This is a genomic window from Mycobacterium sp. 4D054 (assembly GCF_052245755.1).
In the GTDB taxonomy this organism is placed as follows: domain Bacteria; phylum Actinomycetota; class Actinomycetes; order Mycobacteriales; family Mycobacteriaceae; genus Mycobacterium.
Genome location: NZ_JBQQCF010000009.1, coordinates 111732 through 159429, shown reverse-complemented (window position 1 = coordinate 159429; position 47698 = coordinate 111732). Strand labels below are relative to the sequence as shown.

The window sequence follows — 47698 nt, the reverse complement described above, 5'->3', positions numbered from 1 at the left end:
ATTCCTTTGCTCGAGTGACTTTGGTCGGTCTCTCGAAGAATCACGCGATGACCCTCAATCAGTCGGCTACGACACGCCGGTACCGCTGATCAGGTCCGACTCGTACACCACTCTGCTGGACGCAACCTGTTGGTGTTTGAATCGGGTCCAAGTGTTTGCCAAGGCGAGATTGTCGGCCGTCGCTAACTGACGTCGGCTCTGCTATCAGGAGGGTGATGTGGGCACCCCGAAGGACTCGCGGTGAGTCGCTCCCCGAGGGGACGCGCCCTGCGGGTTGATCGCGACGCTGACTGGTCAGTGGTGAGCGAGACTGCTGACGACCACGGCGTGGTTTACCGAGTTCTATGGTCAGCTGATTCCTGGATGTACCTCGGGTTGTGCGATTCGTATCCGCATCTGTCGTGGCAGGCAACAACAGAAGACGGCGCGTTGAACGGAATCCGCCGGCAAATTCGACAACGCGCCGACGTTTCGTCGCCAACGGAAAGTGGATCGCGAGGGTGTTCGCCGGAAGGCTCGACCGTTTGAGTCATTCCAGCGGCGTCGATCCCCTGCTGCCTGCACTACGGCAGCGCTTCCAAACCGCCCTCAACACTGCCCTCGTCGTGGGTCGGCCACCCGAGTGCGCCATCGACCTTGGACCGCGAACCTTAGCTGCAGTAGCGCTTATTGCCGCCGAGCACCCCGACGCCAGCGCCCAGATCATCGCCGCAGCCTATGACACCTTCCTGGACGAACATGGTTAGCACAACCTGATTGGTAGTACCGGAGATCACGGCCGTCTCAACGAGGAGGGGATTGCGGGTGGCCGGCAAAGCCAACGCGGAGAGAAGCTAACTACGTCGTGCGCGTTCGGCCGCCATCACGCTGGTTGGTTGTCGCGACCATTCAAGAGACAGAAGGGATGATCCGTTGCGGTGGGTGCTGGCCATCGGCAGCGCGCTGGCAATCACAGTCGGCGCGGCGATCGCGCTCAGTACGCCGATCCAGTTAGCCAGTGCGGATCACCTCGGGCGGCCGATTGCATGCGGCGATGCGCTGCGGGCAGACAGTGCCGCCGCGGAAGCTGCCGACGACTATAATCGGCGCCTGAACGACAGCAGCCCTGATCGCTTCATTGCCACGGACTACGAAAACCAGTGCGCAGCGATGATCGTTGAGAAGCGCCGACACGCCGTGATCGTCAGCGCCGCGGCAGCAGTGGCCGTGCTGACAACAGGCGGTCTAGGCTTTTTGATCCACCGCGTTCGATCACGCGGATCAGGCTCGAAGTGAAGTCACGTTCGCTGATGGACCTGAGTTAACTGACTCTGGAACTGGGTGGACTCAGTAACGGACCTACGCGCGACAGGGGAAGACGTCAGTCACGCTGAGGCCCAGTCACCGCGTTTGAACCGGTCTTTCGCACGGCCCGCACATCGCAGAGGCGGATCCCCTGATTCCAGCCGCTGTCCCGTTCTGTCTCGCATATCAGGCGATCGTGGTAGATCCGTCGACAACTGTCGAGTGGGTGAGTGAACGCCGGGACCCTGGCGGCGCAACGCCACGCCCGACCGGACCGCCGGCACCCTGGTGTGCGGGTTCCAGCAGAGCAAGCCGACCGTGGCGTGGACCACCGACGCCGATTTGATGGTCAGCGAGGTGCAGTCCGGGCCGCAGGGACCGAACATGGTCCAGCTCTACACCTGGTGGACGTCGCACTCGTGAGATGAACCGTGCCGCCTGCGATCGCAGGCGGCACGGCATCGTGAACTCGCCGGAGGTCAGGCCGGCGGTGCCGGGACCACGGTCGTCGCGGGTGCACCCGGGACGGTCGCGGGCTGTGCGCCCTCGGGCAGCGGCGTGCCGGAACTGCCATGCGGCGTCGGCGCGACCGCAGCCGGCACCGCGGCCGGTTCGGGCTCTGCCGGGACCGAGCCGGCCGGCAGCGGGGTGCCCGAGCTGCCTTCAGGGAGCGGCGTGCCGGAGCTGCCTTCAGGCAGGGGGGTGCCGGAGCTTCCCGCGGGCGCGACCGCGGGCGCGGGCTCTGCCGGGGTTGCGGTGTCCGCGGCCGGCTCAGCGGCAGGCGACGGCGTCGCGGTCTCGGCAGAGCCGGTCGACGACGGCGACGTTCCGCTGCCGTAGGACGACGCGCCGGCCGAGCCCGTGGCCGGCGCGGGCGGCGCCTCCAGCCACAGCACGACGTTCGGACCGCCGTCGCTGTAGAACACGCTGTCCGGCTCCGCGCCGGTGACGTCGAAGTAGATCTTGCCGGTGGTCTTGTCGCCCTGGGCCAGGGTCGACGGGTTGACCCCCTGTTCAGTGGGCACACCGAACAGGACACGGTAGGTGTCGCCGTTTTCGGCGCGGGCGTTGAAGTTCGACACGATCGGGGTGGCCGAGCCCGAGATCGCCTCGTCGGTCGCCGTGGCCTCCCACAGGGTTCCGACCGGCTGGTACGGAATGACGTCCGAGCTGGGCTTCAGGTCGGTGACCGTCCAGTGCTGGACAATGCTCCCGTTGACCAGTTCGCCGGGCTGGCCGAGATACTTGGCCTCGTTCTCGGCGTCGGCCGATGCGACCGCAGCGCCGGCGACAGCTGCGGTGGCGGCAGCGGCGGCGGCGACGGCGGCCAGAGCGGGCTTGAATTTCACGCGATTCCTCCTGTGTTCGTTGATCGAGCAGCGAGGTGGTTCCCCGTGGGCAAAGTAGCAGGTCATGACATTGTGCAGACGCGTGCCACCGGGATCGGCGCAGGTCGGGACGTCAGTCGGAGCCTGCTCCAGAGGAGATTACGACGGACCTGAACGGCCCCGCCGCCTTTGCCGGCTCCAGCTCCGCGAAATCGTGGAGGGTGGCTGATCCTGGACAGCACGACTATCGGAGCACGGCTGGTGAACACCGTGAGGTTTGCGGCACCGACGTGACGGCGGGGCGAGGATCCGGACCCGCGGGCAGTTTCTCGCAGCATGATCCCGAAGCGCCGGACGGCTCGTGACGGGACGCCGTATGCGACCTCTGAAGCGGAACTTGGAGCGGAACTCGGCAGGGGGCGGCGCCGGCGCACAGCACTGGGCAGACCGGCTGCAGTTTTCTCCACTGGTCTTGGTACTTGAGCTTGGCAATAGCTGGCCGGAGCATTCTTCAACAGGTCAGCAAACCGCCTGTTGCGGGTTGCGAGCGTGCCGGACTGGGCGGCCTCTGGATGTGTAGCCGAATAAATAGCCGAAGTGTCGATTCGCGGTTGTAAGTGCAAGGATATGGCACCGCCGGGTGTCGCTCGGCGTTTGCGCAGATCACCTACGCCATCCGCGCGGCCGGGCTCGGCACGTCAGTTCAGATCTGCGTCGCCGACCTGCGTGTGGTCCCGACGCGCATGCGCCGGCGCCGGATCGTGACAGTGGACGGGAAGCGTCGTGCGGGCGAACCCTGCGGTCTGCTACAGCAAAACTCAGATTTACCCGGCTTGCTCTGGTAAGACTGTCTAGTCGTTGCCAAAGCGGGGCTTGGTGGCGGGATTCGACGTAACTAGACAGGGGGTTAACCCATGGCAAGGCATGCCAAGAAAAGCAACCGCTCGCTGGCGATCCGTACCTATCTCACCGCCGGCCTGACGGCCGGGGTGACCGGCGCAGCGCTGGCCGGGGTCGGCACACTGCTGCTGGCGGACAGCGAGGCCGCGGTTCGCGCCCCGATCGAGGTGCAGCTCGTCGCCGACGAGGAAGAGATCTACTGGCTCTCCCTCAACGGCGGCAGCGACCGTCGCGAGAGCGCACCGTCGGATGCGGCGCTGCTCAGCGCGAACCCGGCCTTGCGCCCGATGATCGGTGACGGCGGGTGGCTGATCGGCAACGGCCTGAACGCGGCCGACGACTGCCAGGGCGATGCCTGCAACGGCGGAAACGGCGGCATCCTGTGGGGCAACGGCGGCAACGGCGCCCACGGCGGCACGGGTGGCAACGGCGGCTTCTGGTTCGGTAACGGCGGCAACGGCGGCGACGGCGATGCCGTTCTCGATGCGAACGGCAACATCGTGCGCGCCGCAACGGCCGGCGGTGCCGGCGGCAAGGGCGGCTGGGTCCGTGGCAACGGCGGCAACGGCGGCAAGGGCGGCGACGCGGTCTACGCCGGCAACGAGAAGAAGAACGGCGCGTTGGCCGGCGGCAAGGGCGGTGACAGCGGCTACCTGCTCGGCAATGGGGGCAACGGCGGTAGCGGCGGGTCGGACTCCAACAACCTGAACATCCCGAATGACTCGTCGACCCCCAACGTCGACGAGTCGGCCAAGAACAACGCCGCAGGCGGCGCAGGGGGGGCCGGCGGTGCCGCGGGTGTGCTCAACGGACACGGCGGTCACGGCGGCGACGGCGGTGCGGCCAGTTCGGAGAACGGCAACGCCACCGGTGGCAGCGGCGGGCGCGGAGGCGTGGCCCACTCGAATGCGGGCGGCACCGGAGGCGACGGCGGCAACGGAGGCGACGCCGAAGCCGATGCGTCGGGCAAGACCGCCCGTGGCGGTAACGGTGGTTCCGGAGGCACGAGCGGCACCGGCGAGGGTGGCAATGGCGGCAACGGCGGCAATGCCACCGGCGACGCCGCGAACGCCGTGGGCGGCAACGGCGGCTCGGGCGGCGGTGTCCGGCTGGGCACCGGCGGCGACGGCGGCGACGGTGGCACCGCCGTCAGTGAGGGCGGCAACGCGACCGGCGGCCGGGGCGGCGACGGTGGTTCGGTCGACCTGACGGGCAGCGGCGGCGGTACCGGCGGCGACGGTGGCGACGCCGACGGCGATGAGAAGGCCACCGGCGGGAACGGCGGCGCGGGCGGCGGCGGCGGCTTTGGTGGCGATGGCGGTGACGGCGGTGACGGCGGGGACGCCGTGTCCGACGACGACGGCGGCGCAACAGGCGGCACCGGCGGCGAAGGCGCCTTCGGCGGCGACGACGGCGCCAACGGTTCGGCGACTGACGGCGACGACTGACCCGTCCCACACGAGACCTGCGGGCGTCGACTCTTCGGAGTCGACGCCCGCAGCCGTTACCGGGCATCGCCGCGGTGACTGTGCAGATGCCATGCTGGTTTCAGGCGCGACATCGCGGTTCTGGCCTTCATGCCGACGGGCCAGAGGCGCAGGGTGACCGATGTCCGGTCCGTGTCAGAGTCACTATTTGAATAGTGCAGCAAATTCTGCGTGGTAGCCGTCACCGATCACCGTCATGAGGTTGAAGGCCCGGTCGGTGACGACCAGGACGGTTCGGTATTCCTGGGAAGCCGGAACGCTCTGTGGCGGCTCGCCAGTTTCTTTCCGTCGTCAAACGTATTGTCCGCTAAGTATTTTGCGAAGGAAACCACTACCAAAGTCGCCTCGCTAAGCCGAGGAGCGAATATCGGCAATGCTTTCCAGGTGAGCTCTGCGAGCAGATTATGTTGGATTCAAATGGGTAATTTCGTACCGAAGAACTGGATCCGATTACCTATTGACGCTGCTTTCAGCAAAGTCGTACAGTCCGGTTGCGCCTTGCCATTCTGGGGTTGATGTGCGCCGCTCATCGGGGGACGCATGAGGTGGATCAATATCGCAAAACACTCACAAGGGGGACTTATGGCCAATCACGCAATGAAGCGTGCGCACGCTCTGCCGGTCACATCATTCATCACGGCGGGAATCGCCGGGGCGGCCCTCGCGGGCGGTGGTGCACTGATGGTGACCAGCGAGCAAGCACCGACGCCAAGCGCCATAAACGTGCAGTTGGTGTCAAACGAGGAACTCCTGCTCGATGACGGTCTGTTCCTGTCGCTCAACGGAGGCAGCGACCGTAAGAAGGACGAGCTTCAGGTGCTTGGGCAGGTGAGTGCCAATCCGGTGTGGCGGCCGATGTTCGGCTATGGCGGATGGTTGATCGGCAACGGCGTCAACGCGGTCGAAGGCTGCGAAGGGGCCGCGTGCAACGGAGGTAACGGCGGTCTGCTCTGGGGCAACGGCGGCAATGGTCTGCACGGTGGCAAGGGCGGTAATGCCGGATTCTGGGGCGGCAACGGCGGCCGCGGCGGTGACGGCTTGGAGGTCATCGATGAGGAGACCCAGGAGGTCCTGTACGCAGCCAGCGCTGGCGGGGCAGGCGGCCGCGGCGGTTTCCTTTTCGGCGACGGCGGCGCCGGCGGCAACGCCGGTGATGCCATATATGCGGCGGACGGCACCCTCGTTTCAGGTCCGTTCAACGGCGGCAACGGCGGTCGCGGTGGCCTGCTGTTCGGCAACGGTGGCAACGGTGGCAACGGCGGTGGCACGTTCAACAACAACGACCTGGACGACCCGACGCCGGAGGACGGAGTCAACGAACTGACCAGCGCCACCGGCGGGTCTGGAGGGGCGGGTGGCGCCGGTGGCTCCTGGAGTGGCAGCGGCGGGACCGGAGGCTACGGCGGATGGGCCTATTCCGAGTTCGGCACGGGGACCGGCGGTGCCGGTGGTGCCGGCGGCGCGGGAGTCCAAGCCGGTGCCGGCGGCGAGGGTGGTGACGCCACGGGTGGTGCGGCAAGCTCGTCCGCAGTCGGCGGTGCCGGTGGTGCCGGCGGATTCTCCAGCGGCGGGGTCGCAGGTACCGGCGGCCAAGGCGGCGCGGCGTTCAATACGGACGGCTCGGCCACCGGCGGTGCCGGCGGTGTTGGTGGCAACACCTCGACCGGGGACGCCGGCGACGGTGGTGCCGGCGGTGACGCCACCTCAGACAACGGCACAGCGACGGGTGGAGGAGGCGGCGACGGCGGCCGTGGCACCTTCACCGGCGACGGTGGTGACGGCGGCGACGGTGGCGACGCGACCGGTGACGAGGAGGCCATCGGCGGTAACGGCGGCAACGGTGGTGCCCGTGGAGTGCTCGGCGGTAGCGGGGGCGACGGCGGCGACGGCGGCGACGCCACAGCCTCCGACGGTGGCACCGCCACTGGTGGCACCGGCGGGTCAGGGACCTCGGGGGGAAGCGACGGGGCCAACGGAAGCCCCGATCCAGGAGGCGATGCCGGCGCCGCCGACGCCTGATCCAGCTTGAAGGCACGCTCTGCCGCCGGCGGATCAGGCGAGGAAAGCGACGCCGAAGGTCCGTTGAAAGTCATTGCCGAAGGGTGGCTTTGGTGCCGGGCTATGATCGCCCGATGCCCGAGTTCGGAAACCCGTCCAGCCGCACCAATCAGCTCGTCATCGCCGCCCTGGTGATCGCCGTCGCGGCGCTGGCCGTCGCAGTATGGGCGCTGGTGAGTTCCCCGTCGAGCGAGACGTCCTCGGCCCCCGCCGACCAGCCCACCGATCCCAAGGCGCGGGTGTGTGCCGCGTTCGACCTGGTGCGTAACGCGGTGTCGCTGCAGACCAACGCCAATCTCGGCGACGACCCCGTCGCTGTGCAGGCAGTCGCGGCCAACGCGCGGCTGGCCACGCTGGGCGGCGGGCAGTTCCTGCTGTCCCGGCTCGACGGTGACGTGCCGTCCGATCTCGCCGGCGAGGTGCGCACCTTCGCCACCAACCTGGAGTACATCGGGATGAGCCAGCTCGCGGGCGCGCCGGGTAATGATCCCACGCAGACCACGCGGATGAACGATGCACAGGCAGCGTCCACGAGGATCACCGAGCTCTGCGAGTAGACGGCACCGAGCTGTGCCAGTAGATGGCGTCAGGCCGGGACGAACTCGACGCCGGTCAGCGCCACCGCGTTGTCGCGCTCGGGTGCGGTGACCACGGCGGTGTAGGCGCCCCGAGTGTCTGCGGAGTCCTTCCAGACGCTCACCCGCAGCGTCTCGCCGGGAAACACGACGCCCGCCATCCGGGCGCCGTAGGACTTCAGTCCTGAGACGTCGCCGCCCAACAGGTTGTCTACGAGCGCCTTGCAGGTCATGCCGTAGGTGCACAGCCCGTGCAGGATCGGACGCGGAAAGCCCGCTGCCGCAGCGAAGTCCGGATCGGAGTGCAGCGGGTTGCGGTCGCCGCACATGCGGTACAGCAGCGCCTGCTGCGGTGACGTCGGGACGGTGAGCTCGAGATCGGGGGCACGGTCCGGTGCAGTGGCCGAGGTGGACGGTCCGCGGTCACCGCCGAAACCGCCCTCACCGCGGGCGAAGATGGACCGCTTCTGGGTCCACAGCAGCGTCCCGTCGGGATCGTTGACCGTGGTCTCCGACCAGATGACGGCGGCCTTGCCCTTGTCCCAGATCTCGGTGAACCGGGTGACCGCGATACCCGTGCCCGACGCCGGGATGGGTCCTGGCACCGTGACGGCCTCGCTGGCGTGCAACACCTTGCTCAGCTCGATGTCGATGCCGGGGAACTTCACCGCGGGCGGTTCGGTCAAGTGGAAGCTCTGCGCGACGTTGCCGAACGTCGGGAGCACCTGCGGGGTGTCGTCGAGGAGGTAGCGCAGCTCCGCCTTGTCCATCGGATCCGTGCCGGCGCCGAGACCGAGGTGGTAGAGCTGGATATCGCTACTGGTCCACGAGAATTCGACCGGGTCCAGTTCCGCGCCGATGGCCTCGTCGAGATTGATGGGCACGCCTTGTGTCCTTCCCTTACTTCGATGCCGCCGGGGCTGCCCCGGCGATGTCCAGTGCCGCCAGGTAACCGAACGTCATCGCCGGTCCGATGGTGCCGCCGGGGCCGGGGTAGGTGTGTCCCATCACCGGGGCGCTGACATTGCCCGCAGCATAGAGCCCTTCGATGACCGTCCCGTCGTCGCGCAGCGCGCGGCCCCGGGTGTCGGTGACGATGCCGCCCTTGGTGCCGAGGTCCCCCGGCACCATCTTCGCCGCATAGAACGGACCCTGGTTGATCTCACCGAGGTTCGGGTTGGGCTTGTTGGTCGGGTCGCCGTAATAGCGGTCGTAGGCGCTCTCACCGCGTTTGAAGTCCTCGTCCACCCCGGAGCGGGCGAACCCGTTGAAGCGCTCGACGGTGGCCTTGAACGCGTCGACCGGCAGACCCGTCTTGGCGGCCAGTTCGTCGAGGGTGTCGGCCTTGACGATGACGCCGGACTCCAGCCACTTCTTCGGAATGCGCTGTCCCGGTTGCAGTCCGGCGAAGATGTAGCGGTCGCGGTAGCGCTGGTCGAACACCAGCCAGGCCGGGATGTTCTCGCCCGGTCCGGGGCCCTGACCGTACTGGCCGCCGTACATGTGGTGGCACGCCTCGACATACGGCATCGACTCGTTCATGAAGCGTTTGCCTGCCATGTTCACGATGATCGAGCCGGGGGAGTTGCGCTCCGACAGCGCGAACCACGGCGAATCCACCAGCGGCACCGTCGGCCCCCACCAGGCGTCCTCCATCACGTCGAGCGCCGCACCCAGCTTCTCGGCGGCGACGATCCCATCGCCGGTGTTGGCCTTGGCCCCGACGGTCCACTCCGTGGTGATCGGTGCGCGCTGGTACTTCACCCGCATCTGCTCGTTGTGCTCGAATCCGCCGCTGCCCAGGATCACTCCTCGGCGCGCGCGGATCAGTTGCGGCTCAGCGCTTTCCGGAGCGGTGGTGTCGCGTACGTAGATCCCCTGAACCGCGCCGTCCTGGACGTAGAGGTCGGTCATCGCGGTGTTGAGCCGCACCGGAACCCCGGCGTCACGCAAGCCGATGCGCAGCGGGGCGATCAGCGCGCGGCCCATGCCCACCAGGTTCTTGCCCGTGGTGTTCGCCCATACCGACCGGATGCCGACCTTGAGGCTGCGCAACACGCCGCGGGGATGCCGCTTGAGTTGGTTGAGCCGGACGTAGTCCTGCTGCATCACCACCATGTTCATCGGCACCTTGCCGTACGGCGGTTCGAGCCCGGGCAGGTCCTCGCCGAGTTTCTTGGCGTCGAACGGCTTCGGTTCCACCGAGCGGCCCGTGGCCTTGCCGCCGGGCGTCTCCGGGTAGTAGTCGGAGTAGTTGGGGACCCAGCACAGCTTCAGCGGAGAGTGCTTGAGCACGAACGACAGCATCTCGGGACCGCGCTCAAGATAGGTGTCGATCTTCTCCGCCGGCACTACGTCACCGATGATCGAGTGCAGGTATTCGGAGGCAGCGGCTGGGCTGTCTTTGACCCCTGCGCTTCTGAGGACCTCGTTGTTCGGAATCCACACCCCACCACCTGACCGCGCAGTGGAACCACCGTAGTGCGGGGCCTTCTCAACGACTATCGTCGAGAGGCCCTGATGGGCCGCGGTGAGGGCGGCGACCATGCCGGCCGCTCCGCTGCCGACCACGACGACGTCATACTCCTGCTCCGTCATGTAGAACACGTTATAGAATTGCCCGGCCGACTAACAACTGTGCCGGTCGACGAAACGAAGGGACTTCACGTAAATGTTGTCCGACGAGGTGCGCGCGAAGCTCGCCGCCGACCTGGCCGAGGCCGAGCGCAGCCGCGTACCGATGGCCCCGCTGACCGACGGTCACCCCGACATCGACGTGGTGGACGCCTACAAGATCCAGCTGATCAACATCCGCCAGCGGGTGGCCGAGGGGGCCCGGGTGATCGGGCACAAAGTGGGCCTGTCGTCGGAGGCCATGCAGAAAATGATGAACGTCGACGAGCCCGACTACGGGCACCTGCTCGACGAGATGCAGGTCTTAGAAGATGTTCCAGTCCGCTCCGGTCGATATCTGTATCCGCGGGTCGAGGTCGAGGTCGGGTTCATCCTGTCCGACGACCTTCCCGGCGCCGGCTGCACCGAGGACGACGTGCTGGCCGCGACGGCGGCGTTCGCGCCCGCCATCGAGCTGATCGACACCCGGATCACCAACTGGCAGATCAAGCTGTGCGACACCATCGCCGACAACGCGAGTTCGGCCGGCTGGGTGCTGGGCGAGGCCAGGGTGTCGCCGAAGGACGTGGACATAAGGGGCATCACGGCGACTTTGACCAACAACGGGGAGGTGGTGGCCGAGGGGCGCAGTGATGCGGTGTTGGGGAATCCGGTCACCGCGGTGGCCTGGCTGGCCCGCAAGGTGGAGAGTTTCGGCGTCCGGCTCAAGGCCGGCGACATCGTGCTTCCGGGTTCGTGCACCCGTGCGATAGATGCACCTCCGGGCAGCCATTTCGTCGCCGACTTCAGCGGGTTAGGTTCAGTACGACTGGATTTCGAATAGGAGCCATCAATGGCTGACAAATTGTCCGTGGGGATCGTCGGATCGGGAAACATCAGTACCGATCTGCTGTACAAGTTGTTGCGCTCGGAATGGCTTGAGCCGCGCTGGATGATCGGTATCGATCCGGAGAGTGAGGGCCTGGCACGGGCGCGCAAGCTCGGGTTGCAGACCTCGCACGAAGGAGTGGACTGGCTGCTGGCGCAGTCGGAGAAGCCCGACATGGTGTTCGAGGCGACGAGCGCCTACGTACACCGCGACGCGGCCCCGCGCTACGCCGAGGCCGGCATCCGGGCGATCGACCTGACGCCTGCCGCGGTGGGCCCGGGGGTGATCCCGCCCGCGAATCTGCGTGAGCACCTCGACGCGCCGAACGTGAACATGGTGACCTGCGGCGGCCAGGCGACGATCCCGATCGTGTACGCGGTGTCCCGCGTAGTGGGAGTGCCGTACGCCGAGATCGTCGCGTCGGTGTCGTCGGCGTCGGCCGGTCCGGGCACCCGCGCGAACATCGACGAGTTCACCAAGACCACCAGCGCCGGGGTGCAGAACATCGGCGGCGCGCAGCGCGGTAAAGCGATCATCATCCTGAACCCGGCCGAACCGCCGATGATCATGCGCGACACCATCTTCTGCGCGATCCCCGAGGATGCGGACCATGCCGCGATCACCCAGTCGATCAAGGATGTCGTCGCCGAGGTGCAGACCTATGTGCCGGGCTACCGGCTGCTCAACGAGCCGCAGTTCGACGAGCCGTCGGTGGTCAACGGCGGCAACCACGTCGTGACCACGTTCATCGAAGTGGAGGGTGCGGGAGACTACCTGCCGCCTTACGCTGGAAACCTGGACATCATGACCGCGGCAGCGACGAAAGTCGGCGAAGAAATCGCGAAGGAATCGCTGGCGGTGCAGGCAGGAGGCCAGGCATGAGTGTCACCGAGGAGATCTACTTCAACCCCATGTGGGACGTCCGGATGACGGACACGTCGCTGCGCGACGGTTCGCATCACAAGCGCCATCAGTTCACCAAAGACGAGGTGCAGGCCATCGTCGCCGCGCTGGATGCGGCCGGGGTTCCGGTCATCGAGGTGACCCACGGTGACGGCCTCGGCGGGTCGAGCTTCAACTACGGGTTCTCCAAGACCCCGGAGCAGGAGCTGATCAAGCTGGCCGCCGAGACGGCCACCGAATCCAAGATCGCCTTCCTGATGCTGCCCGGCGTGGGCACCAAGGAGGACATCAAGGAGGCCCAGAACAACGGCGGCTCGATCTGCCGCATCGCCACCCACTGCACCGAAGCCGATGTGTCGATCCAGCACTTCGGTCTGGCGCGTGAGCTCGGGCTGGAGACCGTGGGCTTCCTGATGATGAGCCACACGATCCCACCGGAGAAGCTGGCCAAACAGGCCCGCATCATGGCCGACGCCGGCTGCCAGTGCGTCTACGTGGTTGATTCGGCCGGCGCGCTGGTACTGGAGGGTGTGCGGGACCGGGTCGCCGCGCTGGTCGCCGAACTGGGTGACGACGCGCAGGTCGGTTTTCACGGCCACGAAAACCTCGGGCTCGGGGTCGCCAACAGCATCGAGGCGGTGCGTGCCGGCGCCAAGCAGATCGACGGATCGTGCCGACGGTTCGGCGCCGGAGCCGGCAACGCGCCCGTCGAGGCGCTCATCGGGGTGTTCGACAAGATCGGCGTCAAGACCGGCATCGATTTCTTCGACATCGCCGACGCCGCCGAAGAGGTGGTGGCGCCAGCGATGCCGGCGGAGTGCCTGCTCGACCGCAACGCGCTGATCATGGGTTACTCCGGGGTGTATTCCAGCTTCCTCAAGCATGCGATCCGCCAGTCTGAACGCTACGGCGTGCCGGCTCACAAGCTGCTGCACCGTGCGGGGCAGCGCAAGCTGATCGGCGGCCAGGAGGACCAGTTGATCGACATCGCGCTGGAGATCAAACGTGAGATGGAGTCCAGCGCCACCTGACCGGGAGGCCGACCGCGGGTTTTGGCTGTCGGACGACCGGCTAGGCACAGGGGAGCGGTCAACCGATCGCCACGCGCAGCCGGCTCCGGCCCGCTGATTGCTCCCAACCCTGGGCCGACGAGGCAGCATCCACCAGCCGGTGAGCACGCTAAGGACGGAGTGCGGCATCGAGCTGACCCCGACGCCGGTGGCGCAGGCGGTGTGGAGCAGCACCGGCACCGAGGCTGACACGCCGCAGCTCATCGAGCCGTCGGACGCCCAGGGCAGCTGACCCGGTCACCTCACCTCGTCGTACCCACCCGGCAGGATGGGGTGATGGCGACGCGAACCGAGGCCCAGGCGCTACTCGAACAACTAGCCGGCCCTGACGCCAGGCTGCGCGACGATCAGTGGACGGCCATCGAGGCGCTGGTGGTGCACCGCCGTCGCGCGCTGGTGGTGCAACGCACCGGATGGGGCAAGTCCGCCGTGTATTTCATCGCCGCCAAGCTGTTGCGGGCCGAGGGACGGGGACCGACGGTGATCGTGTCACCGTTGCTCGCGCTGATGCGCAACCAGGTCGACGCGGCCGGTAGGGCAGGTGTGCGCGCGGCGACCATCAACTCCAGCAATGTCACCGAGTGGGACACCGTGCACCAGCGGGTGTCGGCCGGTGAGCTCGACGTTCTGCTCGTGAGTCCGGAACGCTTGAACAACCCCGACTTCCGCGACGCGGTGCTGCCCGCGCTGGCGGCCGATGCGGGGTTGGTGGTGGTCGACGAAGCGCACTGCGTATCGGACTGGGGTCATGACTTCCGGCCCGACTACCGGCGGATCCGGACCCTGATCTCCGAACTGGGCGCCGGCGTCCCGGTGTTGGCCACCACGGCCACCGCGAACGACCGGGTCGTCGCCGATGTCGCCACCCAATTGGGAGTCGGCGGCTCAGGTGTCGGGGACGACACGCTGGTGCTGCGCGGAGGGCTGGACCGTGAGTCGCTGCGATTGTCGGTGGTGCAGGCCGGCGGTCCCGCCCAGCGCGCGGCATGGCTTGCCGCCCACATGGATTCGTTACCGGGATCGGGCATCGTGTACACGCTGACGGTTGCCCAGGCCCACGACGTCGCGGCCCTGCTGCGCGAACAGGGCCATACGGTGGCCGCCTACACCGGCGCCACCGAAGCGGCCGAACGTGAACAGCTGGAAGCCGATCTGCTGGCCAACCGGGTCAAAGCGTTGATCGCCACGTCGGCACTGGGCATGGGCTTCGACAAACCGGACCTCGGTTTCGTCGTGCACCTCGGCGCGCCATCCTCGCCGATCGCCTACTACCAGCAGGTGGGTCGCGCCGGGCGGTCGACGGACAGCGCGGAGGTGATCCTGCTGCCCGGGCGTGAAGACGCCGATGTGTGGCGGTACTTCGCCTCGGTTGCGTTTCCTTCAGAAGCCATGGTGCGCAAGGTGATCGATGTGCTGGAACCTGACCGTGCCCAGTCCACGGCGGCGCTGGAGCCGCTGGTGGATCTGAACCGGTCCCGGCTGGAGATGGTGCTCAAAGTGCTCGACGTCGACGGGGCGGTCCGGCGGGTCAAGGGCGGCTGGATCGGCACCGGGCAGCCCTGGGTCTATGACGAAGCCCGCTACCGCCGGCTCGACGAGGCGCGCAGACGCGAGCAGCAGGCCATGCTCGACTACCAGACCACGCGCGGGTGCCGGATGGCGTTCCTGCGCAGCCAGCTCGACGATCCGGAACTGGGACCGCAACCCTGCGGTCGATGCGACAACTGCGCCGGTCCGCGGTATCGCGCCGACGTCGGGGCGGCGGAGGCCGAAGCGACCCGGGAACGTCTGATGCGGCCTGGGGTGGAGATCGCCCCGCGCAAACAGTGGCCGACAGGGCTTGGGAAACTGGGCATCGAGTTGTCGGGCCGGATTTCCGACGGTGCGTCACCTGGCCGGGTGATCGGCCGGCTCACCGACCTCGGCTGGGGGGCGCGGCTGCGAAAGTTGTTGGCCGAACCCGATGGCGAGGCCGCCGAGGATGTGGTGGGTGCGGCCATCGGGGTGCTGAAGGCGTGGGACTGGCAGCAGCGCCCCACCGCGGTGCTCGCGCTCGACTCGGCGACTCACCCGCGACTGATCTCTTCGCTCGCGGCGCGCCTGGCCGAGGTTGGCCGGTTGAAAAACCTTGGCCTCCTGCAGTACTCGCCGCTGCACCGGCCGGTGGCGGCAGCCAACTCGGCATACCGGGTCGCAGCACTTCACGGCGCGTGGGCCGACCCTCCGCAGGTGGACGGGGACACGGTGCTGCTGGTCGACGATCTGACCGATACCGGCTGGACCATGACCATGGCCGCTCGTACGGTGCGCAGCGCCGGCGCCGCGGACGTACTGCCGTTCGCGCTGGCCGCCGTCAGCTGAGCGCGGCCGACCCGTCTTGGCCGCTCGGCCCGTCGCCGCCCAGCTGTGCGGTGACAGCATCGGCGGCTGCCACCACGGCACGCGCGCGCTCTGTGATCTCGTTGTCGGTCAACGGTTTTCCGACGTGCAGCGAGACGACCATCACCTGTCGCCGGTAATGGTCGTACACCGGGGCGGAGATCACGCTGATTTCGTGCCGTCCTCGACCGGAGCTCTCGGCACGCAGGTACACCCGCTCGCCGATGTCGGAGACAAGCTCGCCGAGTAGGGCCCGCAGCTCGTCGGGCAACTCGGTCGGCATGCCGGCCATCAGCGAATACAGACGTCGTCCGCCCGGGGTCTGCCGCTCCACGAGATAGCCGTCGGCGCGGCACGCGGCGACCACCCGCCTGAGCCGCTCGGTATCGGTTCGCAGCGGAATCGTGGGTGGCCTGCTGAGCCAGTCACGCTCGGCTTCGTCATCCCACAGCACGAACATCAGGCCGACCGGGGGCGCGAACGGGTAACTCTGCCCGACCTCGACGCCGGGGCGGTGGCCCGCGGGGGCGATGAGTTCCAGCAGCGTGATCCGGTCGTCCACAATCGCCGAGAGCGCCGCCGTCGCACCGAACTGCGAGGACAGTACGCGCAACTGCTCCCTGACGGCGGGGCTCACGCGCATCGACTCCTGGGCCCGGTGTCCCAGGGTGATCAGCGACGGGCCCAGCCGGTAGGTCTTGTCGGCAGGGTCGCGGACCAGATAACCGGCTTCGGTCAGGGAGGTCACGATGCCCAGGCACGTCGGCTTGGTCAAACCGACCCGGCGGGCGAGCTCGGACACCCCGAACCGCTCCCGGGGACGGCCGGCGAGGAAGTCGAGGATGCGCACCACCCGGTCGGTGGGGGGCGACGCGCGTCCCGGAACGGCTGGCGGCATGCACGTAACGGTACTTTGTGGTTCATATTTGGAACAGTCCGGTCGATATATTGACTCAAGGTAGAACAGGTTCTAGTTTCGGGGTTGTGTTCACGCAGCCACTGGCCGATGCCATCGCCGAAGCCGAGAAGCTCGTCGCCGACGCCCCGTTCATCGAATCCGAGGCCGACCTGTTGGAGGGTCTGCAATACCTGGCGGGGTGCGTCGCCGCATGCACGCATGTCGCCTTCGACTACGACCGAGACCATCCGTTCCTGCACAGCGGGACCGGGCCGTTCACCAAGATGGGCCTGGACAACCCCGACACGCTGTACTTCGGCACGCGCGTGCAACCGGGCCACGAGTACGTCGTCACCGGCCGCCGCGGCACCACCACCGACGTCAGCTTCCAGCTGCTCGGCGGTGAGTACACCGACGAAGTCGTGCCCGACAGCGAGACGGCCTTCGATGACCGCAAGCTCGACATCGCCGCCGACGGCACCTTCGAGTGGCGGTTCACTCCAGAGGTGCCGTCGCAGCTGGTGATCCGCGAGGTCTACAACGACTGGTCCGCGCAGCGTGGCACCTTCGCGATCGCCCGGACCGACACCGCGGGTACCGCGCCGCCGCCGCTGACTCGTGAGCTCATCGAGAAGCGCTATGCGGTCGCCGGCAAGCAGCTGGTGCAGCGTGTCAAGACATGGCTGCAGTTCCCGCAGTGGTTCTACAACGACACCCCGCCGAATTCGATGGTGGCGCCGAGGCTCACACCCGGCGGCCTTGCCACGCAGTACTCGTCGGCGGGGCAGTTCGACCTCGCCCCCGATCAGGCACTGGTCCTCACGATCCCGGTCCCGGACGCGCCGTACCTCGGTTTCCAGCTCGGCAGCCTGTGGTACATCTCGCTGGATTACATCAATCACCAGACGTCACTGAACGGCACTCAGGCGCAGGCGGATCCGGACGGCAAGATCCGCATCGTGGTCTGCGAGCAGAACCCCGGCGTCACCAACTGGGTGGAGACCCTCGGTCATCGCAAGGGTTTCCTGCAGTTCCGCTGGCAGCGGGTGTCCCGTGAGCTGACCCCCGCCGACGGGCCGACCGTCGAGCTGGTCGAGGTCGACGGCGTCGCCGCGGCGTTGCCGTACTACGAATCGAACAAGATCTCAGAGAAGGACTGGCGGGCGCGGATCGCGCTGCGCCAGAGGCAGATCGGCGAGAGAATGGTGGGTTGAGATGGCCTTCGGGCTTCTGAAAGGCAAGGTTGTCGTCATCAGCGGCGTCGGACCCGCGCTGGGGACCACGCTGGCCCGGCGGTGCGCCGAGGAAGGCGCCGACCTGGTGCTGGCCGCACGCACCGTGGAACGGCTCGACGACGTCGCCGCGCAGATCACCGGTCTGGGCCGGCGGGCGCTGTCGGTGGGTACCGACATCACCGACGAGGCGCAGGTCGCCCATCTGGTCGACGAGTCACTCAAGGCGTACGGCAAGGTCGACGTGCTGATCAACAACGCATTCCGGGTGCCGTCGATGAAGCCGTTCGCCAACACCACCTTCGAACACATGCGTGATGCGATCGAGCTGACGGTGTTCGGCGCGCTGCGCATGGTGCAGGCGTTCACCCCGGCGCTGGCTGAGGCGAACGGCGCCGTGGTCAACGTCAACTCGATGGTGGTGCGGCACTCGCAGGCCAAGTACGGCGCCTACAAGATGGCCAAGTCGGCGCTGCTCGCGATGTCGCAGACGCTGGCCACCGAGCTTGGGGAGCAGGGGATCCGGGTCAACTCGGTGCTGCCCGGCTACATCTGGGGCGGGACACTGGAGTCCTACTTCGCGCACCAGGCCGGCAAATACGGCACCACCGTCGAGGAGATCTACAAGGCCACCGCGGCCGCGTCGGACCTCAAGCGGTTGCCCACCGAGGACGAGGTGGCCTCGGCGATCCTGTTCATGGCCAGCGACCTGTCGAGCGGGATCACCGGGCAGGCGCTGGACGTCAACTGCGGGGAGTTCAAGGCGTGACGAGCGCGAGCACTCCGAGAACAGATGTCGGCACCGTCGAGGACCTGCACGCCTCGGCCGTGAAGGCCTGCGGCCTCGACGATTTCGGTTCGGACGACGACAACTACCGTGAGGCGCTGGGTGTGCTGCTGGAGTCCTATCAGCGGGATGCCGATCTCACCGAGCTCGGCAGCAAGATGCAGCGGTTCTTCCTGCGCAATGCCCTGGTCGCTCGGCTGGTCTCGGAGGCGGCGTTCAAACAGTATCCGGAGCACGCCGACGTCGCCATCGAGCGGCCGATCTTCGTCACCGGGCTGCCGCGTACCGGCACGACGGCCGTGCACCGGCTTCTGGCCGCCGATCCGCGCCACCAGGGTCTGGAACTGTGGCTGGCAGAGTTCCCCCAACCGCGTCCGCCCCGCGAGACGTGGTCGCAGAACCCGGTTTTCCAGCAACTAGACGCGCAGTTCACCAAAGCGCACGAGGAGAACCCGGACTACACCGGCCTGCACTTCATGACCGCCGACGAAGTCGAGGAGTGCTGGCAGCTGCTGCGGCAGTCGCTGCACTCGGTGTCCTATGAAACCCTGGCCCACGTGCCGACCTATTCGCAGTGGCTGGCGCGGCAGGACTGGACCAAGCCCTATCAACGGCACCGGCGCAATCTGCAATTGATCGGGCTCAACGACCGCGACAAGCGCTGGGTGCTCAAGAACCCCAGCCATCTGTTTGCCCTCGACGCGCTGTTCGCCACCTACCCCGACGCACTGGTGGTGCAGTGTCACCGGCCGGCTGAAACCATCATGGCGTCGATGTGCTCGCTGGCCCAGCACACCACCGAGGGCTGGTCGAACACCTTCGTCGGCGACGTCATCGGTGCGGACTCGATGGAGACCTGGTCGCGGGGATTGGCGCTGTTCAACGCCGAACGCGCCAAGCATGATCCGGCACAGTTCTACGATTTGGACTACTTCGCGTTGATCAAAGATCCGATCGGTGTGGTCGAGGACATCTACCGCAGCTTCGGCATCGAATTCACCGACGAGGCGCGCCAGGCGATGGTCAAGACCGATGAGAAGAGCAAACAGGGCCCGCGGGCGCCGAAACACACCTACGCGCTGGCCGACTACGGCCTGACCGCCGAGCAGGTCAAGGAGCGGTTCGAGAACCTCTAACCGTCACCGGGTGACGGCGCGCTGGAGTACTCCTCCAAGCAGCCTTCAGCGACCGCGTGTCTGATGCTGTCGGCCAGCCGGGGGCACGACGGTGAGCGCGCGGGATCGCCGCCGGCTTGCCGAATCTCGGCGAAATGCGCGCAACGTCGCGTGGCGTCGCCTGTCCACTGCACCGAAGTGTGTGCGGGACCGAGCTTCTTGACCTTCACCGCCACATGACAGAACCGGCAGTCCACCGACACCAGGCCCGAGTTCAGATATCGTTCGCGGTCGGCCTGGCTGCTGGCCCGCACGGCCGCGGCGCGATCCGGATCCGACGCGAAATCCGGTGCCTTGCTCCAGGATCCGGGCCGGTTCTCGCGCTCGCCCGGAGTGTGGCCGTGTTCGTGCTCCTCGTCGTCGTGCCCGTGCAGCAGCAGCATCGACCTGGCGAGGCGGTCCACATCCGGTTGGTCGTTCATGCGCGATCCGCTCCGCTCGCTGGCCTCACGTCGTCTGCTTCTCGGTTTCCCTGGCCTTCAGGTTCTCCTGGACCTCGACGTTCCACTTCTGCACAGCAGCCGTGGTGTCGACCTCCATCTCGAACCGGTCGGTCATCTCCGGCGTGACGTCGGCGACGTCGACGTAGAACTGCTGGTACCAACGGCGCATCTGGTACACCGCGCCGTCCTCTTCGACCAGCAGCGGATTGTCGATGCGGGTCTTGTGCTTCCAGATCTCGACGTCCTGGAGAAATCCCTTGCTGACCCCGTCGGTGAACGCCTCGGCCAGCTTCTCGGTGGTCTTGTCGTCCAGGCCCTTCGGCTTCTCGACGATGACGCCCCACTGCAGCAGGAACGAATCCTGGGTGACCGGGTAGTGGCAGTTGATCAGGATGGACTCGGCCTTGAAGTCACCATAGGTGTTGTGTAGCCAGTTGATCATGAACGACGGCCCGAAGTAGCTGGCCTCCGAGTCGAGGGAGGCGTCGCCGTAGGCGGTGCCCATGTCGTTGACGTCGGGGCGGCCGACGTTGTGCAGGTACTGGCTGGCGATATGGCCCTCGAAGACGTTCTTGAAGTACGTCGGCAATCCGAAGTGGATGTAGAAGAAGTGCGCCATGTCGGTGACGTTGTCGATGATCTCGCGGCAGTTGGAGCCCTCGATCAGCATCGAGTTCCACTTCCAGTCGGTCCACTCGCCGCTGGACCACTGTGGGATCTCCGGGATGCGCACCTCGGGTTGCGGCGGGTTGCCCTCATGGTCGTGCCACACGAACAGCAGGCCGCCGCGAACGTCGGTGTGCCACGAGCGGGTGCGGGCCAGTCGGGGGGTGCGTTTGGCGTAGGGGACGAGCTTGCATTTGCCATCGCCGCCCCAGCGCCAGTCGTGGAACGGGCAGGCGACCTCGTCGCCTTTGATGGTGCCCTGGGCGAGGTTGCCGCCCATGTGCCGGCAGTAGCCGTCGAGGACTTTGAGCTCGCCCTGCGAATCCGCGAAGACCACCAGCATCGTTCCGAAGATCTCAATCCCGTGCGGCTTGCCGTCGGTGAAGTTTTTCACCGGGCCCAAGCAGTGCCAGCCGCGCGCATACCGATCGGGCAGCGTGCCGGTGTCGATCTCGCGAATCCCTGCGGTTCCCGCAGCTGAATCGGTAGTCACCTCGGGGCCTCCCAAATCTCGGCGTCTAACTAGAACACGTTACAGTTTTGGCCTCAGATTGCGCAATCGAAGGCCCCTCACCTGCGAAAGAATGTTGCCGACACCACCCAAAGGTGCCGGATACCCACTTGTGGGCCATCTATATAGTGGACAAAGTGTCCAGTATTTCCTCGATCGCGCCGGTCCCGTCAGCGGTAGCACCGCGAACGCGGCCGAAGCGCCGGTGGCTTGTGGTCGCCGCGGCCACGTTCGCGATCGCATGGGGCGGCAACGAGTTCACCCCGCTGCTGGTCATGTACCGGGCCGGTGACGGCTTCTCGGCGCTGACCGTCGACCTTCTGCTGTTCGCCTACGTGCTGGGCATCGTTCCCGCGCTGTTGATCGGTGGCCCGCTGTCCGACTGCTTCGGCCGCCGCCCGTTGATGCTGCCCGCGCCGGTGCTCGCGGCCGTGGGATCGTCGATCCTTGCGCTCGGCGCGCACTCGGCCCCTCTGCTCGGTGTCGGGCGGGTGTTCAGCGGGCTGGCGCTCGGGCTGGCGATGGCTGTCGGTGGCAGCTGGATCAAGGAGCTGTCCAGCCCGCCCTGGGAGGACGGCGACGCCGGGGCCCGCCGCGCGGCCATGAGCCTGACCGCGGGCTTCGCGCTCGGTGCCGTGACCGCGGGCGTTCTGGCCGAGTGGGGTCCGGCGCCCACCATGCTTCCCTATGTGATCAACGTGGTGATGGCCCTGACCGCGGCTGCCATGCTCAGCACGGCGCCTGAGACGCTGGCCCGACGCGATTCCGGTCGTCGATGGTGGACCGACCTCGCCGTCCCGGCGGTGGCGCACCGGCGGTTCCTGTTCGTGGTCGCACCGCTGGCCCCCTGGGTCTTCGGTGCCGCTGCATCGGCTTACGCGGTGTTGCCTGCGCTGATGGCGGACAGAGTCGCGGCCGCGCCCATCGCTTTCTCCGCGCTGATGTGTCTGGTCACGCTCGGCGTGGCGTTCGGGGTGCAGAACCTGGCACGGCGCCTCGATGCCGCGAGCGCCGCCGGTGTGCTGATCGCATTGACCTTGACCGCGCTGGGGATGGGATTGGCGGCCTGGGCCGCGACCGTGCTGACGGTGTGGTCGGCGTTGTCTGCCGCGGCCATGCTCGGAGCCGGCTACGGCATGGGTCTGCTGGCCGGACTGCAGCAGGTTCAGCGAATGGCCCGGCCGGACGACCTGGCGGGCCTGACGGCGGTGTTCTACGGGCTGACTTACCTGGGCTTCGGGGTGCCGGCGGCGCTGGTGTTCGCGGTGCGGACCTTCAGCTATCCAGCGATGTTCGGCTTCGGCGCGCTCGCGGCCGCACTCACTCTGGCTGTGGCGGCGTTGGGATTCAGGTGGACGCGCGCAATAGGGTGAGCCAGTGGTGGACAGCCGGCCTGTGAACCGCCGCGGTCGCCCACGCAGCGAAGCCGTTCGCGCCGCGGTTCTGGCCGCCGCCGCCCAACTCGCTTTCGAAGGCGGCGCCGCGGCGGCGACGATGGACGCGATCGCCAGACGCGCCGAGGTCAGCCGCACCACGATATACAGGTGGTGGCCGTCGGCCGCGGCGATCGTGCTGGAGGGTCTGCTCGATCAGGTGCGCGGATCCATCACCCGTCCTGCGGGCAGCACGCCGGTTCAGGCGGTCATCCATCACGTCGGCGCGCTGAACGCGCTGCTGGCCGACCCGGCGGTAGGACCGCTGCTGCGCAACGTGATCGCCGCGTCACCGTCGGACTCGGCGATCGAGCGGGCGCTGCTGGATCAGTGGATCACGCCGCGCCGGGCCGCGGTGACGACGACGCTGCGCGAGGCCGTGGACCGCGGCGAGCTCTCAGCCGACATCGATGTCGAGGTGGCCGTGGACGCATTGGTGTCCCCGCCGTATTACCGGCTCGTACTCGGTATGCCCCCGCTGGATGACGAGGCTGTCACCCATTTGGTGCAGACGGTCTGGCGAGGTTGCCTGGCCTAGCCGCCCAGCGGCACCGGCCCTAGTCGCCGAAATCGCATTCCACGCGGTCAGAACACGGAATCTACCGCGTGGAATGCGATTTCGGCGCAAGAGGGTCAGGCGGGTTTGTCGGGTTTGTCGCTGCCGACCACCCACATCGAGTAGTACTGCGCGCCACCGCCGTACGCGTGCCCGAGCGCCTTGCGGGCGCCCTCGACCTGGTGCGCGCCGGCCTTGCCCATCACCTGGATCGCCGACTCGGCGAAACGGATCATGCCCGAGGCGCCGATCGGGTTGGACGACAGCACGCCACCCGACGGGTTGAACGGGATCCGTCCGCCGATCGCGGTCTCGCCGGCCTCGGTGAGTTTCCAGCCCTCGCCCTCCGGCGCGAACCCGAGGCTTTCCAGCCACATCGGCTCGTACCAGGAGAACGGCACGTACACCTCGGCGACGTCGATCTCGTCGACGGGGCTGGTGATCCCGGCCGCCTTCCACAGCGCAGCCGCCGCGTCCCGGCTGGCCTGCGGGTTGACCTGGTCCCGCCCGGCGTACGCCAGCGGCTCGGTGCGCAGCGCGGTCGCGTGGATCCACGCCACCGGGTGGCCCTCGGCCACCCGGGCGTCCGAGCTGGCCTCGTCGCCGATCACCATCGCCGCGGCGCCGTCGGAGGACGGGCACGTCTCGTCGTAGCGGATCGGATCCCACAACATCGGCGAGGACATCACCTTTTCCAGCGTGATGTCGGGCTGATGCAGATGCGCCAACGGGTTCTTGACCGCATTGAGCCGATCCTTGACCGCCACCATCGCGCCGATGTGCGTCGGTGCACCGGACCGGCGAATGTAGGCACGCACGTGCGGCGCGAAGTAGCCGCCCGCACCCGCGCCCACCGGCTTGGTGAACGGAACCGGAATGCTCAACGCCCACATGGCGTTCGACTCCGACTGCTTCTCCCATGCCATCGTCAGCACCCGGCGGTACTTACCGGACTGCACCAGGCTGGACGCCACGACCGCGGTCGACCCGCCCACCGAGCCCGCGGTGTGGACCCGGATCAGCGGCTTGCCGGTGGCGCCGGTGGCGTCGGCCATGAACAACTCGGGCATCATGACGCCCTCGAAAAAGTCCGGGGCCTTGCCGACGACGACGGCGTCGATGTCGGCCAGCGTCACCCCGGCGTCGTCGAGAGCGCGGTCGATCGCCTCGCGGACCAGGCCGTTCATCGAGACGTCGGTGCGCTTGGCGACGTACTTCGTCTGGCCGGTGCCCAGGACGGCGGCGAGTTTCTTACTCATCGTTACTTACCCTCCAAGACCGCGACCAGGTTCTGTTGCAGCGCAGGCCCGCTCGTGGCGTGGGCCAGCACCCGCGAGGCATTGCCGTCGAAGATGTGCCGTGCCGCGAAACCGATGCGCTCCAGGCCCGCCGAGAACATCGGGTTGGCCGCCAGCGCCCCGCCGGAGGGGTTGATCTTCGTGCTGTCAGGCAGGCCGATGGCCTCGGTGAGGATGAGCTGCTGGTGGCTGAACGGCGCGTACAGCTCGGCGATCTCGATCGAGGAGGTGTCCCCGCCGGTGGCCGCCTGCGCGGACGTTGCCGTCGACGGCGAGGTCGTCAGGTCGCGCGCCCCCAGCACCGGCGTCTCGATGCGGTGCTCGATCCCTGTGATCCAGGCCGGCCGCTCACGCAGCTCGCGGGCGCGGTCCCCGGCGGCGAGCACGATTGCCGACGCGCCGTCGGTGATCGGCGCGATGTCGTGGCGGCGCAACGGATCTGCGAAGTACGGGCGCTCCAGTAGCTCCTCGATGCTGTCGGCCGGCTCCAGCGCGTCCACCCGCGGTGCCGCGGCCTGCGCCTCGAGCGCGACCTGGGCCATCTGCTCAGCGGTCCACTTGCCGGAATCCAGCCCGAATCGAGCCTGCAGGCCGGCCATGCTCACCGAATCCGGCCACAGCGGCGCCACGGTGTAGGGGTCGGTCTGCAGTGCCAGAACCCTGCGCAGGGTGCCGGCCGAGGACTTGCCGAACCCGTAGACCAGTGCGGTCTCCACCTCGCCGGTGAGGATCTTGATGTAGGCCTCGTAGAGCGCCCACGCGGCGTCCATCTCGACGTGCGACTCGTTGATCGGCGGCACCGCACCTATCGAGTCGATTGCCGAGATGAACGAAAATGCCCGGCCGGCAAGGTAATCGGAGGAGCCCGAGCACCAGAAACCGATGTCGGCCTTGGTGATGCCGAGATCGGCGTAGATCGATTCGAAGCACGGCATCAGCATCTCGACGCCGTTGGTGGTGCCGTCGGTGCGGCGCACGTGCGGTGCGTGGGCGAATCCGACCACAGCTACTTCAGTCATGTCCGTCCTCAGAGGTGATGCTTGTAGGTGTCGTAGTCGGCGTCGGGTTCGCCTGTCGGCTTGAAGTACTCGATGTTGTCGATGCCCAGGCCCCACTGGTCCTTGGGCTTCCATACCGCCTGCACGCGCATGCCCATCCGCACCTTGTCGGCCTCGATGTCCGAGACCAGGTGCAGCACCGGGATGTCGGCGCCGTCGAGCAGCACGTACGCCGCCACGTAGGGCGGTTTGATGCGCTGCCCGGCGAACGGGATGTTGATGATCGCGAACGTGGTGACGGTGCCTTTGTCGGGCAACTCGACGAACTCGTCCAGAGGTTGTCCGGTGGCTGGATTGGCTTCGCGCGGAGGGAAATACACCTTTCCATCGGCGCCGGTGCGGGCGCCGAGCAGCTTGCCCTGTTCGAGGGCGCGCAGGAACGCGCTCTCGGGCTGCGACGCGGTGTGCTGAATCTCGATCCAGCTCGGCGCCACTTGCATGGTGATCGGGTCGAGACCCTCCGGTGGAGGCGGCACGTCCTCCGGCTGGTCCCCGAGCGCGAAGTACGCGATGTCGGTGATCGCGCCGACGGGCTCGTCGACCCAGTGCGCGTGCACCCGCGCCCCGGTGCTGATCGCGTCGGGACCGTCGGCGGCCACGGCGTGCAGCATCGGGGTGTCGGCCCCGTCGAGAGTGATCAGTGCCCACGCGAACGGGCGGTCCAACGGCTGGCCCTCGAGTGGCTCCGGCTGCCACGTCCACGAAATGACCGTGCCGACGCTGGCCACCGGTACGATCTCGGTCAATTGCTCCCAGGTGACGGGGTCGTACTCGGCGGGCGGGACGAGCACCTTGCCGTCCGAACCGCGAACTCCGACGATGCGCCGCTCGCGGAGCGCGGTGAAGAACTGACCGAGGAGCGGTCCTACTGAACGGGTGTAGTCGAATGCGAGCTTCAGCGGCGCGGAAAGCGGCGGCTCATGCGGATCGATCTGCACCGGGCTGCTTTGGCTGGTGGTCACGGCATCGAGTAGAACAGGTTCTAGGAATGGTTTCAAGGAGCGGGCCGGGCGGCCCGGAAGGACGGGTGCCGTGAAGTTGGGACTTCAGTTGGGCTATTGGGGGGCGCAGCCGCCGACCAACCATGCCGAGCTTGTCGCCACGGCCGAGGAGGTCGGCTTCGACACGGTGTTCACCGCGGAGGCGTGGGGTTCGGACGCCTACACCCCCTTGGCGTGGTGGGGGCGTGAGACCAGCCGGATGCGTCTGGGCACGTCGGTGATCCAGCTGTCGGCGCGGACCCCGACCGCGTGCGCGATGGCGGCGCTGACGCTCGACCATCTGTCCGGGGGGCGGCACATCCTCGGGCTCGGCGTGTCCGGCCCGCAGGTCGTCGAGGGCTGGTACGGCCAGAAATTCCCCAAGCCGCTGGCCCGCACCCGCGAGTACATCGACATCCTGCGTCAGGTGTGGGCACGCGAGGCCCCGGTGCGCAGCGACGGGCCGCACTACCCGCTGCCGCTGACCGGCGAGGGCACCACCGGCCTCGGCAAGAACCTCAAGCCGATCACCCATCCGCTGCGGGCAGACATCCCGGTGATGCTCGGCGCCGAAGGCCCCAAGAACGTCGCGCTGGCCGCCGAGATCTGTGACGGCTGGCTGCCGATCTTCTACTCGCCGCGCATCGCCGGCATGTACAACGAATGGCTCGACGAAGGATTCGCCCGCCCGGGTGCGCGCCGTACCCGGGAGACCTTCGAGATCTGCGCGACCGCCCAGGTCGTCGTCACCGATGACCGTGCCGAGATCATGGAGCTGATGAAGCCGCACCTGGCGCTCTACATGGGCGGCATGGGCGCCGAGGACACCAACTTCCACGCCGACGTGTATCGCCGGATGGGCTACGCAGAAGTGGTCGACGACGTGACCAAGCTCTTCCGATCTGGACAAAAGGACGGGAAAGAGCAGGCGGCCAAGATCATTCCCGACGAACTGGTCGACGACTCGGCGATCGTCGGCGACTTGACCTACGTGCAGGAACAGATGAAGGCGTGGGAGGCCGCAGGCGTCACGATGATGGTGGTCGGCGCGCGGTCGGCAGAGCAGATCCGCGAACTCTCCGGACTGTTGTAGACACTTCTTGCTCGTTGTCTGGAACACGTTCTAGATTGGCTCGGTGAGCCCTTCCCAGCACGTGATCGCCGGCCAGATCGTCACGATGCCGGTGCAGATCCGGCAGGCGACTCAGCACACCGCGATGTACTCGGTGGATGCCGACGCCGCCCAGAGGCTGATCGACTACAGCGGGCTGAGGGTCTGCCGGTATCGACCAGGGCGCGCGGTCGCGATCCTGATGTTGGTGCACTATGTCGACGGCGACTTGGGCCAGTATCACGAATTCGGCACCAGCATCATGGTCAACCCGCCCGGTTCGGAGGCCACGGGCGTGCGCGCGCTGCAGTCGGCGGGCGCCTTCATCCACCACCTCCCGGTCGACCAGACCTTCACCCTCGAAGCCGGCCAGAAGATATGGGGCTATCCGAAGGTGATGGCGGACTTCACGATTCGCGACGGGCGCCACTTCGGATTCGACCTGAACATCGACGGCCAGTTCGTGCTCGGCATGGATTTCCACCCGGGTCTGCCGATCCGCCTGACGCCGCGCACACAGATACAGCGCAGTTATTCGCACCGCGACGGCATCACTCGGGAAACGCAATTCGAGATGACGCTCGGCGGGGTACGGAACCGCCCGGGCGGTGTGGATGTTCGATTCGGCGAGCACCCCTACGCGAAGGAACTCGCGTTGCTCGGCTTGCCGAAGCGCGCGATGCTGTCCACTTCTGCGGACACTGTGCAGATGACCTTCGGCGATGCCGTACCCGTTGGGTGAGGCCGCAGTTCTACTGCGGCAGTCGAGGCCGATCTTGCGGGCCAGGTTGCCGATCTCAACCGTGACCGACTTGTAGGTCGCGCGGTTCTTTCAGGTGCAGGCGTAAAGCAGAACGGCCGAGTGACGCGTCGTCTAGATTCCCTTACCAACCGATGGAGGCGGGCATGACACGTACCAGACCAGACGTCGACCTGACCGACGGCGACTTCTACGCCGGCGATTACCACCCCGTCTACCGGTGGATGCGCGAGAACGAGCCGGTGTTTCGCGACCGCAACGGGCTGGCCGCCGCCGCCACCTATGCGGCGGTGATCGAGGCCGAGCGCAACCCCGAACTGTTCTCCAATGCAGGCGGCATCCGCCCCGACCAGCCGGGTGTCGAGATGATGATCGAGATGGACGATCCGCAGCATCTGCTGCGGCGCAAACTGGTCAATGCAGGCTTCACCCGTAAGCGTGTCAAAGACCTGGAAGGGTCCATAATCTCGCTCTGCGACACCTTGATCGACGCGGTGTGCGAACGCGGCGAGTGTGACTTCGTGTGGGACATCGCGGCCCCGCTTCCGATGGCGGTCATCGGCGACATGCTCGGGGTCCGGCCCGAGGAACGCGAGATGTTCCTGCGGTGGTCCGACGACTTGGTCGGCGCGTTGAGCAGCACCGCCGATCCCGAGCAGTTCCAGGTCACGATGGACGCGTTCGCGGCGTACAGCGAGTACATGACGGGCATGATCACCGAACGCAAGACGGAGCCGACCGACGACCTCGTCAGCGTCCTGGTCCACTCCGAGGTCGAAGGGCAGAAGCTCGAAGATCATCAGATCGTCACGGAGGTGCTGCTGCTTCTGATCGGCGGCGACGAGACCACCCGCCACACGCTGTCGGGAGGCACCCGAGCGCTCCTACGCCATCCCGATCAGCATCAGAGCCTCATCAAGAACCTGGAGCTGCTGCCCAACGCCATCGAAGAGATGCTGCGCTGGACCGCGCCGGTGAAGAACATGGCCCGAACCGTCACCGCGGACACCGAGTTCCACGGCACGCAACTCAGGCAGGGCGAGAAGATGATTCTGCTGTTCGAGTCGGCCAACTTCGATGAGAAGGTGTTCGACGAGCCCGAGCGGTTCGACATCACCCGCTATCCGAACAATCACCTTGCGTTCGGCTTCGGCACGCATTTCTGCTTAGGGAATCAGCTGGCCCGGCTGGAGCTTTCGCTGATGCAGGAGCGGCTGCTCAAGCGATTGCCCGATATGCGGTTGGCCTCCGATGCGCAATTGCCCTTGCGCCCGGCCAACTTCGTCAGCGGCCTGGAGCAGATGCCAGTGACTTTTAGCCCGACCAAGCCGCTCAACATCTGATCCCGCAGAAGACCACGCCTACCGCCACTGGCCGGTGAGCAATGGCTCCGTGGGGTGCAGGTCGCGTTCCATGCCCAGCTCGGTGAACACGTCCGCCGACCGTCGGCTCTCCCTTCTCGTGGGCAGCGACAGCCCCAACTCGCGGGTGACGTCCGGGCTCGCGCCGATCAGAACGAGCTCGGTTCCCGGGTAGTCGAGAAAGTCGGGTGGGTCCAGCGTGGTGAACCGGCGGCCGCCAAATTTCTCCCGCAGGGCGTCCGGGTAGTCCGGACGCCGCGACGACGGCAGGCCGGCGCGCGGTCGGTCCGGCGGGGGCGGTGCGTCCGGGTTGCGTACGGTCATGACGAGGCTGGCCTGCGGCCGGATCTGGAACGCAGCCTGGACCGGTCCTGGTGTCTTGGGCAGCTCGAGCGCATAGGCGAGGTGGGTATGGCCATCATGGTCGACGACCGCGTACACGCCTTCGCCCGCGGGGCGCACCGCCGGTTCCACCCGCACGCCGCGGGTCTTTGTTTCGTAGGTGTAGGGATCAAGTTCGTCCTCGAGATCGGTGGCCGTGTCTGTGACGAGGTCGATGAAGCCCCAGGTCCGCTCGTGGTCCTCGACGGAGGGTAGCCGTTTGCGACCGACGATCATCCGCCGGAATCTCGGTTTGTCGGACGGCTTGAGGATGACGTAGAACCGCGCCACGTCGTCGAGGCCATGCACGTGCTGCGCATCCACCTTCGGGCGGTAACAGAAGAAGATGTCGCCCTGTTCGGTTACCCGGGTCATTGACGTGGTGTCTCCGCAATCTTTGCGCCTAAACATCATGAATAGGTCGCTACAACGCGGGCACCCCCGATGGATGAGTCGCCCCGACCCCGCCGTAGCGGAATGCGCAGGCCTGACCTATGTCACCGACTCCGAACCCGGTATCACCAGGGAGCGCGTCGAGGACGGTTGGATATACCGGCGCCCGGACGGCAGCCTTGTCTGCGGCGACGACCGGGCCTGGATAGACGCGATCGGCATCCCGCCGGCCTGGAACCAGGTGTGGATCAGCCCGAGGCCCGACGGGCACATCCTTGCCACGGGTCGAGACTCACGCGGTCGAAAGCAGTACATCTACCACCCGCGCTGGCGCGAGGTGCGCGACCGCACCAAGTTCGACCGGGTGGGTCACTTCGGGCGGGCGCTGCCGGCAGTGCGGCGCCGGGTCATTCACGACCTGGACCTGCCAGGGCTGTCTCGCGAAAAGGTGCTCGGGGCGGTGTTGCGCCTGATGGACTTGACGTTGATACGCATCGGCAACGACGAGTACGCCCGGCAGAATGAGCATTACGGCCTGACCACGCTGCGCCACGAGCACGTCCGGTTCGAGGACCCAACCACGGTGATGTTCGAATTCCGGGCCAAGTCCGGCAAGGAACAACGCGTGCGGCTGTCTGACCCGCGGCTGGCCGAGATCGTATATGCGTGCCACGAGTTGCCTGGCCAGAAGCTCTTCGCCTACATCGACGACGACGGACGGGTCGTCCACGTCGGATCGGCCGAGGTCAACAACTACCTGCGCGAGATCACCCGGGCGATCTTCACTGCCAAGGACTTTCGCACCTGGGGCGGCACCGTCACGGCCGCGGACGTGCTGGTCCGAATCGGCCCGTCCCGATCCCTGACCGAAGCGAAACGCAAGATCAACAAGGCCATCGACGCGGCCGCGGCACGGCTCAACAACACCCGCGCGGTGTGCCGGAAGAACTATGTCGATCCTCGGGTGCCCGATTCGTATCTCGACGGGTCGCTGCATCCGACGTTCGCTCGAGCGCACAAGCGACCGTGTCTCTCACGCGCCGAGTCCGGCGTCCTGTTGCTCGCAGACGAACGGCGCCTGCTCAACGTCAACGCATCGTGAAGTTGGGGGCGCGCTTCTCCTTGAAGGCCCGCGGGCCCTCCTTGGCGTCCTCGCTCAGGAACACCGGGATGCCGTTGGCGGTGTCGGGCTTGAACGCCTCTTCTTCGTGCATGCCCTCGGTCTCGCGGATGGTCTTCAGGATCGCCTGCACTGCCAGCGGCCCGTTGTTGTTGATCACCTCGGCGATCTCCAGCGCCTTCTCCAGCGCGGTCCCGTCCGGGACGACATGGCCGATCAGGCCGTATTGCAGAGCCTCGGCGGCGGTGATGTGGCGCCCGGTCAGCAGCAGATCGCACGCGATGGTGTACGGGATCTGGCGCGGCAGCCGCACCGCGGAGCCACCCATCGGGTAGAGGCTCCACTTCGCCTCGGAGATACCGAACTTCGCGCTCTCCCCGGCGACGCGGATGTCGGTGCCCTGCAGAATCTCCGTTCCGCCGGCGATGGCCGGGCCCTCCACGGCGGCGATCAGCGGCTTGGTCAGCCGGCGGCCCTTGAGCAGACCCTCGATCTTCGACGGGTCGTAGCTGCCATCGGCGAACGAGTCACCCGGCGGCCTTTTCGACGCGGCCTTGAGGTCCATGCCCGCGCAGAAGTAGCCGCCGGCCCCGGTCAGGATGCACGTCCGGATCTCCGGATCGGAGTCCACGCGGTTCCACGCGTCGACCATGATCGAGAGCATCTCAGCAGACAGCGCGTTGCGCGCCTGCGGCCGGTTCAACGTCACGATCAACGTGTGTCCGCGCTGCTCAACCAGGGCGTCGGGACCTTCTTGGGACTCGCTCACGGGCGTCCGCCTTTCCTCGTCGAAGACAGCGACTTGTCTGGAAATGTAACACGTTCTAGTTTAGAGCCGTGGCTCTGAACATCGCCGACCTCGCCGAGCACGCCATCGACGCCGTGCCTGACCGCGTCGCCCTGATCTCCGGCGACGACCAGCTGACGTACGCCGAGTTGGAAGACAAGGCCAACCGGTTCGCGCACTATCTGCTCGATCAGGGCATCAAAAAGGATGACAAGGTCGGCCTGTACTGCCGCAACCGGATCGAGATCGTGATCGCGATGCTCGGCATCATCAAGGCCGGAGCCATCCTGGTCAACGTCAACTTCCGCTACGTCGAGGGCGAGCTGAAGTACCTGTTCGACAACTCGGACATGGTCGCGCTGGTGCACGAGCGCCGCTACGCCGACCGGGTGGCCAACGTGCTGCCCGAGACCCCGAACGTCAAGACCGTGCTCGTGGTCGAGGACGGCTCCGATGACGATTACCAGCGCTACGGCGGCGTCGAGTTCGAGGCCGCGCTGGCCCAGGGTTCGCCCGAGCGCGACTTCGGGCCCCGCAGCGAGGACGACATCTACCTGCTCTACACCGGCGGCACCACCGGTTTCCCGAAGGGTGTGATGTGGCGCCACGAGGACATCTACCGAGTTCTGTTCGGCGGCACCGACTTCGCGACCGGTGAGCCGATCGCCGATGAGTACGGCCTGGCCAAGCAGGCGGTGGAGAACCCGCCGATGGTGCGTTACCCGATCCCGCCGATGATCCACGGCGCCACGCAGTCGGCCACCTGGATGGCGCTGTTCTCCGGACACACGACAGTGCTGGTGCCGGAGTTCGATCCCGACGAGGTCTGGCGCACCATCGCGAAGCACAAGGTGAACCTGCTGTTCTTCACCGGTGACGCGATGGGCCGGCCGCTGCTGGACTCGCTGCTCGCCCACCAGGACGAGGGCAACACCTACGACCTGTCTTCGCTGTTCCTGCTCGCCAGCACCGCTGCGCTGTTCTCCACCAGCATCAAGGAGAAGTTCCTCGAGCTGCTGCCCAACCGGATCATCACCGACTCCATCGGTTCGTCGGAGACCGGGTTCGGCGGAACCAGCATCGTGGCCAAGGGAGAGTCGCACACCGGCGGCCCGCGCGTCACGATCGACAAGAACACCAAGGTGCTCGACGAGGACGGCAACGAGATCGAGCCCGGTTCGGGCAAGCGCGGCATCATCGCCAAGTGCGGGCACATCCCGGTCGGCTACTTCAAGGACGAGAAGAAGACGGCCGAGACGTTCAGGACGTACAACGGTGTGCGGTACGCGATCCCGGGCGACTACGCCGAGGTGGAGGCCGACGGCACCGTGACGATGCTGGGCCGCGGCTCGGTGTCGATCAACTCCGGTGGCGAGAAGATCTACCCCGAAGAGGTCGAGGCCGCGCTGAAGGGACATCCCGACGTGTTCGACGCGCTGGTCGTCGGCGTTCCCGATCCCCGGTTCGGGCAGCACGTCGCGGCGGTCATCCAGCCCCGCGAGGGCGCCCGCCCGACGCTGGCCGAACTCGATGCATTCGTGCGCAAGGAGATCGCGGGCTACAAGGTTCCGCGGAGCCTGTGGTTCGTCGACGAGGTGAAGCGCTCGCCTGCGGGCAAGCCGGATTACCGCTGGGCCAAGGACACCACCGAGGAGCGCCCGGCCGACGAAGTGCACGCCAACCACGTGGGAGCGAAATAGCATGCGAACCGAACTCTGCGATCGCTTCGGCATCGAGTATCCGATCTTCGTCTTCACCCCGTCGGAGAAGGTCGCCGCCGCGGTCAGCAAGGCCGGTGGTCTGGGTGTGCTCGGCTGCGTGAGGTTCAACGACGCCGACGACCTGGAGAACGTCCTGCAGTGGATGGACGCCAACACCGACGGCAAGCCCTACGGTGTGGACGTCGTGATGCCGGCCAAGATCCCGACCGAGGGCACCTCGGTGGACATCAACAAGCTGATCCCGGCCGAGCATCGCGAATTCGTCGACAAGACGCTCTCCGACCTCGGCGTGCCGCCTCTGCCTCAGGACGAGGAGCGCTCCGAAGGCGTTCTGGGATGGCTGCATTCGGTGGCGCGCAGCCACGTCGAGGTCGCGCTCAAACACCCGATCAAGCTGATCGCCAACGCGCTCGGTTCGCCGCCCAAGGACGTGATCGACCAGGCGCACGCGGCCGGGGTGCCCGTCGCCGCTCTCGCCGGTTCGCCGAAACACGCGCTGCGCCACGTGGAGAACGGTGTCGACATCGTCGTCGCCCAGGGCCACGAGGCCGGCGGCCACACCGGTGAGATCGGCTCGATGGTGCTGTGGCCGGAGATCGTCGACGCGTTGGACGGCAGGGCTCCGGTGCTGGCCGCCGGCGGTATCGGCACCGGCCGGCAGGTCGCTGCCGCGCTCGCCCTCGGTGCACAGGGTGTGTGGATGGGCTCGGCGTTCCTGACCTCGGCGGAGTACGACCTCGGCGAGCGGCTGGAGTCCGGGCGGTCGGTGATCCAGGAGGCCATGCTCAAGGCCACCTCCGCAGACACCGTGCGCAGACGCATCTACACCGGCAAACCGGCGCGGCTGCTCAAGAGCCGCTGGACCGACGCGTGGGACGCCGACGGCGCACCCGAGCCGTTGCCGATGCCGTTGCAGAACATCCTGGTCAGCGAAGCCCACCAGCGGATGAGCGAGTCGACCGATCCCACCACCGTCGCGATGCCCGTCGGTCAGATCGTCGGCCGCATGAACGAGATCCGCCCGGTCGCCGACATCATCGCCGAGCTGGTGAGCGGTTTCGAGGAAGCCAGCAGACGGCTGGACGGTATCCGCGAGGCCTGAGGCCGCTACTGCGGGGTGATGGTGGTCTGGTCGTCGATGGCCAAGGTCGCCGGGCCGATGATGTCGATCTGGTTCTCCAGCCCGTCGGCGTTTAGTTGAAGGACGTACCAGGAACCGTCGCGGCCGGGGATCACGACCGTCTTCTGGGCGGCCAGCTTGGTGACACCGTTCTGCACCCAGGTGCCGCCGAGTTGGAACGCGGGGAACTCACCGAGCGTGGTGAGCTTGCCTTCGCTCATCGGCGTCCAGCCCGGCAGGTTGCTGGCTTCACCGGCGGACGCCTGCAGGAGCGCTTGCGGGTCGACGTCACCGACCAGCTTCGACAACAGCGCGACGATGCTCGGGGTGTATTCGGCTGCCCCCGGACCGGTGTAGACGATCGCCGCATACGCCCACTCGGGGGTGTCGTCGCCTGCGTCCTCCCAGCCGTCCGGAATCGGTAGGTCGATGATCGGCGCGCCGGGATCGCCGCGGCCGACGGGGGATTCCTCGATCCCGTTCTGAGCGAGGTAATCGGAGATGGTCATCGCCGGGCCACCGGGCGCCTGCTGCCGCGGGGCGATTCGTGAGGTCGAGGGTGCGGCCACGCTCGGCGACGTGGTGGCATCGGTGGATCCGGGTGCCGCGGCGGTGCCGGTGCCGTCGGTCGACGTGGTGCAACTCGTCGCGACCACCGCCAGCGCCGCGGCGATCGCGGTGAAACGGGTGACGGCCGCAATGTTCATGGCGGACGTCAGCCCTGCCTGGCCGCCATGTTGTGCTCGACCTCCTGCTGCCAGAGGTCGTACGCGTGGCTGGTGTCGACCTCCTGTTCGTAGCGGTCGGTCATGTCGGCGGTGACATCGGCTGCGTCGACGTAGAACTGCTGGTACCACCGGCGATGCTGATAGACGGGGCCGTCCTCCTCGGTCAGCAGGGGGTTCTCCACCGGTGACTTGTTCTTCCAGATCTCCACGTCTTCGAGAAATCCCTCGCCGAACGACCGGCTCATGGCCGCGGCCAGCTTGGCGGCGTTCTCGGCAGGCAGCGCCGGCATCTGCTGGACAGCCACGCCCCACTGCAACATGAACGAGTTGTGCGTCACGGGGTAGTGGCAGTTGATCAGGGCCACCTCCACGGTGAAATCGGGGGCGAGATCGTTGTGCAGCCAGTTGATCATGTAGGCGGGTCCGAAGTACGTCGCCTCAGAGCGCAGATACGTTCCTTCCCAGAGCTTTTCCGGATTCGCGACGAAGTCCGGGCGAGGCTTCGACTCCATGAACTGGCTGGCGGTGTGTCCGTCGATGACGTTCTTGAAGTAGGTCGGGTACGCGTGGTGGATATAGAAGAAGTGCGCCATGTCCACGTTGTTGTCGACGATCTCGCGGCAGTGGGCACCGTCGATGAGCACCGAACTCCACTGCCACGGCGACCAATGGCCCTCGTCATACCCTTCGATCGTCGGCGGGATCAGCTCGGTCGGCGCGGCCGACCGCTCCGGGTCGTGCCACACCAGCAGCTGACCGTTGACCTCGGTGGTCGGCCAGGAGCGGGTGCGAGCCACGCGCGGCGTGCGTTTGGCGTAGGGGACCAGTGTGCATCTGCCGTCGCCGCCCCAGCGCCAGTCGTGGAACGGGCAGGCGATCTCGTCGCCTTTGATGGTGCCCTGGGCGAGGTTGCCGCCCATGTGCCGGCAGTAGCCATCGAGAACCTTGAGTGCACCTTGGCTGTCGGCGAAGACCACCAGGAGCGTGCCGAACGCGTCGATGCCGTGCGGTTTCCCGTCTCGGAACGCCTCGGCCAGCCCGAGGCAGTGCCAGCCCCGTGCAAACCGGGTCATCGCCGCACCGGTGTCGATCTCGCGGATGGCGTCACTCATGGTTTCCTCCTGCCATGTCGAGCACAGCGAGGTGGCTGAAGACCATGCTGGTGCCGATCGGGTTACCGCCGCCCGGATAGGTGGTGCCGCTGGGCGCGGCCATCGTGTTGCCCGCCGCGTACAGCCCGGGAATCACATTGTCCGCCCGATCGAGCACTCGCGCGGCGGTATCGGTGCGCAACCCGCCTTTGGTGCCCAGATCCGAAACCCCGAATGCGGCCGCGTGGAACGGACCCTTCTCGATGGGATACAGCGGCGCCGCGCCGCCCGAGAACGCCCGGTCGTAGGGTTCGTCGCCGCGGCCGAAATCCCTGTCGCGTCCCTCGCGGACGAACCCGTTGAACCTCTCGACCGTTTCCACCAGGTTGCGTGGCGGAACCCCGATTGCCGCCGCCAACTCCTCGAGGGTGTCGGCGGTGCGCCACAATCCGGCCGCGACGTACTTGTCCGGTTCGACCATCGAGACGTTGGTCGCCTTCACCGGCGGCACCACCCCGTCGCCGTCGTCGTAGATCATCCAGAACGGCAGGGTGACCGTGCCGTCGGCGACGGCCGTCAGCACAGCCCGCCCGAGCCGGTCGTAGGCCGCCGATTCGTTGACGAAGCGCCTGCCCTCATCGTCGACGAAGATCCCGCCGGTGAACCACAACGCGAACGCCGACGTGCCGTCGGGATGGGTCAGGCCGGGGGACCACCACGCCTGATCCATCAGGTCGGTGTCGGCGCCGGCGGCGATGCCGGCCAGATGCGCCAGGCCCAGATTGCCCCACGGTCCCATGGTGTCCCGCGAGGTTCCCGGCACCCCGTAGCGGGCACGCAGGTCGTCATTGCGTTCGAAACCGCCCGCGGCCAACAGGACTCCCCGCCGGGCCCGGATGGCTCTGCGCTCTCCATCCGATTCGACGATTGCCCCGACAACCCTGCCGCCGTCGACCACAAGTTCGGTCAGCGCGGTGTTCAACCGGGTCGCCGTATGCGGGAAGCGGGCCGTGGCCGCGAGGAGTCGGGCGATCAGCGCACGACCCCCGACGAAGTAGTCGTCGGGCTGGGCACGCCCGAGCCGGTCGGCGTCCAGCGGTCCGCGAACGAGCTCACGCAACTGTGGGGCGGCGGCCACCTTCAACGGCTTGGCCGCGATGTGGCGCATCCCGTCGGCGCGGGCCTTCGGGGCGCTGCCGAAGTAGTCCGGCCATGGCAGCAGCGAAAACTTCAGCAGCTCATCGCTTTCCAGGTACTCGATCAGCGGTGCGCCGCTGCGGACATAGGTCTCCTGCAGCGCGCGCGGTGTGCGGTCACCGACCACCGCGGTGTAATACTCCACAGCGTCGTCGAGGGTGTCGTCGGCACCCGCCCGCACCAACACGGGGTTGCACGGAAACCACATCCCGCCCCCGCCGGAATACGCCGTGGTGCCGCCGAACTTGTCGGTGGCTTCCACCAGGAGCACGTCCAGGCCTTCCCTGGCGGCGGTATAGGCGCCGGTCGCCCCGCCCGCACCGGACCCGGCCACCAGGACGTCGGTGGTCTCATCCCACCGGGTTGAATCATGCTCGCGCGAGTGCTCATCGGATTCAGGCATGGTGTTCCCTTCCATACGCGGCGAATTCGGCGTCGAGGGCGACGCGATCCTTGGCGCTCATCAGCCGGAAGCGCGGATGTCCCCGGCCCGCCCATCGGTACACCGACTCGTCGGTGTGCCAGCGCTGCGCCTGCAGCTCACGTTTGAGCACCTTGTTGGATCCGGTGGCGGGGAGCTTCGCCGACACCCGCAGCAGACGGGGAAAACCCTTGGCGCCCAGATCATCCCGGTCGGCAAGGAACGACGCGAACGCATTGACGTCGAACGAGTCCGGGTCGGGCACCTCCACGGCGGCCATCACCTGGTCGCCCGACCGTGGATCGGGGACGCCGTAGACCGCCGCGGCCAACACCCCCGGGTGACATCGCAGCACCCGTTCGACGGTCAACGTCGAGATGTTCTCGCCGTCGACGCGCAGCCAGTCACCGCGCCGGCCGGCGAAATACAGGTAGCCATGGCTGTCGACGTAGCCGAGGTCGCCGGACCAGTACCAGCCGTTGTGAGTTCGTTCGGCATCGGCGGCATCGTTGTTGTAGTAACCCTCGAAATCACTGGCGCCCCGCCGGTCGACGATCTCGCCGATGGCCTTGTCGGCGTTGAGCACCCGGCCCTGGGGATCGAGCTCCGCCGGGGGACACGGTGTCATCGTGACGGGGTCGACGACGACGACGTCGCCGTGCGCGGGCCGGCCGAGCGCCGACGGCGGTGCCGACGGATCCGGTCGGGCCACCGCGCCGCCCTCGCTGGAGCCGTACCCCTCGAACAGTCGCGCACCGAACCGGCGCCGGAATTCTCTCTGGTCCTCGGGGGAGGCCTCGGTGCCGAACCCGCGCTCCAGCGGGTTGTCGGCGTCATTCGGGGACTCCGGGGTGGACAGCAGGTAGGCCAGCGCCTTTCCGACGTAGGTGAAGAACGTCGCCCCGAAATACCGGACGTCGGAGAGGAATCCGGACGCCGAGAACGTCGGGGTGAGGCATATCGTCGCACCGTTGGCCAGCGCGGGCGCCCACAGCGCCATGATCGCGTTGCCGTGGAACAGCGGCATGCAGCAGTAGTCGACGTCGTCGCGGTGATGCCCGAATTTGTCGGTCGCGGCATACGCGATGCGGGCTAGGCGGCCCTGGCTGCACTTGACGGCCTTCGAGTTGCCGGTCGTACCCGATGTGAACAACAACAGCAGCAAGGATGCTTCGTCGGCGCCGGGCGCCGGCACGGGTTCGACCCGCTGGGCCCGCAGCAATTCGGCGTACCCGGGGTCGTCGACCACCAGCACGCGGTCGTCCGCCACGCCGTGGTCGAGGCCGGCCAGTCGGCGCGCACCGGCGGTGTCGGTGATGATCAGCCCGCAGTCGGCGTGCCGGATGTCGGCGGCCAGCCCGTCCGATCCGCGAGTCGGGTTCAGGCCGACGACGGTGGCTCCGGCCAGTGCGGCACCGCCGAGCCAAAACACGAAATCGGGCACGTTCTCCAGCAGCACCCCGATGTGCACGGCGTCACCGTCGCTGCCGCGCCATGTGTTCGCCAGGCAGGCCCTGGCCGCCGATTCTCGGACCACCTCGTCCCACGTCCAGTCCCGTTCGCGGGTGCGCAGCCCGGGCCGCCGGTCGCCGATCCGGTCGCACAGCATGGTGGCGATGTCGTCCCGGCGCGCGGTCATGGCCGCACGATCTCGTAGACGGGGTCCGCGCAGTCGACGCCCTCGGCGGAGAGTTGACGTTTGAGGACCTTGAACGTCTCGGTGCGGGGAAGAGCGTGGGCGGTGCGTACGTATCGCGGCCACTGCTTGGGGCCCAGATCGCGCTGCTCGGCCAGGAATCGGGTGAAGGCGGCGGGATCGAACGGGACCTCCTCCGGCAGCACGAGGGCGGCCATCACCTGATCACCGACCGCCGGATCGGGGATCGGGTACACCGCTACCTCGGTCACTGAAGGGAACCGCATCAGGATCCGTTCGATCGGGGCGGTGCCCAGGTTCTCACCGTCGACGCGCATCCAGTCGCCGAGGCGGCCCGCGAAGTACGCGAACCCGTGCTCATCCCGATACGCCAGGTCACCGCTGTGGTAAACGCCGCCGCGCATGCGCTCGGCTTCGGCATCGGGATCCTTGTAGTACCCCCGGAACTGGCCGGGCCCGTCGGTGTTGACCAGTTCCCCGACCTCGCCGGGCCCGCATTCGGCGCCCGTGCCGACGTCGATGATCGTCACGCCTGCGGTCAGCGGTCCCAGCGCGCCTTCGGGGGTGTCCGGGGTCCGGGCGATCGACACCCCGCCCTCGCTGGAACCGAAGCCGTCCACCACCCTCACCCCGAACCGCTCGGCGAACCGGTTCAGGTCCCGGGGCGCACCCTCGTTGCCGTACGCGATCCGCAGCGTGTTGTCGGAGTCGTCCGGACGTTCGGGGGTGGCCAGGACATAGGACAGCGGCTTGCCGACGTAGTTGGCGTACGTCGCGCCGAACCTGCGCACATCGGGGAAGAACTGCGACGCAGAGAACTTGCGGCGCAGGGCGATCGACGCCCCGGCGGCCACCGCCGGCGCCCATCCGGCCATGATCGCGTTCGAATGGAACAGCGGCATCGACAGGTAACAGGTGTCGCCGGGCCCGAGTCCGAACCGCTGCGCGAGCATGTTTCCCGGAAAAGCGATCTTCTCGTGGGTGCACCGCACCGCCTTCGGATCACCACTGGTGCCCGAGGTGAAGATCAGCATGAACAGGTCGTCGGGGTCGGGGTCGGGGAAGTCGGCGGCTGCGCCGCGGTGGGCGTCTAACTCGGCTTCGAACGCCGGTGATTCGACGGCGACGGCCGAGATGCCGTCCTGTGCGCCGTTGCGATCGGCGAGCACCAGCTGACAGTCGGCGTGGTCGACGTCGCGCTGCAGCGCCGCACCCCGGCGGGTGGGGTTCAACCCGACCGGCACGATGCCCGCCAGCGCCGCCGCGACCAGGACGGTGCCGAAAAACGGCGTGTTCCCGAGCAGCACCCCGACGTGAGGCGGGCGGTCCGGATCGAGCCTGCCGCGCAGCACCGACGCGAGTGCCGCACCGTCACGAATGTGGTTGCGCCAGCTGGTGAACGACACCGATCCGCTCTGCGGGTCGACCCAGTGCACCCCTCGGTCGTCGACCTCGGCGAGTTTGGCCAGCAGGGACGAGACGGTTGCCACCGGCGGGCGGCTCAGGCCGGGGTGTCGGCCAGCTCGCGGCCGATGCGCAGCAACTGCCCGGTAGCCCCGCCGACAGCGAACTCGGTCTGCTTGGCGGCCAGGAAATAGCGGTGCACCGGATGATCGACGTCGATACCGACGCCTCCGTGGACGTGCACCGCGGTGTGGGCGACCCGGTGGCCGGCTTCGGCGGCCCAGAACGCCGCGCTGGCCACGTCGATGTCGGCAGGCAGGTCCTCGGAGAGTCGCCAGGCCGCCTGGGTCAACGTCAGGCGGAGACCCTTGATGTCGATGTAGCCGTCGGCCAGGCGGGACGAGACCGCCTGGAAGCTGCCGATCGGGCGGTCGAACTGCTCACGCTCGCGCGCATAGGACGCCGTCATCTCCAGCGCCCGCTCGAGCACTCCGAGTTGATAGGCGCTGCGGGCCAGCGCATGCCGGGTGATGAGCCAGTCGAGTACCTCGGGCCCGCCGACACGCCGGTCGTTCCCGACCCCGACGCCCTGTAACTGCAGCGCGGCGACACTCCCGTGACCGGTGGTGTCCAGCGCGGTGACCGTCACGCCGTCATCGGTGGAGGACACCAGGAAAACAGCGGTGCCGGAATCGGTTTCGGCCGGTACCAGGAAGGCGTCGGCGTTCACCCCGAAAGCCACCTGGGTCCGGGTTCCGGTCAGGCTGACACCATCGGCCGAAGCCTGTGCGCGCACCGGTCCCTCGCCCATCTCGCCGTCGAGTGCGACCGTGAGCACCTTCTCGCCGCTGATGGCCGGTGCTGCCCACTCCTGCTGCAGTGGCTCGGATCCGAATCGTGCCAGCGCGCCCGCGGCCAGCACCACCGACTCCAGGTACGGGACCGCGGCCAGCTGGCGGCCCAGCGCCACCAGCACGGCGACCTCCTCCAGCACTCCGAAACCGCCGCCGCCCAACGCCTCCGGCGCCGTGGTGGACAGGATGTCGGCGTCGATCAGCTTGCCCCACAGCTCGCGGTCGAATCGGCCTCCCGCGTCCGGGGTGAGTGCGTCGAGCACACGCTGATGATCCGGGGTGACCACGGACTCGGTGATCGTGCGCACCAGGCCGCCCAGGTCGTCACTGGCTTCGGTTGTCTTGAAATCCATCTCGGGTCCTATCGGTTCACTCGGGGCAGGCCGAGCGCGACCATGCCGATGATGTCGCGCTGGATCTCGTTGGTGCCGCCGCCGAAGGTCAGAATCAGGCAGGAGCGATGCATCCGCTCGATCCGGCCGCGCAGCAGTGCGCCCGGCGAGTTCGTGCGCAGGGTCGCGGCGGTGCCGAGCACCTCCATCAGCAGACGGTAGGCCTCGGTCGCGAGCTCCGTGCCGTACACCTTGGCCGCCGATGCGTCGGCCGGGGACGGTGCGGAGTCCTCGGCGGAGGCCAGCTCCCAGTTGATCAACTTGAGCACCTCGGCCTTGGCATGCACCCGGGCAAGGTTGAGCTGCACCCACTCCGAATCGATGAGCCGCTTGCCGTGCACGTCTTTGGTGTTCTGCGCCCACTCGCGGACCCCGTTGAGCGCCACGAAGATCGGCTGTGCCGAGACGAGTGCGACGCGCTCGTGGTTGAGCTGATTGGTGACCAGCTTCCAGCCGGCGTTCTCTTCGCCGACGAGGTTGGACGCCGGCACCCGCACGTCCTGGTAGTAGGTGGCGCTGGTGTCCACCCCCGACATCGTGTGCACCGGGGTCCACGAGAAGCCCTCCGCGGTGGTGGGCACGATCAGCATCGAGATGCCGCGGTGCTTCTTGGCGTCCGGGTTGGTGCGTGCGGCCAGCCACACGTAGTCGGCGTACGCGATCAGGCTGGTCCACATCTTCTGGCCGTTGATCACGTAGTCGTCGCCGTCGCGTACCGCGGTGGTGCGCAGTGAGGCCAGGTCGGTGCCCGCGCCCGGCTCCGAGTAGCCGATCGAGAAGTGCAGATCCCCCGCGGCGATCTTGGGCAGGAAGAACTTCTTCTGCTCCTCGGTGCCGAACGCCATGATCGTCGGCGCGACGCTGTTGATGGTCAGGAAGGGCACCGGCACGTTGGCGATGGCGGCCTCGTCGTTGAAGATCAGCCCGTCCATCGGCGGGCGGGCCTGGCCGCCGAACTCCTTCGGCCAGGACAGCGTCAGCCAGCCGTCCTTGCCCATCTGCGCGACGGTCTCGCGGTAGACGTTGCCACGTCCCATCTCGCCGTCGTCGGACGCCAGCGCCTCGGCGCGTTCGGGTGTCATGAGCTTGGTGAAGTACGTCCGCAGTTCGCGACGTAGCTCCTCCTGTTCGGGGGTGTAGCCGATTCGCATCGCGTCGTCCTCACTTGTCTGCGAGCCTTGGTTCGAAAGTGCCATCCCGGACGCCAAGGCGTACCTCGGGTGTTCCCCGGTTGTAACACGTTCTAGTGTTGGGGTCCAGGGTGGTGTCACACTGTGTGCCCGGCAGATCGGACCAACAGCCCGGACCGACAGGAGGATCTGATGCGAGTGGAAGTGGATCGTGACCGTTGCGAAGGCAACGCCGTCTGTGTAGGAATTGCCCCCGACCTGTTTGAGCTCGACGACGACGACTACGCCGTCGTCAAGTCTGACCCGGTCCCCCCGGAGGAGGAGGCGGTGGCCGAGCAGTCCATCGCCGAGTGCCCCCGTGCAGCCCTGATCCGCCGCGACTAGAGGTATTCATACTTTGACTGAATCTTGCGCCCTTCAGACGACCGGAATCGATCTGTCCGGCCGCGTCGCCGTCGTCACCGGGGCCGCCGCCGGCCTCGGTCGTGCCGAGGCCATCGGGCTCGCCAGGGCCGGCGCCACCGTGGTGGTCAACGACATCGCCCCGGCGCTGGACAAGTCCGACGTCCTCGACGAGATCGCCGCGGTGGGTTCCAAGGGGGTCGCCGTCGCCGGCGACATCAGCGAACGCTCGACGGCCGACGAGCTGGTGGAGACCGCCGACGGCCTCGGGGGGCTCGGAATCGTCGTCAACAACGCCGGCATCACCCGGGACCGCATCCTGTTCAACATGACCGACGAGGAGTGGGATGCGGTCATCGCGGTGCATCTGCGCGGCCACTTCCTGCTGACCCGGAACGCGGCGACGTACTGGCGCTCGAAGGCCAAGGCCGGCGGCGACGACGGGGCCGGCACGGTGTACGGCCGGATCATCAACACCTCGTCGGAGGCGGGCCTGTCCGGCCCGGTCGGTCAGCCCAATTACGGTGCCGCCAAGGCCGGTATCACGGCGTTGACGCTGTCGGCGGCCCGGGCGCTGGGCCGCTTCGGCGTGCGGGCCAACGCGATCGCGCCGAGGGCGCGCACCGCCATGACGGCGGGAGTGTTCGGCGACGCACCCGATCTGCCGGAGGGCGGGGTCGACCCGCTCTCACCCGAGCATGTGGTGAACCTGGTGCGTTTCCTGGCTTCCCCGGCATCAGAAGGGGTCAACGGGCAGCTCTTCATCGTCTATGGTCCGACGGTGACCCTCATCGCGGCTCCCACAGCAGAGCGGCAGTTCAGCGCCGAGGGTGACACGTGGGACCCCGAGGCCTTATCGGGCGCCCTGAAGGATTACTTTGCTGACCGCGATCCGGAGCGGAGTTTCTCGGCAGTGATGGGACTCGGCGACCCACACTGACAGTCTCGATTGTCAGTGCTGGACGTCGATTAGAACACGTTCTAGAATGATGTGGGTCACACTGGCTTTGAGCTGCGCAGATATGACAAATCTGACGGGATTTGCCGTTCTTTGACACTGCGAACACGTTCTAGTTAATATGATCCGGCCTACTAAGAGCAGTGCTTATCCAAGGGGTGGGAACACGACGTCGGCTCCCGGCATACCAATATTCGCCACGGCACGCCGCCCGTCGTTCCTCCCGAACCCCGCGTCCCGAGAACGGAGCTCAGGTTGATCGAACAGCTTGCGGCGCCGGCGCGGGCCGTGGGCGGGTTCGTCGAGATGTCCTTGGAGACGTTCGTCAAGACCTTCCGCCGGCCGTTCCAGTTCCGTGAGTTCCTCGAACAGACCTGGATGATCGCCCGAGTCTCACTGTTGCCGACGCTGCTGGTCGCCATCCCGTTCACCGTGCTGGTCGCGTTCACGCTCAACATCCTGCTCCGCGAGATCGGCGCCGCCGACCTGTCCGGGGCGGGCACCGCGTTCGGCACCGTCACCCAGCTCGGCCCCGTCGTCACGGTGCTCGTGGTGGCCGGGGCGGGCGCCACGGCGATCTGCGCCGACCTCGGCGCGCGCACGATCCGCGAGGAGATCGACGCGATGCGGGTGCTGGGCATCGATCCGATCCAGCGCCTCGTCGTACCCCGCGTGCTGGCCTCAACCTTCGTTGCGCTGCTGCTCAACGGTCTGGTCTGTCTGATCGGCCTGTCCGGCGGCTACGTGTTCTCGGTGTTCTTGCAGGGCGTGAACCCAGGGGCGTTCATCAACGGGCTGACGGTCCTGACCGGCCTGGGCGAGCTGGTGCTCGCCGAGATCAAGGCGCTGCTGTTCGGGGTCGTCGCCGGGCTGGTCGGCTGTTACCGCGGCCTGACGGTCCAGGGTGGCCCCAAGGGCGTCGGCAACGCCGTCAACGAGACGGTGGTCTACGCGTTCATCTGTCTGTTCGTGATCAACGTGATCATGACCGCGATCGGGGTCCGGGTGCTATGAGCTACGACGCCACCGTCCGGTTCCGCCGGCTTCTGCGCATCTTCCCCCGCGCCGTGGACACCGTGGGTGAGCAGGCGCTGTTCTACGGCGAGACGTTCCGTTACGTCCCCAACGCGATCACCCGGTACCGCAAGGAGACGGTCCGCCTCATCGCCGAGATGTCCATGGGCACCGGCGCGCTGGTGATGATCGGAGGCACCGTCGGCGTCGCGGCGTTCATGACGCTGGCCTCCGGCGGCGTGCTCGCCGTCCAGGGCTACTCGTCGCTGGGCAACATCGGGATCGAGGCGCTCACCGGCTTCCTGTCGGCGTTCCTCAACGTCCGCATCGTGGCTCCGGTGATCGCCGGTATCGCGCTCGCGGCCACGATCGGGGCGGGCGCCACGGCACAGCTCGGCGCCATGCGCGTGGCCGAGGAGATCGACGCCGTCGAATCGATGGCGGTCCACGCGGTTTCGTACCTGGTGTCCACCCGTTTGATCGCCGGGCTGATCGCGATCGTGCCCCTCTACGCGCTGTCGGTGCTCGCGGCCTTCTTCGCCGCGAGGTTCACCACCGTCTACATCAACGGCCAGTCCGCCGGTCTGTACGACCATTACTTCAACACGTTCCTGGTCCCCAGCGACCTGCTCTGGTCGTTCCTCCAGGCGATCGTGATGGCGGTCGCGGTGATGCTGGTGCACACCTACTACGGCTACAACGCCTCCGGTGGTCCGGTCGGGGTGGGCATCGCCGTGGGCCAGGCGGTGCGCACATCCCTGATCGTCGTCGTGACGATCGTCCTGTTGATCTCACTCGCCGTCTACGGCGCGTCCGGCAACTTCAACCTCTCCGGGTAAGGCGGGAACACGATGGCCGACGGTGACGCCAAGCGCAGCCAGGTGAGGATCGCTGCGGCGATCCTCGCTGTGCTGGTGCTGATCGCCGTCGTGTTCACCTACCTGTCCTACACGGCGGCGTTCACCCCGACCGACAGGGTCACGGTGCTGTCGCCGCGGGCCGGTCTGGGGATGGACGTCGACGCGAAGGTCAAGTACCGCGGGATCCAGGTCGGCAAGGTGGAGTCGATCGAGTACGCCGGCGACGCAGCGAAACTCACCCTGGCCATCAACCGCGGCGACATGCGCTACATCCCGGCCGATGCTCCGGTACGCATCGCCGGTACCACGATCT

The 47698-nt window shown here is 67.2% G+C and carries 44 protein-coding genes (1 of these 44 running past the window's edge); 26 read left to right on the top strand and 18 right to left on the bottom strand.

The window, feature by feature from the left end:
* The first annotated feature begins 401 nt into the window (after positions 1 to 401).
* Together ACTWP6_RS09740 and ACTWP6_RS09735 are read left to right on the top strand one after the other, a co-directional pair.
* A complete protein-coding gene (locus tag ACTWP6_RS09740) occupies positions 402 to 746 on the top strand; it encodes a hypothetical protein (protein WP_260755010.1) in 345 nt (114 codons plus the stop codon).
* A 175-nt stretch (positions 747 to 921) separates the two neighbouring features.
* On the top strand, positions 922 to 1275 hold the full coding sequence (locus ACTWP6_RS09735) for a hypothetical protein (RefSeq protein WP_443187502.1): 354 nt from the start codon (positions 922 to 924) through the stop codon (positions 1273 to 1275).
* A gap of 488 nt (positions 1276 to 1763) precedes the next feature.
* On the opposite strand, the gene ACTWP6_RS09730 is transcribed toward ACTWP6_RS09735, so the two are convergent.
* A complete protein-coding gene (locus ACTWP6_RS09730; protein ID WP_443187501.1) occupies positions 1764 to 2633 on the bottom strand; it encodes a DUF1942 domain-containing protein in 870 nt (289 codons plus the stop codon).
* A gap of 893 nt (positions 2634 to 3526) precedes the next feature.
* Between ACTWP6_RS09730 and ACTWP6_RS09725 the strand changes: the two genes are divergently transcribed.
* From ACTWP6_RS09725 to ACTWP6_RS09715, 3 genes are all read left to right on the top strand, one after another.
* Positions 3527 to 4960: a hypothetical protein gene (locus ACTWP6_RS09725; protein WP_443187500.1), complete on the top strand. Its 1434-nt coding sequence runs from the start codon at positions 3527 to 3529 to the stop codon at positions 4958 to 4960.
* Between the two features lie 762 nt (positions 4961 to 5722).
* Positions 5723 to 7018 (top strand): hypothetical protein, encoded by a 1296-nt coding sequence (locus ACTWP6_RS09720; RefSeq protein ID WP_443187499.1) that lies wholly within the window; start codon positions 5723 to 5725, stop codon positions 7016 to 7018.
* Positions 7019 to 7131: 113 nt separating this feature from the next.
* On the top strand, positions 7132 to 7614 hold the full coding sequence (locus ACTWP6_RS09715) for a hypothetical protein (RefSeq protein WP_443187498.1): 483 nt from the start codon (positions 7132 to 7134) through the stop codon (positions 7612 to 7614).
* Between the two features lie 29 nt (positions 7615 to 7643).
* Here the strand turns inward: ACTWP6_RS09715 and ACTWP6_RS09710 are convergent, their stop codons facing one another.
* The gene (locus ACTWP6_RS09710) at positions 7644 to 8516 is read right to left on the bottom strand and encodes a MaoC/PaaZ C-terminal domain-containing protein (protein ID WP_443187497.1); all 873 of its coding nucleotides are present in this window, start codon (positions 8514 to 8516) and stop codon (positions 7644 to 7646) included.
* Positions 8517 to 8532: 16 nt separating this feature from the next.
* Positions 8533 to 10230, bottom strand: a complete 1698-nt coding sequence (kstD, locus tag ACTWP6_RS09705) for a 3-oxosteroid 1-dehydrogenase (protein ID WP_443187496.1) — start codon at positions 10228 to 10230, stop codon at positions 8533 to 8535.
* A 73-nt stretch (positions 10231 to 10303) separates the two neighbouring features.
* Between kstD and ACTWP6_RS09700 the strand changes: the two genes are divergently transcribed.
* The 5 genes from ACTWP6_RS09700 to ACTWP6_RS09680 all read left to right on the top strand — a co-directional run bounded on the left by ACTWP6_RS09700 (position 10304) and on the right by ACTWP6_RS09680 (position 15468).
* Positions 10304 to 11089 carry a 2-keto-4-pentenoate hydratase gene (locus ACTWP6_RS09700; protein ID WP_260755481.1) on the top strand — a complete coding sequence of 262 codons (786 nt, stop codon included), beginning with the start codon at positions 10304 to 10306 and terminating at the stop codon, positions 11087 to 11089.
* Between the two features lie 9 nt (positions 11090 to 11098).
* A complete protein-coding gene (locus ACTWP6_RS09695; RefSeq protein WP_260755480.1) occupies positions 11099 to 12016 on the top strand; it encodes an acetaldehyde dehydrogenase (acetylating) in 918 nt (305 codons plus the stop codon).
* Positions 12013 to 13068, top strand: coding sequence for a 4-hydroxy-2-oxovalerate aldolase (gene dmpG, locus ACTWP6_RS09690; RefSeq protein ID WP_260755479.1), 1056 nt, complete (start codon positions 12013 to 12015; stop codon positions 13066 to 13068). Before ACTWP6_RS09695 ends, dmpG begins: the two co-directional genes overlap by 4 nt.
* A gap of 139 nt (positions 13069 to 13207) precedes the next feature.
* Positions 13208 to 13339, top strand: coding sequence for a hypothetical protein (locus ACTWP6_RS09685; RefSeq protein ID WP_260755478.1), 132 nt, complete (start codon positions 13208 to 13210; stop codon positions 13337 to 13339).
* A gap of 44 nt (positions 13340 to 13383) precedes the next feature.
* Entirely contained in the window at positions 13384 to 15468 is a 2085-nt protein-coding gene (locus tag ACTWP6_RS09680; RefSeq protein ID WP_260755477.1) for a RecQ family ATP-dependent DNA helicase, read from the top strand.
* Here the strand turns inward: ACTWP6_RS09680 and ACTWP6_RS09675 are convergent.
* A complete protein-coding gene (locus ACTWP6_RS09675) occupies positions 15461 to 16384 on the bottom strand; it encodes an IclR family transcriptional regulator (RefSeq protein ID WP_260755476.1) in 924 nt (307 codons plus the stop codon). The two genes, ACTWP6_RS09680 and ACTWP6_RS09675, sit on opposite strands and share 8 nt — an antisense overlap.
* An 86-nt stretch (positions 16385 to 16470) precedes the next feature.
* On the opposite strand from ACTWP6_RS09675, the gene ACTWP6_RS09670 reads away from it, so the two are divergent.
* Genes ACTWP6_RS09670 through ACTWP6_RS09660 form a run of 3 tightly spaced genes read left to right on the top strand, consistent with a single transcriptional unit; the run spans position 16471 to position 19539 of the window.
* Positions 16471 to 17598, top strand: a complete 1128-nt coding sequence (locus tag ACTWP6_RS09670; protein WP_260755474.1) for a hypothetical protein — start codon at positions 16471 to 16473, stop codon at positions 17596 to 17598.
* Between the two features lies 1 nt (position 17599).
* Positions 17600 to 18385, top strand: a complete 786-nt coding sequence (locus tag ACTWP6_RS09665) for an SDR family oxidoreductase (RefSeq protein ID WP_260755473.1) — start codon at positions 17600 to 17602, stop codon at positions 18383 to 18385.
* Entirely contained in the window at positions 18382 to 19539 is a 1158-nt protein-coding gene (locus ACTWP6_RS09660; protein ID WP_260755472.1) for a sulfotransferase family protein, read from the top strand. The genes ACTWP6_RS09665 and ACTWP6_RS09660 overlap by 4 nt, the downstream gene beginning before the upstream one ends.
* Here the strand turns inward: ACTWP6_RS09660 and ACTWP6_RS09655 are convergent.
* Positions 19536 to 20000 (bottom strand): hypothetical protein, encoded by a 465-nt coding sequence (locus ACTWP6_RS09655; protein WP_260755471.1) that lies wholly within the window; start codon positions 19998 to 20000, stop codon positions 19536 to 19538. The genes ACTWP6_RS09660 and ACTWP6_RS09655 overlap by 4 nt on opposite strands.
* 25 nt (positions 20001 to 20025) lie before the next feature.
* Complete coding sequence (locus ACTWP6_RS09650; protein ID WP_260755470.1) at positions 20026 to 21180, bottom strand: 3-ketosteroid-9-alpha-hydroxylase subunit A; 1155 nt, start codon at positions 21178 to 21180, stop codon at positions 20026 to 20028.
* A gap of 164 nt (positions 21181 to 21344) precedes the next feature.
* Between ACTWP6_RS09650 and ACTWP6_RS09645 the strand changes: the two genes are divergently transcribed.
* The gene (locus tag ACTWP6_RS09645; protein WP_260757822.1) at positions 21345 to 22571 is read left to right on the top strand and encodes an MFS transporter; all 1227 of its coding nucleotides are present in this window, start codon (positions 21345 to 21347) and stop codon (positions 22569 to 22571) included.
* A gap of 7 nt (positions 22572 to 22578) precedes the next feature.
* Positions 22579 to 23169, top strand: a complete 591-nt coding sequence (locus ACTWP6_RS09640) for a TetR-like C-terminal domain-containing protein (protein ID WP_443187495.1) — start codon at positions 22579 to 22581, stop codon at positions 23167 to 23169.
* A gap of 95 nt (positions 23170 to 23264) precedes the next feature.
* Here ACTWP6_RS09640 and ACTWP6_RS09635 read toward each other — a convergent pair whose 3' ends face one another.
* From ACTWP6_RS09635 to ACTWP6_RS09625, 3 genes are read right to left on the bottom strand one after another with little or no spacing between them, the layout of a single operon-like run.
* Positions 23265 to 24446, bottom strand: coding sequence for a thiolase domain-containing protein (locus ACTWP6_RS09635; RefSeq protein ID WP_443187494.1), 1182 nt, complete (start codon positions 24444 to 24446; stop codon positions 23265 to 23267).
* 2 nt (positions 24447 to 24448) lie between these two features.
* Complete coding sequence (locus ACTWP6_RS09630; RefSeq protein ID WP_260755467.1) at positions 24449 to 25504, bottom strand: thiolase domain-containing protein; 1056 nt, start codon at positions 25502 to 25504, stop codon at positions 24449 to 24451.
* Between the two features lie 8 nt (positions 25505 to 25512).
* Positions 25513 to 26505, bottom strand: a complete 993-nt coding sequence (locus ACTWP6_RS09625) for a Zn-ribbon domain-containing OB-fold protein (protein ID WP_260755466.1) — start codon at positions 26503 to 26505, stop codon at positions 25513 to 25515.
* A gap of 70 nt (positions 26506 to 26575) precedes the next feature.
* On the opposite strand from ACTWP6_RS09625, the gene ACTWP6_RS09620 reads away from it, so the two are divergent.
* The 3 genes from ACTWP6_RS09620 to ACTWP6_RS09610 all read left to right on the top strand — a co-directional run bounded on the left by ACTWP6_RS09620 (position 26576) and on the right by ACTWP6_RS09610 (position 29737).
* On the top strand, positions 26576 to 27616 hold the full coding sequence (locus ACTWP6_RS09620; RefSeq protein ID WP_443187493.1) for an LLM class F420-dependent oxidoreductase: 1041 nt from the start codon (positions 26576 to 26578) through the stop codon (positions 27614 to 27616).
* An 85-nt stretch (positions 27617 to 27701) separates the two neighbouring features.
* Positions 27702 to 28376, top strand: coding sequence for an acetoacetate decarboxylase family protein (locus ACTWP6_RS09615; protein ID WP_443187507.1), 675 nt, complete (start codon positions 27702 to 27704; stop codon positions 28374 to 28376).
* A gap of 164 nt (positions 28377 to 28540) precedes the next feature.
* On the top strand, positions 28541 to 29737 hold the full coding sequence (locus tag ACTWP6_RS09610; RefSeq protein ID WP_443187492.1) for a cytochrome P450: 1197 nt from the start codon (positions 28541 to 28543) through the stop codon (positions 29735 to 29737).
* 18 nt (positions 29738 to 29755) lie between these two features.
* Here the strand turns inward: ACTWP6_RS09610 and ACTWP6_RS09605 are convergent, their stop codons facing one another.
* The gene (locus ACTWP6_RS09605; RefSeq protein WP_443187491.1) at positions 29756 to 30511 is read right to left on the bottom strand and encodes a hypothetical protein; all 756 of its coding nucleotides are present in this window, start codon (positions 30509 to 30511) and stop codon (positions 29756 to 29758) included.
* 73 nt (positions 30512 to 30584) lie between these two features.
* Between ACTWP6_RS09605 and ACTWP6_RS09600 the strand changes: the two genes are divergently transcribed.
* Positions 30585 to 31631 carry a DNA topoisomerase IB gene (locus ACTWP6_RS09600; protein ID WP_443187490.1) on the top strand — a complete coding sequence of 349 codons (1047 nt, stop codon included), beginning with the start codon at positions 30585 to 30587 and terminating at the stop codon, positions 31629 to 31631.
* Here ACTWP6_RS09600 and ACTWP6_RS09595 read toward each other — a convergent pair.
* Positions 31618 to 32418 (bottom strand): crotonase/enoyl-CoA hydratase family protein, encoded by an 801-nt coding sequence (locus tag ACTWP6_RS09595; protein ID WP_443187489.1) that lies wholly within the window; start codon positions 32416 to 32418, stop codon positions 31618 to 31620. The genes ACTWP6_RS09600 and ACTWP6_RS09595 overlap by 14 nt on opposite strands.
* A 68-nt stretch (positions 32419 to 32486) precedes the next feature.
* Between ACTWP6_RS09595 and ACTWP6_RS09590 the strand changes: the two genes are divergently transcribed.
* Complete coding sequence (locus tag ACTWP6_RS09590; protein WP_443187488.1) at positions 32487 to 34136, top strand: acyl-CoA synthetase; 1650 nt, start codon at positions 32487 to 32489, stop codon at positions 34134 to 34136.
* Position 34137: 1 nt separating this feature from the next.
* Positions 34138 to 35259, top strand: coding sequence for an NAD(P)H-dependent flavin oxidoreductase (locus ACTWP6_RS09585; protein ID WP_443187487.1), 1122 nt, complete (start codon positions 34138 to 34140; stop codon positions 35257 to 35259).
* Positions 35260 to 35264: 5 nt separating this feature from the next.
* On the opposite strand, the gene ACTWP6_RS09580 is transcribed toward ACTWP6_RS09585, so the two are convergent.
* The 7 genes from ACTWP6_RS09580 to ACTWP6_RS09550 are packed head-to-tail and all read right to left on the bottom strand — an operon-like array spanning position 35265 to position 44172.
* Positions 35265 to 35984 carry an LpqN/LpqT family lipoprotein gene (locus ACTWP6_RS09580; protein ID WP_443187486.1) on the bottom strand — a complete coding sequence of 240 codons (720 nt, stop codon included), beginning with the start codon at positions 35982 to 35984 and terminating at the stop codon, positions 35265 to 35267.
* 8 nt (positions 35985 to 35992) lie between these two features.
* Complete coding sequence (locus ACTWP6_RS09575) at positions 35993 to 37117, bottom strand: Rieske 2Fe-2S domain-containing protein (protein WP_443187485.1); 1125 nt, start codon at positions 37115 to 37117, stop codon at positions 35993 to 35995.
* Complete coding sequence (locus ACTWP6_RS09570; protein WP_443187484.1) at positions 37110 to 38696, bottom strand: FAD-binding protein; 1587 nt, start codon at positions 38694 to 38696, stop codon at positions 37110 to 37112. The genes ACTWP6_RS09575 and ACTWP6_RS09570 overlap by 8 nt, the downstream gene beginning before the upstream one ends.
* The gene (locus ACTWP6_RS09565) at positions 38689 to 40353 is read right to left on the bottom strand and encodes an AMP-binding protein (RefSeq protein WP_443187483.1); all 1665 of its coding nucleotides are present in this window, start codon (positions 40351 to 40353) and stop codon (positions 38689 to 38691) included. Before ACTWP6_RS09565 ends, ACTWP6_RS09570 begins: the two co-directional genes overlap by 8 nt.
* On the bottom strand, positions 40350 to 41861 hold the full coding sequence (gene fadD17 / locus ACTWP6_RS09560; protein ID WP_260755453.1) for a long-chain-fatty-acid--CoA ligase FadD17: 1512 nt from the start codon (positions 41859 to 41861) through the stop codon (positions 40350 to 40352). The genes ACTWP6_RS09565 and fadD17 overlap by 4 nt, the downstream gene beginning before the upstream one ends.
* Positions 41862 to 41872: 11 nt before the next feature.
* A complete protein-coding gene (locus ACTWP6_RS09555; protein WP_260755452.1) occupies positions 41873 to 42982 on the bottom strand; it encodes an acyl-CoA dehydrogenase family protein in 1110 nt (369 codons plus the stop codon).
* A gap of 8 nt (positions 42983 to 42990) precedes the next feature.
* Positions 42991 to 44172: an acyl-CoA dehydrogenase family protein gene (locus ACTWP6_RS09550; protein WP_260755451.1), complete on the bottom strand. Its 1182-nt coding sequence runs from the start codon at positions 44170 to 44172 to the stop codon at positions 42991 to 42993.
* A 171-nt stretch (positions 44173 to 44343) separates the two neighbouring features.
* Between ACTWP6_RS09550 and ACTWP6_RS09545 the strand changes: the two genes are divergently transcribed.
* The 5 genes from ACTWP6_RS09545 to ACTWP6_RS09525 all read left to right on the top strand — a co-directional run.
* Positions 44344 to 44535, top strand: coding sequence for a ferredoxin (locus ACTWP6_RS09545; protein ID WP_260755450.1), 192 nt, complete (start codon positions 44344 to 44346; stop codon positions 44533 to 44535).
* Positions 44536 to 44548: 13 nt separating this feature from the next.
* Complete coding sequence (locus ACTWP6_RS09540; RefSeq protein ID WP_443187482.1) at positions 44549 to 45493, top strand: 3-oxoacyl-ACP reductase; 945 nt, start codon at positions 44549 to 44551, stop codon at positions 45491 to 45493.
* 273 nt (positions 45494 to 45766) lie between these two features.
* The gene (locus tag ACTWP6_RS09535) at positions 45767 to 46525 is read left to right on the top strand and encodes an MlaE family ABC transporter permease (protein ID WP_443187481.1); all 759 of its coding nucleotides are present in this window, start codon (positions 45767 to 45769) and stop codon (positions 46523 to 46525) included.
* Positions 46522 to 47364, top strand: a complete 843-nt coding sequence (locus ACTWP6_RS09530; protein ID WP_443187480.1) for an MlaE family ABC transporter permease — start codon at positions 46522 to 46524, stop codon at positions 47362 to 47364. The genes ACTWP6_RS09535 and ACTWP6_RS09530 overlap by 4 nt, the downstream gene beginning before the upstream one ends.
* A gap of 12 nt (positions 47365 to 47376) precedes the next feature.
* A protein-coding gene (locus tag ACTWP6_RS09525) for an MCE family protein (protein WP_443187479.1) crosses the window boundary here: on the top strand, positions 47377 to 47698 show its start. The gene runs 881 nt beyond the window's last position; 322 of the gene's 1203 nt are visible here — the first part of the coding sequence; it begins with the start codon at positions 47377 to 47379; the stop codon falls past the right edge of the window.

Coding starts and splice junctions, on each gene's coding strand:
- ACTWP6_RS09725 (WP_443187500.1), top strand. CDS start 3,527: ATGGCAAGGCATGCCAAGAAAAGCAACCGCTCGCTGGCGATCCGTACC.
- ACTWP6_RS09715 (WP_443187498.1), top strand. CDS start 7,132: ATGCCCGAGTTCGGAAACCCGTCCAGCCGCACCAATCAGCTCGTCATC.
- kstD (WP_443187496.1), bottom strand. CDS start 10,230: ATGACGGAGCAGGAGTATGACGTCGTCGTGGTCGGCAGCGGAGCGGCC.
- ACTWP6_RS09700 (WP_260755481.1), top strand. CDS start 10,304: ATGTTGTCCGACGAGGTGCGCGCGAAGCTCGCCGCCGACCTGGCCGAG.
- ACTWP6_RS09695 (WP_260755480.1), top strand. CDS start 11,099: ATGGCTGACAAATTGTCCGTGGGGATCGTCGGATCGGGAAACATCAGT.
- dmpG (WP_260755479.1), top strand. CDS start 12,013: ATGAGTGTCACCGAGGAGATCTACTTCAACCCCATGTGGGACGTCCGG.
- ACTWP6_RS09680 (WP_260755477.1), top strand. CDS start 13,384: ATGGCGACGCGAACCGAGGCCCAGGCGCTACTCGAACAACTAGCCGGC.
- ACTWP6_RS09675 (WP_260755476.1), bottom strand. CDS start 16,384: ATGCCGCCAGCCGTTCCGGGACGCGCGTCGCCCCCCACCGACCGGGTG.
- ACTWP6_RS09665 (WP_260755473.1), top strand. CDS start 17,600: ATGGCCTTCGGGCTTCTGAAAGGCAAGGTTGTCGTCATCAGCGGCGTC.
- ACTWP6_RS09655 (WP_260755471.1), bottom strand. CDS start 20,000: ATGAACGACCAACCGGATGTGGACCGCCTCGCCAGGTCGATGCTGCTG.
- ACTWP6_RS09635 (WP_443187494.1), bottom strand. CDS start 24,446: ATGAGTAAGAAACTCGCCGCCGTCCTGGGCACCGGCCAGACGAAGTAC.
- ACTWP6_RS09630 (WP_260755467.1), bottom strand. CDS start 25,504: ATGACTGAAGTAGCTGTGGTCGGATTCGCCCACGCACCGCACGTGCGC.
- ACTWP6_RS09615 (WP_443187507.1), top strand. CDS start 27,702: ATGCCGGTGCAGATCCGGCAGGCGACTCAGCACACCGCGATGTACTCG.
- ACTWP6_RS09610 (WP_443187492.1), top strand. CDS start 28,541: ATGACACGTACCAGACCAGACGTCGACCTGACCGACGGCGACTTCTAC.
- ACTWP6_RS09605 (WP_443187491.1), bottom strand. CDS start 30,511: ATGACCCGGGTAACCGAACAGGGCGACATCTTCTTCTGTTACCGCCCG.
- ACTWP6_RS09600 (WP_443187490.1), top strand. CDS start 30,585: ATGAGTCGCCCCGACCCCGCCGTAGCGGAATGCGCAGGCCTGACCTAT.
- ACTWP6_RS09585 (WP_443187487.1), top strand. CDS start 34,138: ATGCGAACCGAACTCTGCGATCGCTTCGGCATCGAGTATCCGATCTTC.
- ACTWP6_RS09580 (WP_443187486.1), bottom strand. CDS start 35,984: ATGAACATTGCGGCCGTCACCCGTTTCACCGCGATCGCCGCGGCGCTG.
- ACTWP6_RS09575 (WP_443187485.1), bottom strand. CDS start 37,117: ATGAGTGACGCCATCCGCGAGATCGACACCGGTGCGGCGATGACCCGG.
- ACTWP6_RS09570 (WP_443187484.1), bottom strand. CDS start 38,696: ATGCCTGAATCCGATGAGCACTCGCGCGAGCATGATTCAACCCGGTGG.
- ACTWP6_RS09565 (WP_443187483.1), bottom strand. CDS start 40,353: ATGACCGCGCGCCGGGACGACATCGCCACCATGCTGTGCGACCGGATC.
- ACTWP6_RS09555 (WP_260755452.1), bottom strand. CDS start 42,982: ATGGATTTCAAGACAACCGAAGCCAGTGACGACCTGGGCGGCCTGGTG.
- ACTWP6_RS09550 (WP_260755451.1), bottom strand. CDS start 44,172: ATGCGAATCGGCTACACCCCCGAACAGGAGGAGCTACGTCGCGAACTG.
- ACTWP6_RS09545 (WP_260755450.1), top strand. CDS start 44,344: ATGCGAGTGGAAGTGGATCGTGACCGTTGCGAAGGCAACGCCGTCTGT.
- ACTWP6_RS09530 (WP_443187480.1), top strand. CDS start 46,522: ATGAGCTACGACGCCACCGTCCGGTTCCGCCGGCTTCTGCGCATCTTC.